The following is a 57,671-nucleotide window of genomic DNA, read 5'->3' as shown; positions in this document are numbered from 1 at the left end:
CAGATGCTGCGTGAGGCTCAGTTTCCAAATCGTGTAGCCCGGATAGGTCTGCCGCACGGTCTGCTCGTAGGAGGTCACCTCGGTATAGACGTCGCACGTGACTGCCGACAGCCAGCGTCCCGACAGCGACACATTCAGACCGTAGTTCTTCCACTGCTTGTCATAGGCCAGGCGCGCCGTGGCCGCATGGGGCCGGGTCGAGGAGAGCTGCGGCTGTCCCCGCTCGATCATCTCGCGCGTGTAGGCATACGACACGCGCCACGAGATGCCGCACGCATATCGTCCCGACGCATTTGCCTCGGCTCCGGCCACCTGCAGAGGCGACATGTTCGTATAGACCTGCCCTTTAAGCTCCTGGTTCCAGACCGTGGTGATCCGGCTGTCCACCAAATTGTAGAATCCCGTTACGGTGAAACTGTGCTGTCCTTTCATATACTCAGCCGAGAGTGAAAAGTTGTGGCTCGTCTCGGCTTTCAATTCCGGATTTCCGTAGATCATGAAGATATTGCCCATATAGAAGTCCATGTACATCTCCTTGAGGGTCGGGGCACGGAATCCGCCTGCGTATGATGCCCGAAGCGAACAGTTTGCAACCTTATACATCACACCGAGTTTTGGCGAAAGGTGCGAAAGATTTGCTGCCGAAAAATGGTCGAAGCGCAGGCCCGCAATGAGGTTGAACCGCCGGTGCGGGTTCCAGTCGAACTGCGCGAAGGCATCGGCCGTATGCTGCGTATGGCTGCCGTTGTCCGTAAACTGGTAGGACATCAGGTAGTCACGCATGTAGTCGCCGCCGACGGTAAGAATATGTTTCCCGGCAAAGGTATGGTTGTAGAGCGTGCGCAGGGTGTGCTGTACGTTGCTGTAGTCGCGCACGTCGCGTGACGTGGGGACCAGATAGTCGCTTTTGTCGTACTGGTCGAAGGCATAGGAGAGTTCCAGATCATCGGACGGCGTAATCGCCCAATTGCCCTTCAGTCCGCCCGAGAAGCTGCGGTAGCGGTCCTTGATGCTCTCCGAGGCGTCGCGCTCGCGGAAGAAATATCCCGCCCGGGCCGTGAACTTCAAGCCTTCGGTCGCCGTGACGACGAGCCGCTCCTTGATATTGAGCGCCGTGTGTCCGTAGATGGTGCTGTAATCGCCCACCTCCGCGTTGTCGGTTCCCTTCGAGAGGTCGATGGCGTCGATTGAGGTGTACTGCACGTTGGTCGTCGAGTTGAACCGGCCCTGGTTGAATCCGACCGATCCTCCGTAACGCTGCTCGTTGTGGGCACCGTAACGGCCGTTCAGATTGACCGACCACGGCTCCCGCGATTCGCGGCTGATGAGGTTCACCACGCCGCCGATGGCATTCGATCCGTAGAGCGATGAAACGGCCCCCTTGACGATTTCGATGCGCCCGACATTGTCCAGGTTCAGGCGGCTGTAATCGACGTTGTCGAGCGTTTCGCCCGCCAGGCGCTCACCGTCGACGAGGAAGAGCACCGAATTGCCGCCGAATCCCGACATGTTGAGCGAAACCTGCTGGTTCATCGAGTAGGAGAACTCGATGCCCGGCAGTTCGCTTTGCAGCAGGTCGCCGACATGCGTCGCATCGACCTGTTTGATATCGGCCTCGGAGATGACACGGGTGACAATCGGGACATCCTTCAACAGTTTCGGGGTACGGGTGGCCGTCACCACCACCTGATCCATCATCGTGGAGCGCTCCGCAAGCCGGAAATTCAAGGGTCTGGTCTGGCCGGCAGCGATCTTTTCGCTGGCCGGTTCGTACCCGACAAACGAGGCGCAAAGCGTATACGTCTCTTTGCCCGGAAGCGCAATTTCATAACGACCCTCCGTGTCGGCCACGGCCCCGAGCGACGGCAATTCCTTTACGGTAACGGCCGCTCCGGTGAGCGGTCTGCCTGCCATGTCCGAAACGGTACCGGAGATCTTGTATTGAGCCTGCGTCTGCAGCGTAAACAGCAATCCCAAAAGAGATAGTACCAGCAGTTTCATCATTATTCAACGGGATAGAGGTAGTCAATGGTCATGTAACCCTTTACGGCAGCATCGTTCATGAAGTTTGCGAGACGCAGGGCCGCACAGGTACCGTCCTTCAGACGAAGCAGATAGATCTTCCCCGAAAGGGTGTAGATCGGCGGCATGGTCGAGGTGTCTACATTGAGCCAGCGCGAAAGAGTGGGGTTCCAATAATCCTCGGCATAGAGGATGATGCCGTCCATCATCTGCGACATGTCGATTGTGATGCGGTCGGTGGTCCATTCATCTTCCGTCCATTGCTCTTCGGAAACCGATTCGGGCGCCGGAAGTGCATCGAAAGACCCCGCCTGGCTTTCCCAGACGGTGCCGCCGTTGGTCTTCGTGTCATATCGGTGTACGGCAAAATCCCACGTTTCGGGAGCCGCTTCACCCACCGGTGTCGTTGTTACCTGTTTGCCGTGCAAATCGACATAATGCCATTCGGTATAATCCGTGGCGTCGATATAGATCCGTCCCGTGCGGGTTCCTTCGTCGATGAGGATAAACCCATATTCGTTCCCGGTCCCGGATGTGGGCATATCATAAATACCCTCGAAGATGCCGTTGCAGGCCGGGAGCAACAGCAGCAGTGTCGCTCCCGACAAGAACAGCCCAGCCTGTTTGCAGTTCATGGCCAATCTCGCTTTTTCGTCGAGTTACTCTTCCGTAGTCGGAGCCGTTCCCGGCAGCAGCGTGACGGTCAGTCCGCCCATGACGGCCGGTACGTTGAATGCGATTGAGAAGTCGTCCTTGGCGGCATTGCTCCGGCCGCTGAGCGTGAAGTCGTAGTTGCTTGTCGAGCCACCCATTCCCATGGCTACGCTGCCGCTGCCCGTAAAGACGTACTCTTCGCCCTCTTTGGTCGCAGTGGCCGACTCAACAGTAAAGGTTCCCCACGAGGCGGATTCGAAGACAACCTTCACGCTGCCGTCGCCGTTGGCCGTCAGTTTTACGCTTTCGCCATCGGTATAACGATTCTGGAACATCGCACAGTCGGCATCCGTATATCCTTCGTAGGTTCCGGCCAGCAGCAGGTCGGCCGGAGCGTCGCCTGTCTGGAACGTAAGAGTCATGCCGCCCATGACGGCCGGTATCGAAAACTCCATCCGGGCATCGTCCTGCGACCGGATCTCGGCCGTGAAGGTGCAGTCATAGGTCGAGGTATTCCCGTTCATGCCCATCTGCGTCTGCCCGCTGCCCGAGAGTGTGCAGAGGTCTCCGTTTACAGTCGCCTGTGCATCGGTGATGGTAAATTCGCCCCACGTGGCGGAGGTGAACGATACGGAGGCGGTGCCGTCCGTGTTTTTCGTGAGGACAACGGTCTCATCCGCCGAGATCATGTTCTGGAAATAGTTGCAACTGGCCAGCGTATAGCCGTTGTAGCGGCCTGCAAAGTCGACCGTTTTCGAACCGTTTTCATCCTTGTCACACGCCATCATAAAGACTGCGGCGGATAACATCATAAGTACAGATTTGATTTTCATAGGGCTGATTGTTATTTTTCGGAAACAAAATTACCGGTGTTACAGCGCCCCGGCAATACTCACTTTTTATGATTTTTTCAGCCCGATTTTGGAACGGATTAGGTATATGTTGGTAGGCAATCAGGGTTGAATGTCACGGTACATAGCTCTTTCATGACAAGTCATCTTCCGCACGAACGGCTGCTGCGGCACGCTCGACGTTGGAGCGGGGATGTAAATCACTTTGCTGTTAATGGAGCCAGGTTTGCATTTTCAATGCGATGATCGGTAACTCTCCGTATCGCACAGACAATTCTTGCTCCAACCGGTTGACTGGGTGATTCTGACGGATGCTGATTATGTGGTTCAGGATGAAATGCGGACACGGTGCGGACACGGAAAACGAAAAACCGCGTCAGAGTTTCCTCTAACGCGGTTTCTGGTGCCCAGGACAAGACTCGAACTTGCACGAACGTAATTGTTCACTACCCCCTCAAAGTAGCGTGTCTACCAATTTCACCACCTGGGCGACACTGCCGAATTTCTCATTTCGGGTGTGCAAATATAGAGTTTATATTTGAATCCGCCAAATTTTCGGACGCTTTGTGTCGAAAAAATGATTTTTTTCTTCCCTCCGCCCTCCACCGGGGAAGCCGTGAGGTCGGTGGAAGACTGCCGCAGGGCGGTCTCGGACGGTTGTGGAGGCCGGAGGGAGGCTGGCTAAGGGGGGGGCCGCCGGGGAAGCCGTGAGGCCGGGGACGACTGCCGCCCGACAGGAGGTGCCCCATAATAAAAAAGGAACCGTCCGCCCCGATGCGGGGTGAACGGCTCCCGATGGCTCTGCGGGCCGGGCTGCCTCAGCGGACGAAATCCATCTCGCGGAAGAGGTAGTCGGCCCCGCCGATGCGGTCGATGACGAAGAGCACGTAGCGGATGTCCACCGCGATGTTGCGGCAGATTTCCGGGTCGAACTCGATGTCGCTCATCGTCGAGCGCCACGTGCGGTCGAAGTTGATGCCCACCAGCTCGCCGCGGCCGTTGATGACGGGCGAGCCCGAGTTGCCCCCCGTCGTGTGGTTCGTCGCCAGGAAGCAGACGGGCACCGTGCGCCGTCCGTCGAGCGTGATGCCCCAGCGGCCGTACTCCTTCGAGGCGTAGAGGTCGCGCAGTTGCTGCGGGATGTCGTAGTCGTAGATTTCGGGGTTGTCCTTGGCGATGATGCCGTCGAGGGTAGTCTGCGGCTTGTGGTACTCGCCGTCGGCATATTCGTATCCGGCCACCGAGCCGTAGGCCACGCGCAGCGTGAGGTTGGCGTCGGGGAAGAAGGCCCGTTGGGTGTCCCACTCGCGCAGCCCGCGGATGTAGCGGGTGTAGAGCTCGTTGAGGCGCTTGCTCGTGAGGTTGCGCAGCGAGCGCGTCCCTAGCAGCCAGACGATGTGGCTGCGCATGCGCTTGATGCCGGAGGCGAGCGCCTCGGCGTCGGCCGACTTCTCGCCGCTCCACACCTCCTCGAAGAGGTGGCGGGCATATGCCTCGGGGCTGTCCCACGTGTGGAGGCCGTCGAGGAACTCGGGAATCAGATAGGGTGCCGGGCAGCGGGCGGCATACTCCGCGGCGAGGAACTCGAAGAGGGCCTGCTCGGTGGCGCGGCGCCGCTCGAAGCAGCTCTCGGCACGCTCCTCCTCGTCGTAGGAGGTGGGCAGCGCGGCGAGCGTCTCCGAGATGAGCTCGTAGGCGAAGTAGGCGTCGGCGATGCGGGCATATTCGGCCTTGAGCTCCGCCACCACCGTGCGGTACTCCTCGCGGTCGGCGGCCCAGGCGGCAAAGCGCTCCTCGTAGTCGTGCTTCTTGGCCACCGTGCCCAGACGGTTGATGCCCAGCATCTCGCCCTGCCACTTCTTCCATGCGTTGGCGATGGTGGCGTGCTTGGCGGCGTAGTGGATGCGCAGCTCGGGGTCCTCGGCCTGCGCCTCCGAGATAATCTCGAGGCGGCCGGTGCGGATGGCAATCTTGGCCGGGTCGGAGCGCTCGGCGATGTAGGCCACGGCGTCCGAGAGGATGTACTCCTGGGTGTTGCCCGGGAAGCCGTAAATCATCGTGAAGTCACCCTCGTGGATGCCGCGCAGCGAGATTTTGAAGTGGCGCGCCGGGCGGTAGGGGACATTCTCCGGCGAGTAGGGCGCCGGACGGTTGTCCTTGCCGGCATAGACGCGGAAAATCGAGAAGTCGCCCGTGTGGCGCGGCCAAATCCAGTTGTCCGTGTCGCCGCCGAACTTGCCGATGGACGAGGGGGGCGTGGCCACCAGACGCACGTCGTCGAACTGCTCGTAGAGGAAGAGGAACTGCTGGTTGCCGTAGTACATCTGCTCGACCGAGGCGCGGTAACCCTTGCCCTCGGCTTCGGCCTTGCGGCAAATCTCCTCGGGGCTCTCGCCCGCGGCGATGCGGTCGGTCACCTCCTCCATGCGGACCAGCACCCGCACGTTGAGCCCCTCGTTGGGGAGCTCCTCGGCGCGCGAGCGGGCCCAGAAGCCGTAGGTCAGGTAGTCGTGTTCGAGCGACGAGTGGGCCTGGATGTAGTCGTAGCCGCAGTGGTGGTTGGTCAGCAGCAGCCCCTCGTCCGAGACGAATTCGCCGGTGCAGCCTCCGTCGAAGAGGACCACGGCGTCCTTGAGCGAGGCGCGGTTGATGCTGTAGATGTCTTCGGCCGTGAGGCGGAAGCCCTTGGCGCGCATGTCGTCGATGCGCGACGAGATGAGGCTCGGGAGCCACATTCCCTTGTCCGCCAGCGCGGGCAGCGTCAGCAGCAGCACGGCGAGGGTCAGAAACGTACGTTTGAACATGGTTCGATGGTTTTTTGTGGGTTTTTCGTTGGGTTTTTGTTGGATTTCGTTGGATTTCGTTGGGTTGTTGCGGGTCGGGGTTGCGCGGGGCTCCGGGCGCTTTCCGCGGGGTCTGTGCAGCCGGGGCGGAGCGTCGGGTGTCGGGTGTCGGGGGCGTTGGGCCGCTGCGGCCGCTCTCCGGGCCGCTCTGCCTCGGATTGTTCTGCCTCGGGTCGTTTCCGGGCCGCTTCCGGTTTCCGGACCGCTCTCCGGGGCGCGGGCTACTCTGCCGGCGTCCCCTCTTCGCCGGCCGCAAGGAAGCGCTCCAACTCGACGTAGAGCCGCTGTACGGGGAGCCCCATGACGTTGTAGAACGAGCCGTCGATGCGCTCGATGGCCACATATCCGAGCCACTCCTGGATGCCGTAGGAGCCCGCCTTGTCGTAGGGGCGGCAGGTGTCGACGTAGTAGTCAATCTCCTCGTCGCGCAGGGGGCGGAACCACACCTCGCTGCGGGCCGTGAAGGTGTGGCTTGCGTGCACGGTGCGCAGCGTCACGCCCGAGACCACCACGTGCGACCGCCCCGCAAGGGCGCGGAGCATCGCGACGGCGTCGGTGCGGTCGTGCGGCTTGCCCAGCACCCGGTCGCCGAGTACCACGACCGTGTCGGCCGTGAGCAGGATGTCCCGCTCGCCGAGCGGAAAGGGGTAGGCCTCGCTCTTGAGGCGGGAGAGGTAGCGCGGCACCTCCTCGGCCGGCAGTCCGGCCGGGTAGCGCTCCTCGCAGGCGTAGCGCGGGGCGAGTTCATAGGGGAGGCCGCAGCCGCTCAGCAGCTCGCGTCGCCGGGGCGACTGCGAGGCCAGCAGCAGACGGTAGTTGCGGAGTCGTTCGTGCAGCAGCATGGTTGTGTGTCGTGTCTTGTCGGTTTGCGGGTCGGCCGGCTCCGCGCGGGGGCGGTGTCCGACCGGCCGGTGGTTTTATGCGGACCGCTCGGGGGCGGGTCAGCGGATGTCGAAGCAGAGCTGCTCGTGCCCCTCGAGCGTGGCGCGCAGCGTGTCGCCCGGGCGGACGGGCCCCACGCCGGCCGGCGTGCCGGTGAAGAGCAGGTCGCCCATGCGGAGGGTCAGGTAGCGCGAGACGCAGGCGATGAGGCGGTTGACCGGGTAGAGCATGAGCGACGTGTCGCCCTGCTGGCGCACCTGGCCGTTGAGCTCCAGCTCGAAGCGGAGCCGCTGCACGTCGCCGCCCAGCTCCTCGAGCGGGATGAAGCGGGGCGCGAGGGCCGCCGAGCGGTCAAAGGCCTTGGTCCGCTCCCAGGGGAGCCCCAGGCGGATGGCCTCGCGCTGCAGGTCGCGCGCCGTGAAGTCGATGCCGAGCCCCACCTCGTGGTAGTATCGGTGGGCGAAACGCTCCTCGATGCACTTGCCCACGCGGTCGATGCGCACCACCAGCTCGCACTCGTAGTGCACCTCCTGCGAGAAGTCGGGGACGTAGAAGGGGTCGTTGTTGCGCAGCAGCGCCGTGTCGGGCTTGAGGAACCAGAGCGGCTCGTCGGCCGCCTCCGTCCCGAGCCCCGTCTGGTGGTGGAGCTCCGCGGCGTGGGCGGCGTAGTTGCGTCCGATGCAGATGATTTTCATGGGTCGTCTCTTTGTTTACCGGTCATTGGGGGCGGAGTCGCGGCGGAGCTCCCCGACCATGCGGCGGGCGAAGCGCTCGCTGGCCCCCGGGCCGCCGATGATGCGGCGCAGCTGGTCGAAGTCGTCGAGCATGCGCTGCCGCCGGGAGCCCCCTTCGAGGATGGCGCGCAGCTCGCGCTCGGCCGCGGTGATGTCGAGGTCGGACTGGATGAGCTCGCGCACCGCCTCGCGCCCGAGGTTGAGGTTGACGAGCGAGACCCAGGGCACCTTCAGCACGTAGGGGCGCAGCTTGACCTGGAACCAGAGCGTGCGGTAGACCACCACCTCGGGGATGCCCAGCAGCGCCGTCTCGAGCGTCGCGGTGCCCGAGGTGACGACGGCCGCCTCGGCCGCCGCAAGGGTTTCATAGGTCTGGTCGCAGACGTAGCGGATGGAGCTCCCCGCTATGTAGCGCTCGTAGAGCGCGCGGTCGAGCCACGAGACGCCCGCCACGACGAACTGCCGCTCGGGGAAGCGCTCGGCCAGACGGGCCATGAGGGGGAGGTTGTCGCGGATTTCGCCGGCGCGGCTGCCGGCCAGCAGCGCCACGATGGGGCGGCTGTCGAGGCCGTTGCGGCGGCGGAACTCCTCGGGTGTGGGGAGCTCGGGCAGCCGCCGGTCGATGGCGTCGACCAGCGGGTTTCCCTCGAAGATGGGGGTGATGCCCTTCGAGGAGAAGTATTGCCGCTCGAAGGGGAAGATGATGAAGAGGCGGTCGACGTAGCGGCGGATGGACTTCACGCGGTATTCGCGCCAGGCCCACACCTTGGGGGCGATGTAGTAGAAGGTGCGGATGCCCTGCTCGTGGGCCCAGCGGGCCATCTTCATGTTGAAGCCCGGGTAGTCAATCAGAATCAGCACGTCGGGGGCGAAGGCGGCGACATCCTGCCGGCACTCGAGCATCTGGCGGCGGATGGTTCCCAGGTTGCGGAGCACCTGCACGATGCCGAAGAACGAGGTCTCGCGGTAGTGCTTCGCCAGGTTGCGCTCGCCGCCCGCACGGGCCATCCGGTCGCCGCCCCAGAAGCGGAACTGCGCTTCGGGGTCGGCCTTGCGGAGCCCTTCGATGAGGTTTGCGCCGTGCAGGTCGCCCGAGGGTTCGCCTGCGATGAGGTAGTATTTCATGTGCGGAAGTGTTGCGTTGCGGCGGGCGGGGCGCCGGGCCCCCCTCTCCCGTCCGCGAGACAAAAATAGCGAATCCCGGCGCTTCGGCAAAACTTTTCGGCCCCAAATCGGCCGCGCGCCCCGCCCGAGGGGTGCACCGCATCGAAAAAATCGTATCTTTGTCTTCAGAAACGGTCCCGGCCCGCCGCCCGGCGCTTCGGAAGGCACCCCGTCCGACGCTCCGGCTCCGCCCCGGTCCCGAAGAGCAACCAACCGACAACCAACCCAAAACAAAAACCCATTCCGAACCTCTCATGAAGCGTTCCCCCCTTCTGCTTGCCGGCGGCATTGCCGCCGTGGCGGCTTCGACCGCCGGCTGCGGCTCCCGCCCCGAGGCGCCCCGCCGCCCGATGAACATCCTCTACATCATGACCGACGACCACACGTCGCAGATGATGAGCTGCTACGACGACCGTTACGCCTCGACGCCCAACCTCGACCGCATCGCCGATGAGGGCGTCCGCTTCACCAACAGCTTCGTGGCCAACTCGCTGAGCGGCCCGAGCCGCGCCTGCATGCTCACGGGCAAGCACTCCCACGCCAACGGCTACACCGACAACACCTTCTGCGCCCCGTTCGACGGCTCGCAGCAGACCTTCCCCAAGCTGCTCCAGGGGGCCGGCTACGAGACGGCCGTCGTGGGCAAGTGGCATCTGGGAAGCCTCCCCACGGGCTTCGACTACTGGGAGGTGGTCCCCGGCCAGGGCGACTACTACAACCCACTCTTCATCCGTCAGAGCGGCGACACGACCCTCTGCGAGGGCTATCTGACGAGCATCATCACCGACAAGAGCATCGAATGGCTCGAACACGGGCGCGATACGACGAAGCCCTTCTGCCTTCTGGTGCACCACAAGGCGCAGCACCGCAACTGGATGGCCGACACCTGCCATCTGGCGCTCTATGAGGAGCGCGACTTCCCGCTGCCCGAGACCTTCTTCGACGACTACGAGGGGCGTCCGGCTGCCGCCGCGCAGGAGATGTCCATCGCCTCGGACCACGACATGGATGTGGTCTACGACCTCAAGATGTGGCGCAAGGGGGTCCGCAGCCGGCTGAGCGCCGGTTACGAGCGGATGCTCGACCGCATGAACCCCGAGCAGCGGGCCGCCTGGGAGCGCTTCTACGGGCCGCTCATCGAGGAGTTCTACCGCCACGAGCCGCAGGGGCGCGAACGGGCGCAGTGGAAGTTCAACCGCTACATGCGCGACTACCTGAAGACGCTCCGCTCGCTCGACGACAACGTGGGGCGGCTGCTCGACTACCTCGAGGAGTCGGGTCTGGCCGACAACACGCTGGTGGTCTACACCTCGGACCAGGGCTTCTACATGGGCGAGCACGGCTGGTTCGACAAGCGCTTCATGTATGAGGAGTCGATGCGCACGCCGCTGGTGATGCGCCTGCCGGGCGGTGCGCGGGGCGACATCGATGCCCTGGTGCAGAATATCGACTACGCCCCCACCTTCCTCGAGCTGGCCGGGGTGCCGGTTCCCGACGACATCCAGGGGCGTTCACTGCTGCCGCTGCTGCGGGGCGAGCATCCCGCCGACTGGCGCCGTGCGCTCTACTACCACTTCTACGAATATCCGGCCGAGCATATGGTCAAGCGCCACTACGGCGTGCGGACCGAGCGCTGGAAGCTCATCCACTTCTACAACGACATCGACTGGTGGGAGCTCTACGACCTGGAGGCCGATCCCCACGAGCTGCACAACCTCTACGGCGAGCCGGCTTATGCCGACACGGAGGCCCGGCTGCACGAGGAGCTGCGGCGCCTGCAGCAGCAGTACGGCGACCCGATTGAGGAGCAGCTGACGCGCTGACGCGCGGGGCAGCCCCCGATAAAACGCCTGCGGGACGACGGAACCTCTCCGCCGTCCCGCTTTTTATGCGGCCGCCGAGCCTGCTTTTGTGGTTCGTCCGCCGCGCCCGGCTATTTTATGGTTTGTCGACCGGCCCCCGTCTGCCTGCCGGCCCGCCGCGCCTGTCCACCGCGCCTGCCCGCCGTCGGCCGGCCTCCGCCCGCCTGCCTGTCGTCCGGCCCCGTCCGTTTCTCCACCCTTCCCTCCTGTCCACCGCCGGCCCCCCCCCGCCGTCCTCCCGCCGTCTTTTTGGTCGGTTTCCCTCCTCCGTAGGTCGCCAAACGGACGCCGCAGAGCGCTTTTTCGCAACAAAATCGTACCTTTGCACCGGGCCCTGCCGCCGGGCCGGTTGCACTCTGCGCACCGGTGCCGCCCCCGAGGCGCCCCTCCAATACCGAAGACCATGCAAAAGAGACTCCTGTTCCCCCTTGCCACCTTCTGCGCCACCACCCTGGTGATGGCGCTCCAGAAACCCGTATTCCTCCTCTACTACGCCTCCGAGGCGGCCCGTTACGGCTTCGGCGACTGGTGCCGGGTCGTCTGGCACGGCCTCTCGCTCGACATGACCGTGGCGGGCTACGTCACCGCCCTGCCGCTGCTGCTCACGCTCCTCTCGCTCTGGGTCACCCTCTCCGACCGCACGTGGCGGCGCATCTTCGGCCTCTACTTCTGGGTGGTGGCGCTGGTTGCGGGGGCGGTCTTCGCCGTCGACCTGGCCCTCTACGAACACTGGGGCTTCCGCCTCGACGGCACGGCGCTGATGTACCTCGACGCCCCGAAGGAGGTGCTGGCCAACGTCGACTGGTGGATGGGCATCCGCCAGACGCTCTTCTTCGCCGCCTGCACGGCGCTGCTCGTCTGGCTCTACCGCCTGCTGGTGCGGCGGCTCTTCCTCCCGGCGGGACGCATCCCGCTGCGCGGGGTGTGGAGCCTCGTGCTGCTTCTGCTCGGCGGCTTCGACTTCCTGGCCATCCGCGGAGGGGTCGGCGCCTCGGTGGCCAACGTCTCGAAGGTGGCCTTCAGCCCCGAGATGTTCCTCAACCAGGCGGCCGTCAACCCGCTCTTCTCCTTCCTCTCGACGCTGGGCGACGACGGCTCCTATGCCGATGCCTACCCCTTCTTCCCCGAGGAGGAGCGCGCCGCCCGCTTCGAGGAGCTGCGCGGCAACCGCCGTGCGGAGGGTGCTCCCGCCGCCGCGGGCTATGCGTCGGCTTCCGCTCCGGCCTCTGCGGAGGATGCCGCCCCGACCGGCGCTCCGACCGCCGCTCCGGCCGCTTCCTCCGGCTCCGTCCCGGCCGATGCGGCCGATGCGGTGCTCCGCACGCAGCGCCCCAACGTGGTGGTCGTGCTGCTCGAAAGCTTCGGCCGTACGGTGATGGATGCCACGTGCGAAGGCGAGCCCGTTATGCCCAACATGCAGCGGCTCAAGAGCGAGGGGGTCTGGTTCGAGAACTTCTTCGCCAACTCGTTCCGCACCGACCGCGGCGAGGTGGCCGTCCTGAGCGGCTTCCCGGCCCAGACGCTCCTCTCGGTGATGAAGCTCCCGGCCAAGGCCGCGACGCTCCCCTCCATCGCCCGCTCGCTGGGGGAGGAGGGCTACGCCACGAGCTTCACCTACGGCGGCGACCTGAACTTCACCAACCAGGCCTCGTACCTCTACGCCACGGGGTGGCAGGAGCTCGTATGGCAGCGTGACCTGCACTTCGACGCCCCCGCCTCGCACTGGGGCTACGACGATGCGGTGATGTGCGACTACTTCGCGCGGCGGGTCATCGAACTCGATGCCGGGGGGCACCCCTTCCTTGCCGGACTGCTCACGCTGAGCAGCCACATCCCCTTCGATGTCCCCTATGCGCGCTTCGACGACAAGGTGCTCAACGCCATGGCCTTCTCCGACGAGTGCGTCGGACGGATGGTCGAGCGGCTGAAGGCCTCGCCCGCCTGGGAGAACCTGCTGCTGGTGCTGGTGGCCGACCACGGCTACCCCTATCCCGAAGGCATCGCCTACAACATCCCGCTGCGCCACCGCATCCCGATGCTCTGGCTGGGGGGCGCCGTGGCACGGCCGCGCTCGGTCGAGGACTATGGCTCGCAGATGGACTTCGCGGCGACGCTGCTGGGGAGCATGGGGCTGAGCCACGAGGCGTTCGACTACAGCAAGGACCTCTTCGACACGGTCAACCAGCCGCGGCGCTTCGCCTACTACACCTTCAACGAGGGCTTCGGCGTGGTCGACGCCTCGGGCGAAGCGGTGTGGGACTGCGCCGCCGACCGCGCCGTCTCGGTCACCTCGCCCGAGCTGCTCGACGTGGGGCGCACGCTGCTGCAGACGACCTATGTCGACATCGACCGCCGTTGAGGCCGGCGGCCCGGTGGGGTGAGGCGGCCCGAAAATACCTGAAAATGGGGATTGCACATTCCCGCCGCAACGGCTATCTTTGAACGGTTCAAACAGGCCGCCCCGCCCGACGCGCAAGGCTGCGGAAGAGCCCGCCCGGCGCTTCGGCCCGGCTGCGGAAGGCTCCCGGTTCCGAGTGCGCTCCGGCGACGGCATCCCGGTTCCCGGCTGCGGAAGAGCCTACCCGGCAAAACACTCAGGGCCTCCGGCTCCGAGGCGGCTGCAAAACGATGAAACCATGTACAGAATAGGAAAATACGACGTCGACGACCGCATGTGCGACCTGGTGTGCGACAACTACCCCGTGCTGCTGGTCATGAGCCGCTTCGGCATCTCCCTCGGATTCGGCGACGCTACCATCGGCGAGGTGTGCCGCGCGGCGGGGGTCGATGCGGCCACCTTCCTGGCCGTGGTCAACATGCTGACGGCCGGCGAGGCGATGCTCGCCGACGACCCCTCGGGCCTCTCGGTCGAGGCGCTGCTGGGCTACCTTCACAATTCGCACGGATACTTCCTCGACTTCCGCCTGCCGGCCATCCGCCGCAAGCTCATCGAGGCCATCGACTGCAGCAGCGACGTGGCGCTGGTCGTCATCCGCTTCTTCGACGCCTACGTGGCCGAGGTGCAGAAGCACATGGCCTACGAGGAGGGGCGCGTCTTCCCCTACGTGCGGGCGCTGCTCACCGGCACCCGTCCGGATGACTACTCCATCGACGTCTTCAGCCGCCACCACGACCAGGTGGAGTCGAAGCTCTCGGAGCTCAAGCGGATTCTGATTCGCTACTACCCGGCGCAGGGGACCAATGAGCTCAACAGCGTCCTCTTCGACCTCTTCACCTGCGAGCAGGACCTCGCCTCGCACAACGCCGTCGAGGACAGGCTCCTCACCCCGGCCATCCGCCGCCTCGAGCAGAAAGGGGGTCCGCAATGAGCAAGGCGCTGAAATTTGCCGTCGCCGAGCCCTCGGCCATCATCCGCTGCGGGCTGCTGGCGCTGCTGCGCGAGATGCCGGGCGTCAACCTCGACATCCTTGAAATCGGCGACATGTCGCGTCTTGCGATGCTCCTCACGCGCCACCGCCCCGACGTGCTGGTGGTCAACCCCGCCTCGCTGGGGCTCATCACCCCGCAGCAGTTGCGCGACGAGTCGGGCTGCGAACGGATGCGCTGCGTGGCGCTGCAGCTGGCCGTCACCGACTCGTCGGTGCTGCAGGCCTACGACGAGACTCTCTCGCTCTACGACTCGGAGGAGCAGCTGCGCGCCAAAATCCTGCGACTCGAGGGGTCGCGCGGCACCGAGCCGCGGCAGGAGCCCCTCTCGGCCCGCGAGCGCGAGATAGTCGTCTGCATCGTCAAGGGGATGACCAACAAGCAGATTGCCGACCACCTCTGCATCTCGACCCATACGGTCATCACCCACCGGCGCAACATCATCGCCAAGCTGCAGATTCACTCGCCGGCCGGGCTGACCATCTACGCCATCGTCAACAAGCTGGTCGAGCTCTCCGACGTGAAGGAGAGCATCGGCGAGCTCTGAAGGGTACGAAAAGACAAACATCAAACAATATGGCACAGGAACCTCATCATCACCATCATCATCCGCTCCCGGCCGACGCCTTGTCTCTCAACCGGGCCTTCGTGCTGGGCATTGCGCTCAACCTGCTCTTCGTCATCGTCGAGTTCGTCGTCGGCCTCTGCTACGGCTCGATGGGTCTGCTCTCCGATGCGGGCCACAACCTGAGCGACGTGGCCGGCCTGCTGCTGGCGATGCTCGCCTTCCGGCTGTCGCAGAGCCCCGCCACGTCGCGCTACACCTACGGCTACAAGAAGAGCACGGTGCTCATCTCGTTGCTCAACTCGCTCATCCTGCTCATCGCCGTCGGGGTGATTGTGGCCGAGAGCATCGGCCGCATGCTCCATCCCGAGGCGGTCACGGGGGATGCCATCGCCTGGACGGCCGGCGTCGGGGTCCTGGTCAACGGCTTCACGGCGTGGCTCTTCATGCGCGACAAGGGGCGCGACCTCAACGTCCGCGGCGCCTTCCTCCACATGGCGGCCGACGCCCTCGTCTCGGTAGGGGTGCTGCTCTCGGGCGTCATCATCTCGTGGACGGGGTGGAGGCTCATCGACCCGATTGTGGGTCTTGCCGTGGCGGCGGTCATCGTCGGCTCCGTCTGGTCGCTGCTGCGCGACAGCCTGCGCCTCTCGCTCGACGGCGTGCCCGAGGGCATCCGCCTCGAGGAGGTCGAGCGCACCATCGCCTCGGTTGAGGGGGTACGGGGCGTGCACCACATCCATATCTGGGCCATCAGCACCACGGAGAATGCCCTCACGGCCCACGTCGTGCTGGAGCCCGAAGCCGAGGCCCGCATGGAGCAGGTCAAGCATCAGGTCAAGGAGCGGCTGCACGAGGCGGGCATCGGCCACGCCACGCTCGAATTCGAGACGGCGGGCGAGCACTGCTGCGAACCGTATGACCTCTGAGCCGCCGGGGAAACGCTGCTGCGAGCCGCACGACCTCTGAGGTGCCGGGAAACTTCTGAACGGTTGAACGGTCCTTCTCGGCCCCCTTGGCGGCCGGCGCTACCCGGGGCCGCCGGGTGACCTTCGACTCGTCTCTGCCGCGCGATTTTGGGACCGCCGAGCACCATCTTTCAGCCGCCGCGCACGACCTCTGAACCTCCGCGGCCGTGCAAGCATGCAAAAAGCGCCCCGCATCCTCCGATTCAAGGATGCGGGGCGCTTTGTTTGTCTGTTTGTCCGGGGCTTTGGCGGCGCCTCTTTCGGCGCCTCTCGGGGTTTTCGGGCCTCCGGGGCCTCTCCGGACCTTTTTCTCCTTTTTATCCCGCCGGCCGTTGTGTCGTTGCCTTGTCCGGCCATCGTTCGGTCGTCATTCGGGTCTTCTCAGGGCCTCTTCCTTCCTCTTTCCAGCCCCTTCCTTTTCCGGTCCCTCCCCGGTCGGCAGGCCGCGCCGCTCAGGGGACGGGGTCGTAGCCGCTGCCGCCCCACGGGTGGCACCGTGCAAGGCGCCGCAGCGTCAGCCAGCTCCCCTTCAGCGGGCCGTACTTGCGCAGCGCCTCGACGGCATACTGCGAGCAGGTGGGCGTAAAGCGGCACGAGGGGGGCGTGAAGGGGGAGATGCAGTAGCGGTAGAACTGCACCAGCACCAGCAGCGGAAAGGCGGCGACGCGCTTAAAGCCGCTCCGCAACGTTTTCCAGAATCCGGCGGACGGCATGGGCAATGGTCTTGTAGGGGAGCACCTCCTTCGAGGAGTAAATCAGCGCCAAATCGACGTTCGACTGCCCGCAGTGGTTCGTGAGCAGCTGCTTCTGCAGGCGGTAGGCCTCCTTCGTGCGGCGGCGCAGCAGGTTGCGGCGGTTGGCCCGCTTGTGGAACTTCTTGGGGACCGAGAAGAGCACCTCGACCGAGGCCTCGACGTCGGGTTCGGCGTAGCAGACGTAGCGGAACGGAAAGACGAAGCCCCCCTCGCCGTGCTGAAACAGCCGCCGCACGGCTCCGAGCGAACGGAGCCGCTCCGACGGTCGAAGGGCATGGGGATGCTGCATCATGGTCGTGCCTCCTGTTTGTGCGCGGTGCTACTTGGCGCTCTCCGTACGGCGGACGCGGCTCTTCTTGGCGAGCTTGTGCTGCTGGCTGCGGATGAACTCCTCCTTGCGGGTGTCGGTGGTCAGCGCCACGGGCTGGGGCTCCTCGCCGGCAGCCACCTTCGTCAGGAAGATGTCCACGGCCTTGGCCATCGAGGGGGCCTCGGGCGTGGGGGCGTTGGCCAGCACGGTCAGACCCGCATCGAGCGCCGCACGCAACGTACCCTCGCCGAAGACGGCGATGGCGGGCAGCCCCTCGGTGCCGAAGTGCTCGACGAGCGCCTTGACGTCCGACGGCGAGTAGAGGGCCAGCAGCCCGTACTCCTTCAGGTCGAGGTCGTTCAGGTCCGAGGCCACCGTGCGGGCCAGAATCACCGGGTGGAACGAGAGCTTGAACTTGGCCAGCGTCTCGGGCAGCTCGGATTTGTGGGGCTCGCTCAGCGTGAGCAGGAACTTCTCCTCCTTATGCTTGACAATCAGTTCGATGAGCGACGTAAAGGAGCCGTCGCCGAACGAGATTTTCCGTTTGCGGTAGACGATGTACTTCTGCAGGTAGAGCGCCACGGCTTCCGTCTGGCAGATGTACTTCATGGTTTCGGGCACGGTGATGCGGGCCTCCTCGCAGATGTGGAAGAAGCTGTCGATGGTGGTGCGCGAGGTGAAGATGACGGCCGTATGGTCGAGAATCTCGACCCGCTGTCCGCGGAACTCCTTCAGCGAGACGCCTACGACGCGGATGAAGGGGTTGTATTCGATAGCAACGTTGTGCTTCCGGGAGAGTTCGTAGAAGGGGGACTTTTCGATAATCGCAGGACGGGGCTGCGACACTAAGACTTTGCTAACTTTCAATGCTCTAACCATTTTTATGGTTGGGCGCCCTATCTCACGACGAGCAGCCACAACAGAGTGACGGGAAAGATTTCCACGGCGCAAAGGTACAAAATCCAATGCAAAATCGAAACTTTTTTGCTGATAAAGAGCGCAAAAGTCTCCCTGAGGTACAGGAGGAACGTTATGAGCCACCCGGCCGTGAGCAGCCCCGCCCAGATGGTGTCGCTGCCGAGCGGACTGAGGGCGAAGAGGAGGATGACGGGGGCCAGGATGATGGCTCCCAGCGCGGCGTAGCCCCGTTTGATGCGGATGAGCTGCGTGGTGAATCCCGAGGTGAGGGTCACCCCGCCCACGGCGCGCAGCAGCAGGATGCCGTAGAGGTAGACGAGCAGGAAGAGGAGCCCGACACCCAGCGCCAGCAGCAGCGAGAGGGTGCTGCCGTTGCCCATGCTGAGCAGCTCCTGCGCGATGTCGGGACGGTCGCAGAGGCGCACGGCCGTGACCCCCGCCAGCAGGAATCCCAGTGCGAGGGCGATGTTCAGGAAGCGGGTGAATCCGGCGTTGCCCGACTCGTCGGAGGTGCGCTCCGAGTCGCGCCGCTCGAAGGCGACGCGGCCGACCAGGGCGCGCATGTCGCCGGGGTTGCGGTAGAGCAGCAGCCCGAAGAGGAGGGTCAGCAGCAGCACGAGCCCCTGGAAGGGGAGTTCGTCGGTGAGGCGCGGCTGCTGCTGTGCTGCGGGGCGCGGTGCGGCGAGCAGCGACTGCTGCCCGAAGAACTCCCCGGCGCCGACCGTGCGGTAGCCCTCGAGCGGGGTGCCGTCGGGCAGGTAGTGCAGCGTGGTGGCGTGCGCATAGAGCGAGTCGCCCGGCATGAAGGCGCCCAGCGGGCTCTCCCAGAGCGTGTCGGCGCCGGCAAGGCTGCCTGTAAGCGAATCGGCCTCCATGCGGAGCGAGTCGGGCATCGCTGCGGCGAGCGAATCGGGCAGCTGTGCGGCCGCCTCGGCCTGCGTTTCGGTCTGCGTTTCGGCCCGCATCCCGGCAGCGGCAGGCGATGCGGAGCCCACGGCGGCAGAGTGCCGCGCGTCGGCGGTGTGTTGTGTGGCGGTGTATCCGGCGTCGTTGTGCCGTGCGTCGGCGGCGCTTTCGGCTTGCTGAGACCCGGTTGTGTGCTGAGCTGCTGCGGAGCCGCTCTTCTGTTGTGTCCCGGCCGTCCGTTCGGTCTGCTTCCGGGCGGTGTCGGTTGCAGCGGCGTGCCCGCTCTGCTGCCCGGTGGCAGTCTCTTTGCTCCCGGCCTGCTCCGCCCGCGACCCGGTGGCGTGTTGCCGTCTGGCCGAACGTTGTGTGGCGGTGTGTCCGGCGGTATGTTGCGCCTCGTCGGCGTGTCGGGCTCCGGCTCCGGCTGTTTCGGAGGCGTGCCCCTGCCGCTCCGTCGTTCCGCTCCGGTGTGCGGCGGTTGCGTCGTTCGTCCGGTGCGTTTGGACCGTTGCGGCTCCGGCTGTGTGCAGCTGCGTTCCGGCCTCCCCGCTGCCCGCTTCGCTCCGGCCGGCCGCCTGCCGCTGCGTGTGCAGCGAATCGGTCGCCTCACGGTACGCTACGACCTCATCCCCGTACCAGAGAGCGGCTGCCTCCTGTACGGTCCCCTCCTGTACGGCTGTCCCCTGCGCGGCCCCCATCTGCACGTCCGTTCCCGGCACGGCGGCCTCCGCGTGCAGGGCGGCACCCTGCACGGAGGCCCCTTCCGAGGCGGAGCGGCCCGTTCCGCCGGCCGGAACGGGATGAAGGGTCATCGTGAGGCTTTTCATTGTTCGAAGCTGCGTTTAAGCGTGACGCGGATGGTCGTTCCCTTGCCGATTTCCGAGTCGACGACGGCAATCTTGCCGCCGTGGTACTCCTCGACGATGCGCCGCGAGAGCGAGAGGCCGAGCCCCCAGCCGCGGGTCTTGGTGGTGAAGCCCGGTTCGAAAATCCGCTTCCAGTTGCTCTTGGGGATTCCCTTGCCCGTGTCGCGCACGTCGACCATCACATACTTGTCGTCCGACGAAATGCGCACGTCGATGGCGCCGTGGCCCTGCAGCGCGTCGAGCGAGTTCTTCATCAGGTTCTCGACCACCCACTCGAAGAGCGCCGCATTGATGTTGGCCTGCACCGGGGCGATGGCCAGTCCGTTGTAGTCGAGCGTCACGTTGCGCGGGATGCGCTTGCGGAAGTACATGACCGATTCGCCCACCACCTCGTTGATGTTGGCGGGGGTGAGGGGCGTCTCGGAGCCGATTTTCGAGAAGCGGTCCACAATCTTCATCAGGTGGGCCAGGTCCTTGCCCATCTCGTCGACGGCGCTCTGGTCGACGGGCTGCGTGCGCAGGTACTCGAGCCAGCCGAGCAGCGACGAGGTGGGGGTGCCCAGCTGGTGGGCGGTCTCCTTGGCCAGACCTATCCAGACGCGGTTCTGCTCGTCGTGCTTCGTCGAGCGGAAGGCGACGAAGCCCAGCAGGATGAAGGCCGTGATGACCAGCAACTGGATGTAGGGGAAGTAGTAGAGCGACTTGAGCAGCGCCGACTGGCCGTAGAAGATGATGTGGTAGTGGTCGCTCGACCACCAGTAGCGAATCTGCACCGGCGGGTTCTCGTCGGTGAAGCGGTCAATCTGGCGGCGGAGCTTGTCGGGGTGGTCCAGAATCTCGTCGGGCACCAGGTGCGAGTAGTGCACCTTGAGGTTCTCGTCGGTGATGATGAAGGGGATGTTGTTGCTGTTGTTGATGATGTCCTGGATGAGGGGGTCCTGCAGCGAGTTGCCCATCACGTCGCGGTTGGCGCGCTCCATGGCGTGGGTCCAGAGCACGACGTCGTGCTGCTCCTTCTCCTTGAGGCGCTGGGCCATCTTGTTGGTGTAGAGCAGCGAAAGCACCCCCAGCGCCAGGCCGACGAAGATGACGACCACGCGGTTGCGGAACGAAAAGTTGCGGAACGATAATATGTTGCGTCCGAATTTCATCTCTTTTCCTTCGGTTTTTGCTCCTTTGTTTGCGGACCACGGCTGCAGCCTCCCGGTTGCGGGCGGTTTGGTTGCGGTGGGTCCTGCTCAGCGGCCACCGGATTGCGGGCCCCTGTGCTGCGGGCGGCCCGGTTCAACATCTCCTCCGGGTTGCGGGCGGTCCGGTCTCTATCCGTCTGTCCGGCACCCCTCTGTCCGGCACCCCTCTGTCCGGCACCCCTCCGTCCGGCGCCCGTTTGTCCGGTGCCCTACGTCCGGACCCCTTCAGCAGCCCCCTTGGCGGCCCCCCCCCTTGCGGGCCGGGGCGCTATTTGCGGGCGGTGTCCTGCTCGCGGGTGATGCGGCGGTACTCGTCGGGCGAGGAGAGCACCTCGACGGCGCGCTGCACCTCGGCATCCTGCGGCAGGGCGTGCTCGATGACCCCCTGCGCATAGGCGTAGCGCAGGATGATTTCGTTCTCGAGCGTGCGGACAATCTCCTGGCGGTAGGTCTCCAGATTGGTCTGCGTGTCGTCGCGGACCTCCTGCTCGAGTCGGGCCAGATGGTTGTCGAGCTCCGTGTAGCGCTCCTCCTCGGCCGCCTTGCGCAGCCGTTCGAGCGCGCGGCGCGTCTCCGACTCGTAGGGCACCTTCTTGTCCTTCATGAAGTCGGCGAAGCGGTCGTAGGTGGCCGAGTCGAGCGCGAACTCCATCAGGTGGAAGGGCTCCCCGGCGTGGCTGCGCATGTAGTCGTCGACGAAGTCCTCGACGAAGCCCAGCGCATAGAGCGTCGCCGCGAAGCGGCTGATGTACTCGGGTTCGGTGCGGATGTCGGGCATGATGCCCCCGCCGTCGTAGACCTTGCGGCCGGCGGCGGTCCTGAACTCGCGGATGAGCGAGTCGGGGACGCTCTTCACCTCACCCTGCTGCGAATGGGAGTAGTCGATGGCCTGGATGCAGCGCCCCGAGGGGATGTAGTACTTGGCCGTCGTCAGCTTGAGGTAGGCGTTGTAGCCCAGCGGGCGGGTCGACTGCACGAGCCCCTTGCCGAAGCTCTTCTGTCCGATGAGCACCGCGCGGTCGAGGTCCTGCAGCGCACCCGATACAATCTCGGCGGCCGAGGCCGTGTTGCCGTTGACGAGCACCGCCAGCGGCAGCTCCGCAAGGATGGGCTCCGACTGCGTGCGGTAGCTCTTCTGCTCGGTGCGGCCGTGCGTGGCGACCACCTCGGTCCCCTTGGGGACGAACATCGAGAGAATCTTCACCGCCTCCTGCATGATGCCGCCGCCGTTGCCGCGGTAGTCGAGCACCAGCCCCCGCAGGTTGCCCTCCGCACGCAGCCGTTCGACGGCCGCGCGCACCTCCTCGTAGCACCCGTCGGTGAAGTCGCTGTGCTGGATGTAGCCAATCGAGTCGTTGAGCCAGCCGGCGTAGGGGACGGCCGGGATGGCAATCCGCTCGCGGCGGAGCGTCACCTCCTCGCGGCGGCCGTCGAGCAGCCGCTCGACGGTGACCCGTACCGTCGAGCCGGGGGCGCCCTTGAGCCGTGCGCTCACCTTGTCGGTGGTGAAGCCGCGGGCATCCTCGCCGTCGATGGCCACAATGCGGTCGCCGATTTTCAGCCCGGCGCGGTCGGCCGGCGAATCCTTGTAGGGCTGAGCGATGATGACGTAGTCGCCCTTCTGGCGGATGAGGGCGCCCACGCCGCCGTACTTGCCCGTGGTGAGCAGCTCGAAGGAGGACATCCGCTCCTCGGGCATGTACTCGGTATAGGGGTCCAGGTCGCTGACCATCCCCTCGGCGGCCCCCTCCATCAGACGGTCGGGGTCGACCTCGTCGACGTAGTAGAGCGACAGCTCGCGCATCATGTTGACGGCGATTTCGATGTTGCGCCCCAGACCGAAGTCGTTGCGCTTGCCCCAGAGCAGCGCGCCGAAGCCGACGACCAGGATGGCCGCCGCGGCGAGCATGCGCAGGCTGTTTCTCTTCAGGATGTTTCTATTCATACTTGCTTTGTTCAATGTAGGAGTCGAGCCGGTAGGCGGCGCGGGCCACACCGCGGCGGATGCCCTCGAGGCGGACCCATTGTCCGTACTGCGAGACGCGGATTTCATCCTCGCCCAGCATGAGCAGCCGTCGCCACAGGGTGCTGGCGCGGAACATCATCACCCCCTCCTGCTCGTCGACGAGCTTGAAGCCCGAGCTGTGCAGGGCGTTGACAATCTGCTGGCGGTTCTCCTCCAGGTCGCCCTCGACGTCGCGGACGATGAATCCGAAACGGGGGTAGTAGAAGAAGGCCAGCACGAGGATGACCGCCGGCAGCAGCAGTCCGCGCGGCGTGTGGAACATGACGTAGAGCGTCTGCGAGAAGCTCAGCGTCGCGCCGTAGAGCTGGTTCAGGAGCATGATTGCCGCACATAGAACGCAGAGGGCGACGAAATATTTTACCGCACGGATGAGATAACGTTTCATGGTATGGTTGTTTTTCGGTTGTTTCTTCAGGTGTTTTTCCGGCTCGGCCGGTCGGGCCGGTTTTGTTTTGTCTCGGTTCTCTCCGGCTCGGCCGGGTTCGGTTCGGGCTGTTTTGTCTTGTCTTTGCTTTCTCCGGTTTGATTCGGTCGGGCCGGTTTGTCTTGTCCTGTTTCGGCCTGTTTCGGCTTTGTCCGTTTGCTCCGGCCCGGCTTTATCTTGCTCCGGGCTGCCGGAACGGATGTTGCGGCGGCCGGCGGCTATGCCTCCCCGGAGCCTCCGTGCTCCGCAGCCGCTGAGGCGGCCTTTTCTTGTTCTTGTCCGGCGCCCTTCTTTTGTCCGGCGGCGAGCTGACCGACGGCCCCGGCCACCTGCTGCATGAGCCAGCGGGGGGTCGACGTGGCACCGCAGATGCCTACCGAGGCGGCTCCGGCGAGCCACTCGGGGCGGATTTCGGAGGCCTCCTCGATGGTGTGGGTGCGGGGGTTGGCGCTGCGGCACACCTCGTAGAGCACCTTGCCGTTGGACGATTTGCGGCCGCAGACGAAGAGCACCACGTCGAAGCGGCGGGCGAAGGCCTCGAGATGCTGCTCGCGGTTCGAGACCTGGCGGCAGATGGTGTCGATGACCTCCACACGGCCGGGGTCGGCGGCGCGGCGGCGCATCTCGGCGGCCAGATGCTCGAAGAGGGCGATGCTCTGGGTGGTCTGCGAGAGGAAGATGATGGGCCGCGTGAAGTCGAGCTGGTCGAGGTCCTCCTCGCGTTCGATGACCGTCGTGGGCTCCTCGACCTGGCCGGTGAGCCCCACCACCTCGGCGTGGCCCCGCTTGCCGAGGATGACCACCTGGCCCCCCACGGGGCGCATCTTCTCGTGGGCGCGCACGACGCGCTCCTGCAGCCGCGCCACTACGGGGCAGGTGGCGTCGATAAGCTCGATGCCCAGCCGCTGCGCCTCGCGGTAGGTGGTCGGCGGCTCGCCGTGGGCACGGATGAAGAGGCGCTTGCCCTCGAGACGGGGCATCTCCTCGTGGGTGACGGTCCGCAGCCCCAGCTGCTCGAGGCGCTGCACCTCGATGCGGTTGTGTACGATGTCGCCCAGCGAATAGACGCGGCCGCCTCCGGCGAGGGCCTTCTCGGCCTCCGTGATGGCCCGGACCACGCCGAAGCAGAAGCCCGATTTATCGTCGATTTCGATGTTCATCTTTCGTCAGCATTTTTTTGCCCCTTGCCGGAGGGGCTCTTCCCGGGTTCCTTCAGGGAGCCCCGGGCTTTCCCGGCGGCTGTTTTCCGGGACGGTTTTCCGGAACCTCTTCCCCGAAGCCTTCGCCGATGTCCGCGGCCCTGCGGTTCCTCGGTTCTATGGTCCTTCGGTCCCTTGGTTCCACGGTCCCTTGGTTCCACGGCCCCTCGGTTTCTTGGTTCTACGTCCCCCCTCGGCCCCGCGGCGGGCCTCCGGCTATTGCTGCTGCTCCGTCTGCCTGCCCTCCTGCGCACGCATGCGTTCGCGCAGTTGGCGGAGCTGCTCCATGAACCAATCCATCTGTTCGTCGACGGTCATGTGGCTGTTGTCCAGCACGATGGCATCTTCGGCCTGGCGCAGCGGCGAGACGGCGCGGCTCATGTCGGCCTTGTCGCGCGAGCGGACGTTCTGCTCAATCTCCTCGAGCGTGACGTTGTCGCCCTTCGCGCGCAGCTCCTCGTAGCGGCGCAGGGCGCGCACGTGGGGGTCGGCCGTCATGAAGAGCTTCATCTCGGCGTGGGGGAAGACCACCGTGCCGATGTCGCGGCCGTCCATGACCACCCCCTTGCGGCGTCCCATCTCCTGCTGCATGGCCACCAGCTTGTGACGCACGGCGGGGATGGCGCTCACGTGGCTCACGCAGTTCGAGACCTCGATGGTGCGGATTTTGCCCTCGACCAGGTCGCCGTTGACGTAGATGTCGCTCGCCCCGCGGTCGGGGTTGAAGCGGAAGGTGATGGAGATGCGGTCGAGCAGCCCGACCACCGCCTCCTCGTCGACCATACCCGAGCGGATGGCCCCGTGCTCAAGCGCATAGAGCGTCACGGCACGGTACATGGCGCCCGTGTCGATGAAGATGTAGCCCAGACGGCGGGCAATGGCCTTGGCGAAGGTGCTCTTGCCGCACGACGAGAAGCCGTCGACGGCGATTATGATTTTCTGTTCAGTGTCCGACATTGGGGAATATGTCAAAAAAGGTGGATAGAATCGTGTAGATGCCCAGCAGACCGATGATGAGGCCGGCCACGTGGTTGATGGTGAGCATGTGGCGCGGACGGAAGCGGCGGCGGAAGAGGTTGATGACGCAGGCCAGCAGCGTCCACCAGGCGCAGGCGCCGCAGAAGAAGCCGAAGATGACGAAAATCGCGCGCGAGATGCCCGCCACGTCGTTGCCGCCCACGTCGCTGCTCGAGACCTTGAAGGCGGCGAAGAAGGCCAGGATGTAGGGAATCACCATGATGAAGTTGGCGATGGTGATGCCGAAAATCGAGGCGAAGTCCTGCCACAGGCTGCTCCGCCCGACGCGGTTGCGGCGAATCTGCGGCACGGGGTTCTGGGCGAAGATGTAGACGCCGACCACCACCACGAAGATGCCGCCGATGACCCGCAGCAGGGTGTTGTACTGCTCGATTTGGGTCTGCAGCATGGAGTAGAAGAAGAAGGCGACGATGGCCATGAAGCTGTCGGCGCAGGCCACGCCGATGCCCGATACGATACCTGAGCGGCGGCTCTTCGAGAGCGTGCGCTGGATGCAGAGTACGGCGACGGGGCCGACGGTGATGGAGGCGGCGATGCCGACGCAGATGCCTCGGAACAAAACTTCAATAATCTCGAATCCCATGTCCGTTCATCGGGTTTTAGGGAGCAAAGATAGGCAAAAAAAGTGATGCGGCCTACGGCCGGCGGAGTTTTTCGCCGAAACGGACAGCAAAGCGGCGGAGGCGGCTGGCGGTGAGGTTGCGGTGCGGTCGGGCGCGGAGGTGCCGGGCTGCCGGCAGTGCATGGTGCGGTGTGTTTGGCCGCTCACGATACATCTTGTGCCGGGGGCTGTTGCCGGAGAGGGACGGTGCCTTTCGCGACCCGCAAAAAAATCCGGCAACCGCTGCTAACGGTTGTCGGATTTCTGCACCCTTGCCGGACGCCTTCGCCCGGCCTTTTGGCATATGTTCGGGAGGCGGGCAGTGCGGACTTTCCGCCTTCGTACTGCCATTCCGCCCGGCTTTGCGCCGTCGGGGAAGGTGTGGTCGATTATTGTTCTGCCGCGCCGTCCGGCTCTGTGTTGCCGCGCGCAGGCTGGCCGGTTGTTGTGCTGCCGCGCTGCCCGGTTTCGTGCCGCCGGAGTGTGGCGGCACGGCTACCCGGCGGTCGGTTACCAGCGTACGGGCTCCTGGAGGATGTTGCCGTCGGTGGCATCCTCGGCCGTGAAGGTGCCGCCGCGGTACTGGACGCAGAGCATCATCAGCGGCTCGCTGCCGTTGTTGCGGACCGAGCGGCGTCCCTCCGGCGCCACGCGTACCACGCTCCCTTCGCCTACGGGGAAGCACTCGCCGTCGACCTGGAACTCGCCCCGTCCGCTCAGGAAGAAGTAGAGCTCCTCGTGGGTGCGGTGCGTGTGCAGGAAGCCGGTCTCGGTGCCGGGAGCAAAGCTCTGGAAGGAGAACTCGGCGCCCGTGGCCCCTACGGCAGCACCTCCGAAAACCTTGCCCGGCAGCTCGACGCCCGGAGCCAGCTGCAGCCGGTATTCGCCCAGTTGGGCCATCTTGCCTGCATCGACGGCGGTGAAGTGTTCGCCCGCCGCAATCTTTTCCATCTGTTTCATAGTCGTATTTTTTTGTGTGGTTTTGTTCGTTCGCGGTGCTGGACCCCGGTGCGGAGCAGCTCCGTCGTTTTCGGATGGCGTCCCGATGTTTTCCGATGTCTGTTGCCGTCTTTTTAAGGCGCCGGTTTGCTCCGGTTGTTTCCCGGCTCTCCCGGCGGCCCTTCTCCGGCTGCTTTCCGGTCCTTCCTGTCGGCGCCTCCGGTTTGGCTCCCGGTGGCTCCCGGTGGCTTCCCGGTTCGCTCCGGCTCTCCCCGGCTCCTCCCCGATGCTCTCTTTCCGGGCGCCTTCCTCTTCGGAAAACGGCCGGTCGTTTCGTCGGAATCCGTGTGCAAAGATAGTGTATCCCCATGCTGTTTGTCAAGAAGTTACACGCAGGTAACCCGGTAACCTTTCGCTCGGTTTTGCTGAAAATGACCGCTTTGCGGAACCGAAAAAAATGCAAAAAAATCTCCGTTCCTGTTGCCGGTCTGTCGTTTTTACAGTTACTTTGCAAAAGAGAGCAACTTTATTTTGCATATCGTATGGGCAAAACGTCAAAAAACGCGGAAAAGAGGGCGCCTCGGGCGAAAAATTCGCTGGTCGAGCTCTGCCCCGTGCGCAACATCGTCGCCCGCTTCGGCAACAAGTGGTCGCTGCTCGTCATCCTGCTGCTCGACGAGAACGGCGTGCTGCGCTTCAACGAACTGAGCCGGCTGATTCCCGACGTCTCGTCGCGGGTGCTGTCGGGGACGCTCCGCATGCTCGAGGCCGACGGGCTGGTCGACCGGCAGGTCTACCCGGTCGTGCCGCCGCGTGTGGAGTACCGGCTGACCGCCTCGGGGCAGTCGCTCGTGCCGCTGATTGCCCAGCTCACGCAGTGGGCTCTGGCGCACATGGAGGAGATTGTCTCCCACCGTCGCCGCTACGAATCGGCACACGCCGCCGGTGCGGAGACCCCGTCCGGACGATAACGGCCCGGGAGGCTGTTGCAAAGGGTCTCGCTGTTGATAATTTATCGAAAACTTTGGCGGAAAATTTGCCTCAAAAAGCGGGGAATCGGCTATTTTTGTAAAAAACCGTGTAGTATGGCAGAGATGAAACAATTCGGCCTCGACATCGAACTCGACGAGGCGGTGGCGCAGGGCAACTACTCCAATCTGGTTATCATATCCCACTCCACTTCGGAATTTATCCTCGATTTTGCGACGATGCTCCCCGGTCTGCAGAAGGCGCGGGTGAAGAGCCGCATCATCCTCACCCCCGAGCATGCCAAGCGGCTGCTCCTCTCGCTGCAGGACAACATCGTCCGCTACGAGAGCAACGTGGGGAAAATCGAGATTCCCCGGCCGCAGTCGGTTCCCGAGTCGGGTCCCAAGATGGGTCAGGCCTGAGGCCGGACGGGGCCGGGGGGGCGGAGCTGGAGACCGGAACTGGGGTGCGAAACAGGGAACGGGACTGGGGCTGGAACGTGATGGAGTGTTGCGTTCCGGTACTGCCGGGTGTCTTCCGACCCTGTCGGTTCTTGTGGCGCCACGGTGGTACAAACCGGAGCCAAAGCCGGGCGAGTGGTTGGAGCGCTGCGATGGTTCCGACTGCGGTGTAGCAGGTCTGATACTGTGGCTCTTCGTATGTTCTTCCCGTTGGTCGGAGACGTATGCGTTTTGCCCGCAAAAAGCCCGGCTGAGGAAGGTCGCATCTGCTTTGTATTCGCAAAAAAATTCGCGCGTTTGGCCTTCTCGGGTTGCCCTTCGATTGTGCCAATCGCCTCTCTCTGTTGTTTCCGCTTGCCGCTCCGGCTGTCACGGTTGTCTCTCCGTTTGCTCCGGGTCTTCTATTCTGTCTTTCCTGATTGGTCCCGGCCGGAGGAGGTTGCCTCTCGACGAATGAAAAATGCGCCGCTCTGCATGTGCAGGGCGGCGCATAATTGTTATCGGCGCATGGTTGTCCGCAGCGCGTGGTTTCAGTGGCGTATAATGCTCAGCGATGCGTGATTGTCAGCGGGTTGCAGCTTTGTCGTCGGCCCCGTCGGAATAGGGTTGCATCCTCGACGGATGCCCCCGGCGGAACCGGGTTGTATCCTCTGCGGTGCGGCCCCGTCAGAATCGGGGTGCAGCCTCAGAGCGCCTCGCCGACCACGTAGGTGCTGCCTCCGATGAAAATCATGTCGTCGGGGCCGGCCAGCTCGCGGGCGCGGGCCACGGCCTGCTGGACGTCGGCAACCACCTCGCCCTGCAGTCCGAATGCGGCGGCACGCTCGGCCAGCTCCGCAGCCGGAATCGCCCGGTGGGTCTTCGCCTGCGTGAAGATGTAGTGGGCGTCGGCGTGCAGCAGCGGGAACATGTGGGCCAGGTCCTTGTCGTTCACCACGCCCAGCACGCAGTAGAGGTGGGCGTAGTCGCGGCTCAGACGGCGCAGCTGCTCGCCCACATAGGCCATGCCGTGGGCGTTGTGGCCCGTGTCGCAGATGACGAGCGGCTTCTCGCCGAGCTTCTGCCAGCGGCCGCGCAGCGAGGTGTGGGCCGCGGCGTCGCGCGTCCCCTCGAGGAAGGCGCGGCGGCTGATGGTCAGCGGCGTCTCCTGGTGGAGGAAGTCGATGGCCGCCGTGGCCGTGATGATGTTGTGGCGCTGGTAGTCGCCCGCCAGGTCGAGCAGCAACTCGAAGTCGTGGTTGTCGCGCGTGCGGTGGAGGTGGAAGAGCTGCCGTTCGCCGGCCGGCTCCTGACCCGTGCAGGTGAAGAGCTCCTCGGCGTGGAGCAGCTTCGACTTGTTGGCGGCAGCCACCTCGGCAAAGACGGGGTCGCACCGCTCGTCGTGCTCGCCGATGATGACCGGGATGCTCTTCTTGATGATGCCGGCCTTCTCGGCGGCAATCTTCTCGGGGGTGTCGCCCAGCAGCGCCGTATGCTCCATGCCGATGTTGGTGATGATGCTCAGAATCGGCACGATGATGTTCGTGGCGTCGAGCCGTCCGCCGAGCCCCGTCTCGATGACGGCCACCTCGACGTCGCTCTGCGCGAAGTAGTCGAAGGCCAGCGCGGCGGTCATCTCGAAGAACGAGAGCCCCAGTTCGACCATGCGGTCGTGGTGCTTGTCGACGAAGTTGACCACCTTCTGCTTGGGAATCATCTCGCCGTCGACGCGGATGCGTTCGCGGAAGTCCTGCAGGTGGGGCGAGGTGAAGAGTCCCGTGCGGTAGCCCGCCTGCTGGAGCACCGAGGCGATGATGTGCGAGACGGAGCCCTTGCCGTTGGTTCCGGCCACGTGGATGGTGAAGAAGTTGCGCTGGGGGTTGCCCAGATGGCGGCAGAAGGCCGCGATGCGTTCCAGCCCCGGCTTGTAGGCCGTCGCTCCTGCGGTCTCGTAGGCCGGTAGCGACGAAAAGAGAAATTCGAGCGTTTGGGAATAGTTCATATCGTTTCGGGAGAGATTTGTCGTGTGGTGCAGCCTCAGTCTACGAGGTAGTTGCGTTTGCGGACGCGGTAGGCGACGTAGTAGAGCACGCAGAGCAGCGCCACGTATTGGGCGATGCGGGCGATGTAGTCGCCATAGCGGGTGTAGAAGGTGAGGCGGTCGTTGAGGGCCACCTCGTCGGTGAGCGTTCCGCGCTCCTGCCAGCCGAGGGTCCGCCCGATGTCGCCCCGCGCCGTGATGAAGCCCGACATGCCGGTGTTGGCCGCGCGGGCCACGGCGCGGCGGTGCTCGACGGCGCGCAGTCGCGAGATGGTGAACAGGTGGCGGTAGCCGGGCGTGTCGCCCCACCAGCCGTCGTTCGAGATGATGAAGAACGCCCGGGCTCCGTGGCGGACAAACTCGCCGCAGAAGTCACCGTAGAGCCCCTCGTAGCAGATGGGGGCGGCCGTCCGCAGGCCGTTGTGTTCGAAGACGGGGCCCGGCCGTCCGATGCCGATTTGCCCCAGCGTGCCCCCCAGGTCGATGACCAGGAACTTCAGCACGTCGAAGACCCACGTGGGGGTGTTCTCCACGCCGATGACCAGCCGTCCCTTGTGGTGGAGCTGCACGCCGCCCGTCGAGTCAATCCCCAGCGCCGTGTTGTAGATGTCGATGTAGCCGCCACCCTCATAGGGTCGCGCCGTCTCGGACTGCGTCCCGGCGGGGTAGTGGCGCAGCGTGTTGGCCCCCGTGATGAGCATCGCCCCCGACTGCCGCTCGCGCAGCAGCGCGGCGAAGCGCTGCACGGGGTCGGATGCACGGAGCGACGACTCCCACCAGTAGCCCGGCACGGCGGTCTCGGGCAGCAGGATGTAGTCGGCGTCGGCGGGAGCTTCGCCCGCCAGTTCGAGCAGGTTCTCCATCTGCTGCCGTTCGGTGCCGGCGGCGAACTTGTCGTAGCAGTCGACGTTGGGCTGCACGAGCGTCACGCGCGCCCGGGCCTCGGGCTCCTCGTAGCCCGCATAGAGCCCCAGCGAGAGGAGCATCGGCAGGAGCACGGCGGCGGCCGTCGTGAGCGCCCGCCGGCGCGAGGGGCTGCGCAGCGTCTCGAAGAGGAGGATGTTGACGAGCAGCACCCAGAGCGAGCCTCCGAAGACGCCCGTGTATTCGTACCACTGCACCAGGCGGATGTCGTGCGAGAAGCCGTTGCCCAGGATGAGCCACGGCCACGAGAACTCCCCGGTCGTGTACCAGTATTCGGTGGTGAGCCACCCGGCGACGAGCAGCGTGTAGGCCAGTGCCTTCGGCGCCCGTTTCGAGACGGTATGGAAGGCCATGAAGGCGAGCATGTTGAGGAATGTCGAGGCGAGCGTTGCGGCGATGGGGCCCACCGGCGTGGCGTTCCAAATCCACCAGACGGTCATCGCATTCCAGAGCACGAAGGTGAGCAGCGCCCAGCCGAACATGCCCCACCAGGCGCGGCGCGAGCCGTCGCGCTCGGCGCTGAGCCAGAGCAGCGGGACGAAGGCCACCAGCAGCGTGAGGCCCGTCATGCCGAGCCATCCCGTCGAGAGGAGGAGTGCGGAGAGAATTGCCGCCGCGAATTTTCGGAGCATGTGTGTCGTTTTAACGAGCACAAAAGTAGTCAAAGCAACCGAGAATTTCAAAATAATCCCTATTTTTGTATCATAACGACAACCAAAAACTCTTGCCTATGAAGAACTTCGCATGGATGGGGCTGGTGCTCTGCGCGCTGCTTGCCCTGAGCGGCTGCACGTCGCCGCACGAAGGGTACCGTATCGAGGAGGGGGTGCTCGTCTTCGACACGCCGCCCCGCGAGCCGGGCCAGCAGTCGGTGCTCGGTCTGGCGGTGGAGCCCATCCCCGTGGTGCGGGTGGGGTTCATCGGTCTGGGCATGCGCGGTCCGGGGGCCGTCGAGCGCTTCACCCATCTGGACAGCGTGCGGATTGTCGCCCTGTGCGACCTCTACCCCGAGCGTGTGGCCTCCGCGCAGCGGATTCTTGCGGAGCGGGGGCTCCCCGCGGCGGCCGAATACAGCGGCGAGGAGGGGTGGAAGGAGCTCTGCCGGCGCGACGACATCGACCTGGTCTACATCTGCACGCCGTGGCAGCTCCACGTCCCGATGGCGGTCTACGCCATGGAGCAGGGCAAGCATGTGGCCGTCGAGGTGCCGGCCGCCACGTCGCTCGAGGAGTGCTGGCAGCTGGTCAACACGGCCGAGAAGCGGCAGCGCCACTGCATGATGCTCGAGAACTGCGTCTATGACTTCTTCGAGCTCACGACGCTCAACATGGCGCAGCACGGGCTCTTCGGCGAGCTGCTCGAGGCCGAGGGGGCCTACATCCACAACCTCGAACCCTTCTGGGACTACTACCAGGGCAACTGGCGCCTCGAATTCAACCGCACCCACCGCGGCGACGTCTACGCCACCCACGGACTGGGGCCCGTCTGCCAGCTCTTCGACATCCACCGCGGCGACCGCATGCGCTACCTGGTGGCGATGGACACCCCCTCGGTCAACGGCCTCAAACTGGCCCGCGAAAAGACGGGTGCCGACTCGTTCGCCAACGGCGACCACACGCTGACGCTCATCAGGACCGAGCGCGGCCGCGTCATCCACCTCCAGCACAACGTCTACACGCCGCGTCCCTACAGCCGCATGTACTCCGTCACGGGGAGCGAGGGCTATGCGAGCAAGTATCCCGTCGAGGGGTACGCCTTCCGTCCGGCGCAGCTCTTCGGGGCGGGGGTTCCCGACCTTGAGAACCTGAGCGAACACGCGTTCCTGCCCGATGCGGCGCGCGAGGCGCTCATGCGGCGCTACGAGCACCCCATAGCGGCCGAAATCGCCGGGAAGGCGAAGCAGGTGGGGGGCCACGGCGGCATGGACTTCATCATGGACTACCGGCTGGTCTACTGTCTGCGCCACGGGCTTCCGCTCGACCAGGATGTCTACGATGCGGCCGAGTGGTCCTGCATCGGGGCGCTGACGGCCGCCTCGCTCGAGCGGAACAGCATGCCGGTGGCCGTGCCCGACTTCACGCGGGGCGACTGGAACAAGGTCGACGGCTACCGCCACGCCATGGCCCGCTGACCCGCCGGCTTTCTGACCCGCCGGCCTGCCGATTGCTGCCCGCAGATGCGCCGCCTCACCGCTCTGCTGCCCCGCCGGCCGGAGTGTTTGATTTGTCCGTCGTGGCATGCCGGCCCGCAGACCCGCCGGCCGGAGTGTTTGATTCGCCAGGTCGTGGCATGCCGGCCCGCCGATTGCCGGCCCGCCGATTGCCGGCCTGCTGATTGCTGCCCGCCGACGCGCCGCCTCACCGGTCTGCCGACGCGCCGCCTCACCGCACCTCTGCCCCGCCGCCCGGGGGCGGGCTGAGCCTGCAGAAGTGGGGGCGGAGAAGTGTTCGTTTTGTCTCTTCCCGGAGGCTGCCGCAGGGCGGTTGCGGAGCCTTGGAGGGCGGAGGTTCGGTTTTTTGGCGAAATCGTTCGCCCGTTGTGTTTGATAATTAGATTTTTTTGGGATTATTTCCTACCTTTGCGGCTTCGTCGTCGCGCCGGCTCTGCGCAGCCCCCCTCCGCACGGCATCGGAATGGGGTGCCGGAGAGCCTCCGGCCGCCTTCCCGGCCGTCCGGTAAAAGGCTCCGTACGGTTGTCGTGTTGAGGCGCCTGAAGAAGGCCTGGACGCAGGGGTGGAAGGACTCCGCCCGGCCGCCGGAGAAAGACCTCGGAGGCAGGGGTAGAAGAACTCCGCCCGGCCGCCCGGTTGGTGCGCGGATGTGGAATTTTTCCACGAAGGTGTGGCGCGCTCCCCACCCTCGGGGTGTCGCCCGGATGCGGCCCAGAAGGCTGCCCGAGAGCGCCTTGCGGCGGATGCGGCCCGGCCGGCATGGATTTTGGACCTTAAGGAACACTTGTTTTTTAGAAGAAACTGAAGTCTCATCTATATGAATCTCGAACGGATTTTCGAACGAATCAAGTCGGGCGTCGTACGCTGGACCCCCGATTTCGTAAAGCGGGCGTTTGCCCGGATTCCCCGCGTGCAGATACATCTGAGCCGCCGGCAGCAGATTGCGGGCGGCGTGCTCCTGCTGCTGGTGGCGGGCGGCCTGCTCTGGCTCTGGCTGCGGCCGCGCCCCGAAATCGTGGTGCTGCCCGTGGTGGAGGTCGAGCCCGTCACGACCCAGGATGTCAACATCTACGGCGAATACGTGGGCCGCATCCGCGCCCAGCAGTTCGTCGAAATCCGCGCCCGCGTCGAGGGCTACCTCGAAAAGATGCTCTTCGCCGAGGGTACCTACATCCAGAAGGGGCAGACGCTCTTCGTCATCGACCCCCGCCTCTACCGCGCCCGCGCCAACAAGGCGGCCGCCCAGCTCAACAAGGCCCGCGCGCTGGAGACCAAGGCCAAGCGCGACCTGGACCGCATCCGCCCCCTCTACGAGCAGAATGCCGCCAGCCAGCTCGACCTGGACAATGCGGTGGCCACCTACGAGAGCGCCGCGGCCGACGTGGTGGTCTGCGAGGCCGACCTCACGCAGGCCGAGATGACGCTCGGCTACACCACCGTGCAGTCGCCCATCGCGGGCTACATCTCCGAACGCCACGTCGACATCGGTACGCTGGTCGGCCCCGGCGGACAGTCGCTGCTGGCCACCGTGGTCAAGAGCGACACCGTGCGCGTCGACTTCAGCATGACGGCCCTCGACTACCTGCGCAGCAAGGAGCGCAACGTCAACCTGGGCCAGAAGGATACCGCCCGCAAGTGGAACCCCTACATCACGGTGACGCTGGCCGACGGCTCGCAGTACCCCTACCGCGGTCTGGTCGACTTCGCCGACCCGCAGGTCGACCCCCAGACGGGTACCTTCTCCGTGCGCGCCGAGATGGCCAACCCCGACCACATCCTGCTGCCGGGCCAGTTCACCACCGTCAAGCTGCTGCTCGACGTGCGTGAGGACGCCGTGGTGGTCCCCACCAAGGCGGTGGTCATCGAGAAGGGCGGCGCCTACATCTTCGTGGTGCGCCCCGACAGCGTGGTCGAGAAGCGCTTCATCGAGACGGGCCCCGAAATCGGCAACAACATCGTCGTCGAGCGCGGTCTGGCCCCCCGCGAGGACATCGTCATCGAGGGCTATCACAAACTTTCGCACGGCATGCGCGTAGAGCCCGTGACGGCCGGTTCGCGCACCGGAACGCGCGACGAGGAGGCGGAGCCGGAACAGTAAGAGGAGGAACACGAGCCTATGAAAAGCGACTTCTTTATCGACAGGCCCGTCTTCTCGACGGTGCTCTCCATCATCATCGTAATCGTCGGCTGCATCGGCCTTGCGCTGCTGCCCGTCGACCAGTACCCGCAGATTGTCCCGCCCGTGGTGAAGATTTCGGCCTCCTATCCGGGAGCCGACGCCCAGACCGTATCGCAGGCCGTGGCCACCCCCATCGAGCAGGAGCTCAACGGTACGCCCGGCATGATATACATGGAGTCGTCGAGCTCCAACTCGGGCGGCTTCTCGGTGACGGTGACCTTCGACATCTCGACCAACCCCGACCTGGCGGCCGTCGACATCCAGAACCGCATCAAGGAGGCCGAGTCGCGCCTGCCGGCCGAGGTGGTGCAGAACGGCATCTCGGTCGAGAAGCAGGCCTCGAGCAAGCTGATGACCATCACGCTGCTCTCGAACGACCCGAAATTCGACGAAATCTACCTCTCGAACTACGCGACGCTCAACGTGCTGGACATGCTGCGCCGCATCCCGGGCGTGGGCCGCGTGTCGAACGTCGGCAGCCGCTACTATGCCATGCAGATTTGGGTACAGCCCGACCGCCTGGCCGCCCTCGGCATCACGGTCAAGGACCTGCAGAACGCCCTCAAGGACCAGAACCGCGAGTCGGCCGCCGGCGTGCTGGGTCAGGCCCCCATGTCGGGACTCGACGTGACGACCCCCATCACGGCGCAGGGACGCCTCTCGTCTGTGAGCCAGTTCGAGGACATCGTCGTGCGGGCCAACCCCGACGGCTCTATCATCCGCCTGCGCGACGTGGCGCGCATCTCGCTCGAGGCGCAGTCCTATTCGACCGAGAGCGGCATCAACAGCGACAACGCCGCCGTGCTGGACATCTACATGCTGCCGGGCGCCAACGCCATGGAGGTGGCCGAGTCGGTGCGCGCGGCGATGGATGAAATCAGCCGCAACTTCCCCGAAGGCATCTCCTACGAGATACCGTTCGACATGACCACCTACATCGCCGAGTCGATTCACCACGTCTACCGCACGCTCTTCGAGGCGCTGCTGCTGGTGATTCTGGTGGTCTTCCTCTCGCTGCAGAGCTGGCGCGCGACGCTCATCCCCATCGTGGCGGTCCCCATCTCGCTCATCGGTACCTTCGGCGTGATGCTCATCTTCGGCTTCTCGCTCAACATGCAGACGCTGCTGGGTCTGATTCTGGCCATCGGTATCGTCGTCGACGACGCGATTGTGGTGGTCGAGAACGTCGACCGCATCATGAACGAGGAGCACCTCTCGCCCTACGAGGCGACCAAGAAGGCGATGAGCGGCATCGGCGGCGCACTGGTGGCCATGTCGCTCGTGCTGTGCGCCGTCTTCGTCCCCGTGAGCTTCCTCTCGGGCATCACCGGACAGCTCTACCGCCAGTTCACCATCACGATTGCCGTTTCGGTCATCATCTCGACCGTCGTGGCGCTGACGCTCAGCCCCGTGATGTGTTCGCTCTTCCTGCGTCCCGAAGGCGAGGGCCGCAAGCCCCGCATCTTCCGCCTCATCAACCTCGGCCTGGCCCGCGGCAACAACCTCTACAGCCGGATGATTGGCCGCTCGCTGACCCGTTCGCGGCGGATGTTCGCCGCCTTCGGCATCGTGCTCGTCGGCATCTGGCTGATGAACCGGCTGGTGCCCCAGAGCTTCATGCCCCAGGAGGACCAGGGATACTTCACCGTCGAGCTGGAGCTGCCCGAGTCGGCAACCATCGAGCGTACGCGCGAGGTGACCGACCGCGCGATGAGCTACCTGATGAAGAATCCCGACGTGCGCTACGTGCTCAACGTCACCGGTTCGAGCCCCCGCGTGGGTACGAGCCAGGCGCGCAGCCAGCTGACGGTGATTCTCAAGGAGTGGAACGAGCGCGAGACGGAGGACGTGAGCGAGGTGATGGAGCGCGTGCGCGAGGAGTTTGAGCGCTACCCCGAATGCAAGGTCTACCTCTCGCGGCCGCCGGTGATTCCGGGTCTCGGCACCTCGGGCGGCTTCGAGATGGTGCTCGAGGCGCGCTCCGATGCCAGCTACGCCGACCTGCAGCGGGCCGTCGACACGCTGATGCACTACGCCGAGCGGCGTCCCGAACTGACGGGCCTCGCCTCGTCGATGCAGAACGACATCCCGCAGCTCTACTTCGACGTCGACCGCGACAAGGCGCAGATGCTCGGCGTGCCGATGTCGGACATCTTCTCGACGATGAAGGCCTTCACGGGCTCGATTTACGTCAACGACTTCAACATGTTCAACCGCATCTACCGCGTCTACATCCAGGCCGAGGCGCCCTACCGTGCGCAGCGCGACAACCTGAACCTCTTCTTCGTGCGGGCCTCGGGGGGTGAGATGGTGCCCGTCACGGCGCTCGGCACGACCCACTACACGACGGGTGCCGGCACCATCAAGCGCTTCAACATGTTCACCTCGGCGGTCATCACGGGCGAGGCGGCCCACGGCTACAGTTCGGGCCAGGCGATGGACGTGCTGCAGCGCATCGTGCGCGAGCATTTGCCGGCGAACATCGGCGTCGAGTGGAGCGGCCTCTCCTACCAGGAGAAGCACGAGGGCGGACAGACCGGCACGGTGCTGGCGCTGGCCTTCCTCTTCGTCTTCCTCTTCCTGGCGGCGCAGTACGAGAGCTGGTCGGTGCCCGTGGCGGTGATTCTCTCGCTGCCGGTGGCCGGTATCGGCGCCTACCTGGGCATCTGGCTCTGCGGGCTGGAGAACAACATCTACTTCCAGATTGGTCTGGTGATGCTCGTGGGTCTGGTGGCCAAGAACGCCATCCTGATTGTCGAGTTCGCCAAGGAGGAGGTCGAGAAGGGCCGCGACGTGGTCTCGGCGGCGCTCACCGCCGCGCGGCTGCGCTTCCGCCCCATTGTGATGACCTCGCTGGCCTTCATCCTGGGTCTGCTGCCGCTGGTCTTCGCCTCGGGTCCCGGTTCGGCAAGCCGTCAGGGCATCGGTACGGGTGTCTTCTTCGGCATGCTGGTGGCCATCTCGGTGGGCATCGTCTACGTACCCTTCTTCTTCGTCTGGATATACCGGTTAAAAGCCAAGCTGAAAAAATGAAACATCGTACGATACTTGCTCTGCTTCTGCTTCTGACGGCCCTCGCCGCCACCTCCTGCTCGGCGGTGCGCGAATGCCGGAGCCCCGAGCTGAACCTCCCCTCGACCCTTGCCGAGGGGGATGCCGACTCGCTCACGGTGGCCGACCTGGCCTGGTGGGAGTTCTACGGCGACCCGGCCCTGCGCCGCATCATCGAACGGACGCTCGAGAACAACAAGGACATGCTGGCCGCCGCGGCCCGTGTCGAGGAGTACCGCCAGCTCTACCGCGTGAAGAAGGCCGAGCGGCTGCCCTCGTTCAGTGCCCCGGTCTATGCCAACCGCGAGACGAACGACTACTATGGCAAGAACTTCATCAACGACCCCGAAATCGGTGTGAAGGCCTCGGTGAGCTGGGAGCTCGACATGTGGGGCAACCTGCGCTGGGCCAAGCGCAAGGGGGGTGCCGAATACATGGCCACGGTCGAGGACGAGCGTGCGATGCGCATGACGCTGGTGGCCGAGGTGGCCACGGCCTACTTCAATCTGGTGGCGCTCGACAACGAGCTGACCATCGTGCGGCAGACGCTCAAGACCCGCAGCGAGGGGGTCAAGCAGGCGCGGCTGCGCTTCGAGGGGGGGCTGACCTCCGAGACGGTCTTCCAGCAGGCCAAGGTGGAGTACGCCTCGACGGCGGCGCTCATCCCCGACCTGGAGCGGCGCATCGAAATCACAGAGAACAGCATCTCGCTGCTCATGGGCGAATACCCCGACTGGGAGGTGGTGCGCAGCGGCATGGATACCGAGGTGATGCTCTCCGACACGGTCCCCGTGGGGCTCCCCTCGGAGCTGCTCCAGCGGCGTCCCGACGTGCGTTCGTCGGAGCAGCGGCTGCGTGCGTCGATGGCGGCCGTGGGCGTGGCCTACGCCGACCGCTTCCCGCGGCTGATGCTGACCCTCACGGGCGGCGTTGAGGACGGATACTTCAACCACCTCTTCGAGGCGCCCTTCACCTACATGGCCGGGACGCTCTCGGCACCGCTCTTCGCCTTCGGGCGCAAGAAGGCGCGCTACCGCGCCGCCGTGGCGGCCTACGACCAGGCGCGGCTGGGCTACGAACAGAAAGTGCTCGAGGTCTTCAAGGAGGTCAACGACGCCGTGGTGACCTACCGCAGCGTCCGCAGTTCGGCGACGCTGAAGGCCAACCTGCGCGATGCGGCCCGCAAGTATGTCGACCTGGCGCAGCTGCAGTACCGGGCCGGCAGCATCAACTACCTCGACGTGCTCGACGCCCAGCGGCGTTATTTCGACGCCCAGATTGGCGTGAGCAACGCCGTGCGCGACGAGCATCTGGCACTGGTGAATCTCTACAAGGCGCTCGGTGGCGGCTGGACCACTCCGGAGGAGCAGTCGGCCGGTGAGCCGGAGGGCGCGGCCGACGGGAAGAAGCCCTCGGAGACCCCCTCGGAGAAGAGCTCCGGGCGGCAGTCGGAGCGGTAGTGACGCGCTGCGGCGCAGGAGGAAAGAAGCGGGAGCTTCGGACAATGTTCCGAAGCTCCCGCTTCTTTTTGCAGCCTTGCTGCCGGTCCGGATGGTCGCGGCCGACGTCCGGGGCTCAGTGCAGCTCCGGGGATTGCTTGCTCCTCTGCTCCGGCACCTGCTCGCTTCTTTGCTATCGCCCGGCGACCGGTCCTCCCCGCTCCATTCCCGGGGCGGGGCGCTCTCTTCCCGGCCGGCACTCCTTCGAGGCCCTTTCGCTATCGGCCGGCCCGGTTCTTCTCCGCTCCTTTTCACGGGGCGGGGCGCTCTCTTCCCGGCCGGTACTCCTTCGAGGCCCTTTCGCTATCGGCCGGCCCGGTTCTTCTCCGCACCTTTTCACGGGGCGGGGTGCTCCCTTCCCGGCCGGCACTCCTTCGAGGCCCTTTCGCTATCGGCCGGCCCGGTTCTTCTCCGCACCTTTTCACGGGGCGGGGTGCTTCCTCTCCGGCCTGCCGGTGCCCCTTCGGGCCCCCGTCGCTACCGCGCGGCGGCAAACTCCTTGAGCAGGGCAATCTCCTCGGGCCAGCGCTCCTCGTCGGGGGTCTCGAGGATGAGCGGAATGCCGTCGAAGCGAGCATCCGAGGCGATGTAGCGGAAGCAGGTGATGCCGAGCGTCCCCTCGCCCAGCGGCGAGTGGCGGTCGACGCGGCTCTCCAGCGGCTTCATCGCGTCGTTCAGATGCATCCCCTTCAGATAGCGGAACCCCACCACGCGCTCCAGTTCGGCGAAGGTGCGCTCACACGCCTCCTCCGTCCGCAGGTCGTACCCCGCGGCGAAGGCGTGGCAGGTGTCGATGCAGACCCCCACGCGCGACTTGTCCTCGACGCGGTCGATGATGTAGGCCAGATGCTCGAAGCGGTAGCCCAGGTTGGAACCCTGCCCCGCCGTGTTCTCGATGACGGCCGTCACGCCGTGCGTGCGGTCGAGCGCCATGTTGATGGACTCGGCAATCAGGTCGAGGCTCTGCTCCTCGGTCACCTTGCGCAGGTGGCTCCCGGGGTGGAAGTTCAGCCGGTCGAGCCCCAGCTGCTCGCAGCGGCGCATCTCGTCGAAGAAGGCCTCGCGCGACTTCTCGAGCCCCTCGCGCTCGGGATGGCCCAGATTGATGAGGTAGGAGTCGTGGGGCAGAATCTGCGCCGGGGTGTAGCCCAGTTCGGCGCAGGCAGCGCGGAACGAGGCTATTTCTGCCTCGGTGAGGGGCTTGGCCATCCACTGGCGCTGGTTTTTGGTGAAGAGTGCAAAGGCCGTGGCGCCGATGCGGTGCGCGTTGCGGGGGGCATTCTCCAGCCCGCCCGAGGCGCTGACGTGTGCTCCGATGTATTTCATGGTTGCGTTTTTGCGGTGTTTGGTTGACGATTAACAGCCGTAAAGTTAATGTATTTGCAAATAAATTCCTAAATTTGCAAGGTATTGTTTCAGTCAACTGCTTCATTATGAAATACATTGCTCCGTTGTTGCTGCTCGCGGCCCTCGGCCTGGCCCTTCCGGCCGCCGCCCAGATATCGATTGACGAGGTGAATGCCGAAGAGGAGGAGGTGACCTTCCGCGACGAGCTCAAGCCCACGTCGGTCGACCTGACCTACTTCAACCGGGCACGCTACCGCGCCGAGCGGGCCGCCATCCGCAAGGAGCGCAACTACCTCGAAATAGGCTCGAGCCTCCAGGGTACGCTCTCCTCCTACAACGACCCGTGGATTGCCGTCTCGGGCGGTGACAACTCCATCGCGCTGATGGCGTCGCTCTACCTGCGCCACACCTTCACGAAGAACCTCTTCTCCATCACGACGACCGTCGACGCCATGTTCGGCTACAACCGGATGAAGGTCGAGACGACCGACGCCGAGGGCAATACGACCAGCAACGGCGTCTGGTACAAGAACCAGGACGAGTTCGCCATCTCGGTGGCCCCCTCGTTCAAGATGTCGAAGAACTGGTCCTACGGTTCGATTTTCAAGTTCCGCAGCCAGTTCGCCAACGGCTACATCTCGCGTACGCAGCAGACGTCGGATTATCGCAAGAGCACCTTCATGGCGCCGGGCTATCTTGACATCTCGTTCGGTATCACTTACAAGAGTCCTCAGCCTAAGTTCCCGATTTCGATTAACATCTCGCCTTTTGCCCTAAGTGCCGTCTTCGTAGAGAGCACTATTGTGCGCCATAACAAGTGGGACGATAAGGAGGGCTGGGAGGCCTACGGTCTGGCTGACCCCGACCGCACGTCGAAGTACGAGGGCGGCTCCTCCATCCAGCTCGATTTCGACCGCTCGTTCGGCAAGAACGGCTTCCTGCGCTACCGCACGACGCTCTTCTCCTTCTACGGTTGGATATCCGACATCGGCGTGAAGAACAAAATCAGCGACTACTCGTCGTGGAAGAGGGCCTACGACGCCTGGAACGGCATGGAGAACAAGGACCCCAAGCAGAAACCCGTGCTGCCCATCCATCCGACGGTGCGCTGGGAAAATACGATTGAAATCAAGGCAACAAAATTCATCGCCACAACGTTGACATTCCAGCTCTACTACAATCGGGCGCAGAACGTCGACGTGCAGACGCAGACGCTGCTGAGTGTCGGTCTGAGCTATACGTTCAAGAACAAGTAACAAGTAATACCAAAACCGCAGTTCCGGCCCCGAGGGCCGGAGTCCGCTCCCGACGGTGCGACCGTGCGGGGGCGGCTTTGCATCTGAGAACTATGTACAAGAATTCGAAACGCACCGTGATTTTCCCGCTGCTGCTGGCCGCGGGGGTGGTGCTCGGGCTGCTCATGGGTCAGTTCATGGGGCGCAACAGCGTCGAAGCCCGCATCAAGGGGGTGCTGAGCCACATGGCCTTCCCCAACAACAAGCTCACCTATACGCTCTCGCTCATCGAGAACCAGTACGTCGACTCCATCTCGATGGATTCGCTTGCCGAGCATGTCATCCCGCTGCTCGTGCGCGAACTGGACCCCCATTCGGTCTACATCCCCGCCTCGGAGATGCAGGCGCTCAACGAGCCCCTCGAGGGTGAGTTCGACGGCATCGGCGTGGTCTTCAACATGGCCACCGATACGGTCATCGTGCTCAACGTCATCCCCCACGGTCCGAGCGACAAGGCGGGGGTGCGGGCCGGGGACCGCATCCTCGAAATCGGCGACTCGCTCGTGGCCGGACGCGGCATTCCGCAGCAGGAGGTGGTCAAGATGCTGCGCGGTCCGCGCGGCACGAAGGTCCGTCTGGGGCTGGGCCGGCAGGGGATTCCCGACCTGGTTCCGGTCGAGGTGGTGCGTGACGTGATACCCATCCGAAGCGTCGAGTCGGCCTTCCGCATCGCCGACGGCATCGGCTACATCCGCCTGGGGCAGTTCGCCCGGACGACCCACGAGGAGCTGGCGCGGGCGCTCGACACGCTGCGCGGCGAGGGGGTCCGCAAGCTGATTTTCGACCTGCGCGGCAATTCGGGCGGCTTCCTCGACCAGGCGATTCTGGTGGCCAACGAGTTTCTCCACAAGGGGCAGCTGATTGTCTACACGGAGGACCGCCACCACGAGCAGCTGCGCCAGTATGCCGACGGCACGGGGCGCGCCCAGGATATGGAGGTGGCGCTGCTCATCGACGAGGGGAGCGCCTCGTCGAGCGAGATTCTGGCCGGCGCGCTGCAGGACAACGACCGGGCCACCATCCTCGGCCGCCGCTCCTTCGGCAAGGGGCTCGTCCAGCGGCAGATACCCTACAGCGACGGCTCGGCGCTGCGGCTCACCACGGCCCGCTACTACACGCCGACGGGCCGCTCCATCCAGAAGCCCTACACCATCGGCGACGACGAGGATTACGAGGCCGACCTGTGGCACCGCTACGAGAACAACGAGTTCTTCACGGCCGACAGCATCCACTTCGCCGACTCGCTCAAGCGCATCACGCCGGGCGGCAAGGTGGTCTACGGCGGGGGCGGCATCATGCCCGACATCTTCATCCCGGCCGATACGACCGACGTGACCCCCTACTACGTCGAGGTGGCCGGGCGCAACATCCTCTACCGCTATACGATTGAGTATGCCGACCGCCACCGCGACGTGCTTAACGCCGTGCGGAGCGTCGACGGGCTCAAGGCGCTGCTCGACTCGGACCGCAACCTGGTCGAGGATTTCGTCCGCTACGCCGCCCGCAAGGGGGTTGCCCCGCGGCGCGGCGACATCGCCCGCTCGCGAAGGCTCATCGAGGCGCAGCTACGTGCCTACATCGGCCGCAATACGGCGCTCGAGGATGACGGCTTCTATGCCAACATCTATCCGGTCGACAACGTGATTACGGCGGCCATCAAGGTGCTCCGCGATTCGACGCAGCAGACGGCGGCAGCTTCTGCTGCTGCCCCGACGGCTGTTCCGACGACATCGGAGGGCTCGGCCGAATCGGCTGCTGCCTCGGGCAGGCAGTGAGCCGGAGCCTGAGCTGCGGCCGGTGACGGTGCGGCTCCGGAATACGGCGCGCGGCGTCGGTTAGGCGCGGCTCCGGAACGCGCCGTGGCGTCGGGTAAGCGTCGCGGCTCCGGAACGCGTTGCGGATGCGTAAAGGCGGCGCAGATACAAAAAAAGAGCGGCGGCATCGCTCCCTTGAAGGGAAGGATGCCGCCGCTTCTTTTTATCGCCTTATCGTCGGGTTCCGGCGGGGCCGTGAACCTTGCAGCGCCGGTTTAGAAGAACTTCACCTGCTTGCCCTCGATGGCCGTGAGCAGGTTGTTGGCGGCCGAAGAGGCTCCGATGCGGAAGAGCTCGGTCGTGAGCCACTCCTTGCCCAGAATCTCCTCGACAATCGTGTAGTAGAGCACCGCCTCCTCGGGGGTGCGGACACCGCCGGCAGCCTTGAAGCCCACCTTGCGGCCCGTGCGGGCGTAGTAGTCGCGAATCGCTTCGCACATCACCACGGCAGCCTCGGGCGTGGCTGCCACGTCAATCTTGCCCGTCGAGGTCTTCACGAAGTCGGCACCGGCGAACATCGAGAGCAGCGAGGCCTTGCGAATCAGCTCCGGCGTCTTGAGCGCCCCCGACTCGATGATGACCTTCAGCACGATGTCATCGTCCATCTCCTTGCGGATGACCTCCACCTCGTTGGCCGCCTCGTCGTATTCGCCCGTGAGCATGTGGCCCACGTTGAGCACGATGTCTATCTCGTCGGCGCCGTTCTCGATGGCCATGGCCACCTCGAGTGCCTTTACCTCCAGATAGGTCTGCGAGGCGGGGAATCCGCCGGCCACGCTGGTGATGCGCATCGGCGTGCCGTCAACGGCCACCCCGACCGTCTCGACGAACGAGGGGTAGATGCAGATGGAGGCGACGTTGGGGATGTGGGGGAATGCCTTGTAGAACTCCACGGCCTTGCGGGCAAGCTCCGTCACGGAGGTCACCGAGTCGTTGCACGAGAGGGTGGTGAGGTCGATGGCCGAGTAGCAGAACTTGTAGACGTCGGTCGTGGCGTTGCGGGCTGCGAGGCCCTTGATGCGGGCGACCTCTTCGGCAACCTGAGCCTCGCTCGGTGCCGGGGCATATTCGTTGAGGTGATTGGCGTATTCCATAGGTACAGTCGCTAATTTTTACAAAAATAGGAAAATAAATCGAGACGTCGGGCACAATGCGGGTGAATATTTTCGTCCGCGGCGCTCTTTTCCCTCATTGGACCCGGAAGCGGTCCGGAGGGGTTGTTGCGAGCGTGTCGGTTGGGGTGCCTTGGACCGGACGAGTTGGCCCGAGCGGGTTGGTCTGGACGGGCTGTCGCGAGCGTGTCGGTTTGGATGCCTTGGACCGGACGAGTCGACCCGAATGGGTTGGTCCGGAGGGGTTGTTGCGAGCGTGTCGGTTAGGGTGTCTTGGATTGGACGAGTCGACCCGAATGGGTTGGCTCGGAGGGGTTGTTGTGAGCGTGTCGGTTTGGATGCCTTGGAGCGGACGAGTCGACCCGAATGGGTTGGTCCGGACGGGTTGTCGCGAGCGTGTCGGTTGGGATGCCTTGGGCCGTCCGAGCCGACCCGAATGGGTTGGTCCGTGCACGGTTTGGATTCGTTCATTTTGGTTCGAGACGGCCGTTCCCGGCCTGCTTTTCCCCTGCGCTTCGGGCCGCTGCCTTCCGTGCTTTGTTCCGCTGTCTCCTATGCCTCGCCCGCACCTCCTTGCACCCGGGCGTTGCCTTCCTGTGCTTCGGACTGCTGCCTTCCGTGCTTTGTTTCGCTGTCTCCTATGCCTCGCCCGCACCTCCTTGTACCCGGGCGTTGCCTCCTGTAGCCCACGGCCCGCTTCTCTCAGTCCACGGCCCCGCTCTTTCCTGTTCTTCGGCCCGCTCTTTCCTGCCCTTCGGCCTGCACTCTCTTACACCCTCCTGCACTCTACACCCTCCTGCACCCTCCTGCTCCTTTGCCCACGCTTTTCTGCGCTTCGGCCCGCTTCCTCTTGCTCTCCTCACTCTGCCCGCGCTCCTCCCCGTGCAAAAGAAAACCCCCGAAGGCCTGGCCTTCGGGGGTTTCCGGTTATTGTCGGTCGCGAATTACTTCGCAAGAGCCTTCAGGTTGACATCCTTGGCTGCCTTGTCGGCCAGCTTCGGGTTCTTCGAGATGGCGCTCTTGAGCTGTGCCTCGGCTGCGGTGAGGTCACCCTCCTTGACAGCGATGACGGCACGCAGGTAGTCTGCCTCGGCCGAGTTGTCCTTGGCAATCGACTTCTTGGCACCTGCCAGGTCGTTGTTCATCACCTGAGCGATGGCAGCGTTGTAGCCCTCAAGACCGTTGGCAGCGCTCTTGTAGTCGCCCTGAGCGGCGGCCAGAGCAGCCTTCGACTGTGCGTCGGCAGCCTGAGCGTACTTCTTGGCCTCGGCCGTGTTGCCGTTCGACAGGTTGGCCAGCACGAGGTTCTTGTTCAGCTCGGGAGTGGTGTTGCCCAGCTCGGCAGCCTTCTCGAACGACTTCAGAGCGGCAGCCTTCTCACCGGCTTTCTCCTGAGCGATACCCAGGTTGTTGTAGGCGCGGGCGTCGTTGTAGGTCTTGGCGGTGTACTCCAGAACGGCAATCTGTACGTTTACATCGTCGGTCAGCGACTCGGCGGCGTAGAGTAGCTCCTCGTTGGTGAGCTGGTCGTACTGCTTGTTGTTGACGAAGGCCATAATCTCGGCATCGGTCTTGCCCTGGATGTCCGACGTGTTGATAATCTGCGAGCGGCGCAGCTCGGGCAGAACCTCGGTCTTCAGCTCGTTGAATACCGACGAGAGGTTCTTAATCTGAGCCTCACGCTCGGCGGGCGAGTTGTACATCTTCAGCACCTGGAGAATGAGGTCCTTGTCCTTGATGTCCGACTTCTCGACCAGCTCCTTGAAGCCGTCCCAGTCCTCACCGTAGGCAGCGGCGTCCACATCCAGACCCGAGTCCTTCAGCAGCTTGGCCACAACCTTCTTACCCGACTCGCTGCGGGCCTGCGAGAGCTTGTCGTTGAACTTCACCGGACCATCGGGCGAAGCATAACCCTTGACGGCGATGCTCTGCGAGATGCGGTCGTTGCCCAGCTGCTCGTCCACGTTGGCCTTGAATGCCTCCAGGTCGGCCTTCTCCTCGTTCTTCTTCGTTACCTTCGACGAGTTGATGGCGTAGAGCAGGTCGGTCTTGTCGACAACGGTGGTCACCTTCTTGTAGTTGTTGGCCATCGGAGCCATCAGGTCCGAGTACTTGAGGTCCTGCTGCAGGGTGTTGACACCGTAGGCAACCGTCAGACCGAACTCCTTGGCAAGAGCGGCCTTGGCAGCCTCGTCGTCACCGGCCAGCACGGCAGCCTGCTCCTTGGTGGGCAGCGCGCCGTTGTTCAGGTTCACGAGCGTGAACTCCTTGCACTTGCCCTTCGGGCACTTAATCTCGGCACGCAGCTGGAGCATGCTCTGGGCCATGCGTGTGTCGTAGGGGAACTCCACGTGCAGCGTGTAGTTGCCGCCGTTGTTCTTGTCAACGACCGTGTAGTTGTCGTCAACCTTCGAACCCTGGAAGTATTTGGTCGTACCGGCAACCTCGCCGCCCTCGAATACGAGTACGGGCGTTACCTTCAGCACGGCTTTGGCGTTGAAGTACTCTACGGGGAAAGTAACCGTGACGTCGGCGGCAACGACGCCGTTGTTGAGGGCCAGAATCTCGGGTGCGCAGGTCACGTTGACCTCGTCCTGATGCTTGGCCATCTTCTTGAAGCAGTTACAGCTCGAGAACGCCAGCGAGGCGGCTACGAGCACAACGCTCAACTTAAAAAGATTTTTCATAGCGAACTAAAGATTAATGTTTAATGTTTTTTCGTCCTTGCTTGCCGGTCGTTTCCGGCCGGAGGATGAACCGTTTGGCTCTTCTTCGTCCGGGAACAACGCAAATATAGAAAACTCCCGCTAAATGTGCAACATTTCGAAGAAATTTTCACCGAATGCCGCTACGCCCTGCCGGGCCTCCGGAGAGGCCCCGCAGAGTGTTCTGCGGGGGTCGGGGCTCAATCTTACTTCTCCTCGGGACGGCGCTCGCGGTGGCCGCGGCGCTCGCCGCGCTCCTCGCGCGGGCGGCGTTCACGCTCGACCCAGCCCTCGGGCTTGGGAAGCAGCGCCTTGCGCGAGAGCTTCAGCTTGCCCGTCTTGGGGTCGACGCCGATGAGCTTCACGTCGATTTCGTCGCCCTCCTTCAGGCCCGTCTCCTCCATCGTCTCGAAGCGCTTGTAGTCGATTTCCGAGATGTGGAGCAGCGCATCCTTGCCCGGCATAATCTCGACGAAGGCGCCGAAGGCGACAATCGAGCGAATCTTGCCGTGGTAGGTCTCGCCCACCTCCGGAACGGCCACGATGGCCTTGATGCGGGACAGAGCGCCGTCGAGCGCGGCCTTGTCCTGGCCGAAGATGTCGACAATGCCCTTGTTCTCGACCTCGGTGATGGTGATGGTCGTGCCGGTGGTCTTCTGGATGTCCTGGATGACCTTGCCGCCGGGGCCGATAACGGCACCAATCATATCCTGCGGGATGGTAATCTGGACGATGCGCGGTACGAAGGGACGGTACTCGGCGCGCGGCTCGGCGATGCACTCCGTCAGCTTGTCGAGGATGTACATGCGGCCTACGCGGGCCTGCTCGAGCGCCTTGGCCAGCACCTCGTACGAGAGGCCGTCGACCTTGATATCCATCTGCGTGGCGGTGATGCCGTCGCGCGTACCCGTTACCTTGAAGTCCATGTCGCCCAGGTGGTCCTCATCGCCCAGAATGTCCGACAGCACGGCCCAGCGGCCCGTTGCCGAGTCGGAAATCAGACCCATGGCAATGCCCGAAACCGGCTTCTTGAGCTTCACGCCGGCATCCATCAGCGCCAGCGTGCCGGCGCAGACCGTAGCCATCGACGACGAGCCGTTCGACTCGAGGATGTCCGATACGACGCGCACGGCGTAGGGGTTCTCGTCGCCGACGGGAACCATCGGCTTCAGGGCGCGCCATGCCAGGTGGCCGTGGCCGATTTCGCGGCGGCTCAGACCGCGTGCTGCCTTCGCCTCACCCGTCGAGAAGGGCGGGAAGTTGTAGTGGAGCACGAACTGCTCGGTACCCTGTACGAGCACCTCGTCCTTGACCTTCTCGTCGAGCTTCGTGCCGAGCGTCACCGATGCGAGCGCCTGCGTCTCGCCGCGGGTGAAGATGGCCGAGCCGTGGGCGGCGGGCAGGTAGCCCACCTCGCACCAGATGGGGCGGATTTCGTCCGTACGGCGGCCGTCGAGACGCTTGCCCTCGTCGAGAATCATGTTGCGCATGGCCTTCTTCTGGACGTCGTCGTGGAAGTACTTGTGGATAAGGGGGGCCTTCTCGACGAGCTCCTCCTCCGTATAGCGCGATGCGAACTCGGCCTCCAGGGCGTTGAAGGCATCCTCGCGCTCGTGCTTCATCGTGCCGCTGGTGGCGATGGCGTAGGCCTTGTCGTAGAGCTCGCGGATGATGGTCTGGCGCAGCTCCTCGTCGTTGACCTCGTGGCAGTAGGTGCGCTTGACATCCTTGCCCAGCTCCTTCGAGAGCTCAATCTGTACGGCGCAGTGCTTCTTGATTTCCTCGTGCGCGAACTTGATGGCGCCGAGCATCACCTCCTCGGAGACCTCCTTCATCTCACCCTCGACCATGAGGATGTTGTCAATCGTACCGCCGACCATGATGTCGAGGTCGGCCTCGGGCATCTGCGAGAAGGTGGGGTTGATGACGTACTGGCCGCCGATGCGGGCCACGCGCACCTCCGAGATGGGGCCGCCGAAGGGGATGTCCGATACGGCGAGGGCGGCCGAAGCGGCCAGACCCGCCAGTGCGTCGGGCTGAATATCCTTGTCTGCCGAGATGAGGTTGACCGTCACGTATACCTCGGCGTGGAAATCCGCGGGGAAGAGCGGGCGCAGGGCGCGGTCAATCAGACGTGCGACGAGAATCTCGCTGTCGTTGGCCTTGCCTTCGCGCTTCATGAAGCCTCCGGGGTAGCGGCCCGCGGCGGCATATTTCTCCTTGTACTCCACCTGAAGCGGCATGAAGTCGGTGTCGGGTTTTGCATCCTTGGCGGCAACGACCGTGGCCAGGAGCATCGTGTCTCCCTGCTTCACCACGACGGAGCCGTCGGCCTGTTTGGCCAGTTTGCCCGTTTCAATCTCAATCTGGCGACCGTCGGCCAGCGTGATGATTTTGCGGACTGCGTTGTACAGCTTCTTTTCTTCCATAAAAATATCCTAAATGTGTTCGAATTGTCCTAAGCAAATGAAGGCAATCCCTCGGTGGGGAATTGCCCTCATTCGGTTCCTCGCGACTACTTGCGGAGGTTGAGCGTCTTGACGATGGCGCGGTAGCGCTCGATGTCCACCTCCTTGAGGTACTCCAGCAGCTGGCGGCGCTTACCTACCAGACGCAGCAGTGCGCGCTGCGTGCCGAAGTCGTGCTTGTTGTTCTTGAGGTGCTCAGTAAGGTGGCTGATACGGTACGAAAACAGGGCGATTTGGCTCTCGGGAGAACCCGTGTCCTTGTTAGACTTGCCGTACTGACCGAAAAGCTCTTGCTTTTTCTCAGCTGTTAAATAAGCCATTTTGATAAAAGTTTATTTAGTTCCACTCTACGACGCATCCCCCTTACCGTGGATAACGCCAGAGCGTCCGACAAAGGTACGAATATAATTGAGAATTAAGAACTAAAAATGAAAAATTATTGTTCGCCCGACGCTTTTCTCCGGCAAAAGGGCCGAGATATGCCGGAAAATATTATTTTTGCCATTAGAATGAGGAACTTTATGCTCAAACCGTTCATGCGCGCGGCGGCGGCCGCGCTTCCGCTCCTTGCGCTCCTTGCGGGGAGCTGCAACTCCCCGGCGCGCTACGTGACCGTCGACGGGACGATGCTCGGAACGACGATGCACGTGGTGGCCGACGTCGGCCCCTCGGCCCGTCAGGAGCTCTACCGCGCCGCCATGCGGCTCGACGCCGAGGCCAAGGCCTCGATGTCGATTTTCGATTCGACCTCGCTGCTGAGCCGCCTGAACCGCAACCTCACCGACTCGGTCGACCGCCACATCGCCTTCAACCTGGCGCTGGCCGACAGTATCGGCCGTCTGAGCGGCGGCCGCTACGACGTGACGGTCAAGCCGCTGGTCGAGGCGTGGGGCTTCGCCGGGCGCGAACGCACGCTCCATCCCAACCTCGACTCGCTGCTCGCCTTCGTCGGCCGCGACAAGGTGCGCATCGTCGACGGGCGGCTCGTCAAGAGCGACCCGCGCGTGCAGCTCGACTTCAACTCGGTGGCCAAGGGCTACACGGTCGACCTGCTGGCGCAGCTGGTCGAGCAGCTCGGCGGGCGGAACTACATCGTCGACATCGGCGGCGAGGTGCGCTGCCGGGGCGTCAACCGCGAGGGCAACCCCTGGCGCATCGGCATCGAAACCCCCTTCGACGGCAACATGTCCGACGGGGCCTACCTCCAGAAGCGGCTCTGCATGAGCTCGGGCGGCCTGGCCACCTCGGGCAACTACCGCCGCTTCTACCGGACCGACGACGGCCGGAAGGTGGCCCATACGATTGACCCCCGCACGGGACGCAGCGTCATCTCGCGGCTGCTCTCGGCGACGGTCGCCGCCCCGACCTGCGCCGAGGCCGACGCGCTGGGGACGATGTTCATGGCCCTGGGGGCCGACGACGCGCTGCGGATGGCCGACTCGCTGCCCGGGCTGAAGGCCTACTTCATTCTTGCGGGGCAGGGCGACGCATACGAGGAGTATGTCACCCCGGCCATGCGCGCACTCATCATGGAATAGCGACTTACCGATGAAGAAAGCGATTTTTCTATACAACCCGCAGTCCGGCAAGGGACGCACTGACCGCAAGGTCGAGGATATCTGCGAGGTATTCTCCTCCTACGGATACGACATCGAACCGCTTCAAATCGATTTCGACGCCAACCCCTTCGACGGGCACGAGCAGGTCGAGCTGGTGGTGGTCGCCGGCGGTGACGGCACGATTAACTTCGCCGTCAACGCCATGAAACGCAAGGGGCTCGACGTGGCGCTGGGGGTTATTCCCGCCGGTACGGCCAACGACTTCGCGGGGGCGCTCGGCATGTCGAAGAACCCGCTCGAGGCGGCGCGGCAGATAGCCACGGGCGTCGAGGAGCGGGTCGACTGCGGACGGGTCAACGGGCTCTACTTCGTCAACGTCTTCAGCTTCGGCATCTTCACGACCACCTCGCAGCGTACGCCCGACGAGCGGAAGCACCGCATCGGCAAGCTGGCCTACCTCATCGAGGGCATCAAGGAGTTCCGCTCGATGCACGCCGTGCCGCTGCGCGTGACGGCCGACGGCGAGGAGTTCGACTTCAACTCGCTCATGGTGCTGGTCTTCAACGGAGAGACGGCCGGCGGATTTCCGCTGGCGCGCCGCGCCTCCATCAAGGACGGCATGTTCGACTGCGTGCTGCTCGAGAAGCGCAACCCGCTGCTGTCGACCCTCTCGATGGGGCGCTACCTGCTGGGGGGCAACCCCCGCGAGGTGCGGCTGGTTCGGGCGCGCTGCATCGAGATAACCTCGCCGGTCAACGAACCGACCGACGTCGACGGGCAGCCCGGAGCCGACTTCCCGCTCCACATCGAGTGCCTTCCGGGCGAGCTGCGGGTCCTCTGCCAGCCCTGACGGGGCGGCGGAGCGTGCGGGAACCGCGGGTGAATGAAGGTGCCCCCGTTGTGCCCAACGCGCGCGTACGCGGGTACGCGGGGAGTATTAGGGTAGAGAAGTGTTAGACGGATAAGGAGAAGAGCATGAAGCCGGCGGAGGGGAGTTGTGACCCGCTCGGCCGGCGGAAGCGAGATAACGAAAGCGGAGGGCTCCGCCGTGCGGGGCCATCCATCCGGGCGACCGGAGGCTGCGGGCGACCCCGCCGGCCGAGGGGCGCTCCGGTGGGACAGGTTAGGATACGGAAGCAGGGATGAGAGCCCGCCCCGGTTTGCGGGACGGGGTACCGACCGCGTTGTGAAACGGAAACGTGTACCAACCCTAAAAAAGCTATTATGGCGGAGCGTGTCAAAACGACGAAAACCGCACCGGGTGCGGGGCGTGAGAATCTCCACAAGGTTTCGATTTCACGCATCAAGAAGGAGATGAGCGACGTATTCTATCTGTCGGACGATTTGGTCATCACGGCGCTCGACCCCCAAAGCAATACGACGAGCAACTATCCGGCCTCCATCGACGGCTTCTCGGCCGTCATCATGATGAGCGGCGAGGCGACCGTCTCCATCGACATGCAGACCTATCAGGTGCGGCCCAACATGGTGGTGCTCTTCAATCCGGGGAGCATCATCCGCACGGTGAAGTGCTCGGCCAATGCGGCGGCCTACTTCCTGGCCTGCTCCAAGTCGTTCGTCAACGAAATCCAGATAGACCTTTCGACCTCGCTGCCGGTCTACATGCGCTTCGGCAAGGCTCCCGTGCTGGAGGTCTCGCCGCAGGATGTCGACGAGATACGCCAGCTCTTCCAGCTCATCAAGACGATGCTGCGCAGCGACAAGGAGCGCTACCGGCATGAAATCATCCGGACGCTCTTCACCACGGCCTTCTACATCATCACGGAAATCAACCTGCGCGAGCAGACCGACCCGATGAAGCAGGGGCGGTGCGAGGTGCTCTTCAACCAGTTCATGGCGCTGCTGCAGCAGTACAACAAGCGGGAGCGCAACGTGAGCTTCTATGCGCGGCAGCTCAACATCACGCCCAAGTACCTCTCGTCGGTGGTCAAGGAGGTGAGCGGCAAGACGGCTGCGCGGTGGATTGACGAGTCGGTGATTCTCGAGGCGAAGGCGCTGCTCAAGTACTCGGGGCTGAGCATCCAGGAGATAGCCTACCAGCTCAACTTCTCGACGCAGTCCTTCTTCGGCAAGTACTTCAAGCAGCATACCGGCACCTCGCCCTCGCGCTACAAGCGCAAGGGGTGACGCGCGGCGGCCCCCGGCGACTTTAGGCCCTTTCCCATCTTGGGCCCGTCGGCTTCCGTCGACGGTTTCTGGCCCGTACTCCATCGTCGGCCCGTCGGCTTCCGTCGGCAGTTCCCGGTCCGTCCACCTTCAACGGTCCGTCGGCCCCGTCGGCGGTTTCTGGCCCGTCTCCATTTTCGGCCTGGTGCCCCACTGGCGACGGTTTCTGGCCCGCCCTCCATTTTCGGCTTGGCGGCAGACAAGAACAGACCCGAAGCGGTTTTCCGCTCCGGGTCTGTTCTGTTTTGGAAGGCGCCGGGTAGCCGTGTCAAAGGAGCTGGGTCAGAACCCGTCGCTGAAGGAGGAGACCAGCCAGAGCAGCAGTCCGGCGGCGATGAGCCCTGCCAGCAGCGTGAAGAGCACGAAGACCCACACCGTCTTGAAGAGGGTCCGCCACCATCCCAGTCCGTAGACCCGGCGTGACGAGAGGAGCATGTAGAGGAAGACCAGCGCGAAGAAGCCCTTCACCACGCCGCTCGGGAACGACAGGGTGCTCTCGGGTGCGAGCGCGTAAATCAGCAGGAAGGCCGGCACCGAGAGCAGAATGAGGAAGAAGCAGTTGATGTGGATGGCGTGGACGAAGTGCTGCATGTAGTTCATCCGGCAGCGACGGTAGGCCCGGGCGAGCAGCAGCGCGAAGAGCGGCAGCAGGAACATCATGTAGAGGGGCGTCCACTTCGAGAGCTGCGCCAGCAGGTTGTTGAGCAGCGTCTGCTGGCTCATCTGCTCCAGCCGTTCGCTCTGGCTTTGGGGCGGCTGCCAGGCGTAGACGGTTGTCCGCCCGGGGTCGAAGGCGAGCAGCGCTCCGATGACGGCGAGCTCCTCCTCGTCGACATCCACCCCCTTTATCGAGGCCATCGCCTTGTCCAGTGCGGCCTCCTCCGTGTCGGCCTTTATGCCGGCTTCGGACCCGGGCACGCCTCCGGCTGAGGCCGCAGTCTTGGCTCCGGCTGTAATCCCGACCCCGTGCCCGCTCTCGGCCCCGTCTCCGCTTCCGGACTCGGGTACGGCGTCGGCTCCGGCCTTGGCACCCGCTTCACCCCCGTCTCCGTTTTCGGCTCCGGATTCACTCCCGGCCGCCTCTTCGGCCGCCTTTCCGAGCACCTCGCGGGCCCCTTCGAGGTTGATGCGGTCCTGCTCGGCGAGCGTCGTGGCGCGGAGGCACGAGTCGAAGAGCATGCGCGGCAGCTCGACGCGCGCGACGCCGTGACGCGAGTCAAGCGGCGTGATACGGAGCAGCGAATCGCTCCTAAGGTCGTTGAAGTCGAGCATCTCGGCCAGTCCGGCGCCGTCGTAGAGGTAGACGCAGGTGTCGGCCCCGCCCCGTCCCGTGCGGAGCGCCTCGACCACCCCCTTCGGAAGGCGGCTCGTGCGGTAACGCTCACGGCGCAGCTGCTGCTCGGCGGTGCTCGACGCCACCATGAAGAAGAGGGTGAAGAAGACCACCGAGATGAACATGTAGAGGCGGAAGGGGTGGACGTAGGAGTTGATTTTTCCGGCGTTGAACTCCGTGGTCAGGAAGCCCGGGCGGCGGAAGAGCAGCCAGAGCGTCTGCCACACCTTGCTGTCGAACTGGTAGACGTTTTCGAAATACTGTTTGATGTACTTCCAGAAGGGTTGCTCGATGTCGAGGGCATACTGTCCGCAGCGGTGGCAGTACATTCCCTGCAGCCGCTCGCCGCAGTTCTTGCAGTGGGTGTAGGCCGGTACGGTGAGCTTGCGCAGCCGGCGCAGGCGGCGGTATTCGAGCCGTCGGCTCAGAGCGCGGCGCCGGCGTTGCAGCCGCTCACGCAGCCGTTCGCGCAGGCTCCGCGGCCGGGCAGTGCCGGCCTCGGTTGCGGGTTTGGTTGCGGTTGCCGGTTCGGCTCCAGCCTCCTCTCCGGCTGCTCCGGCTTCTCTGGCTGCTTCTGCTTCGGTTGCGGTCCCGGGTTCTGTTGAGGTTTTGGCCTCGGGTTCTGTTGAGGGTTTGGCCTCGCTCCCGGCCTCGGTTGCGGCCTCGGCTCCGCCCCTGCCGGCGGGCTTGGTTCCGTCCATGCTCCCGGTCTCGGGCGCAGCTTCGGACGCGGGAGCGGCTTGGGTCTCCGGGTTGCCCGCTTCGTGCCGGGTGCAGTCGCCGGAGGCCGGTTCCATGGGTTTGTTGCTCTTCATCGGGCAAAAGGGTTCGAATGTCGTTTTTTGAACGAATTTTCCACAAAGATAACATTTTTCTACCAGCGCGCCTCCTCTCTGCCTCCGGAATCGCTTCCCGCGGCGAAGCCCCTTCGCGGCCACTGCGGCGGCCCCTTCTGCGCCTCCTTCTGCGGGCAGCGGAAAACACAGCGGCGGGATGCCTCCCCGGTGGGGGACATCCCGTCGTTGTTTGTCGTCTGGCCCGTTTCCGGCACCCGTTTCCGGTTCCCGTCTCAGGCCCTGTTTCCGGTTCCCGATTCAGGTCCCCGATTCAGGTCCCGTCTCAGGCACCCGTCTCAGGCTCCGCCTTAGGCGCGCTTGCGCGCAGCCTTGGCGGCGACGGCCTTGTCCAGCTCGATGATGAAGTCCGAGAGGACGTTCATGTAGTTGATGAAGGCGTCGTAGGCCGAGTCGTAGGGGTTGAAGTAGGAGTGAACGTCGCCGTCCGAGAGCCACTTGGTCGCCATGTAGTAGAAGTGGTCCGAGGTCTGCATGAAGCTCCAGACGTAGTCGAAATCGGGGTTCTTCAGCGCCTTGACCTTCTCCTTCTGGGCGTAGAGCTTCGAGAAGGCCTCGTTCTGCAGCTCGTTGCCCAGCCATGCCGTCACGTCACGCTCCTCGTCGGCCCACGACATCA

General features: G+C 64.3%; 43 protein-coding genes and 1 tRNA gene (2 of these 44 cut by a window edge). 16 read left to right on the top strand and 28 right to left on the bottom strand.

Annotated features, from left to right (window positions below):
* The 8 genes from B5F90_RS07030 to lpxB form a co-directional block, all read right to left on the bottom strand.
* Window positions 1–2,004, bottom strand: partial view of a TonB-dependent receptor gene (locus tag B5F90_RS07030; protein ID WP_087362092.1) — the 5' portion only. The gene continues 147 nt to the left of window position 1, outside the view; only the first 2,004 of its 2,151 coding nucleotides appear in the window; it begins with the start codon at window positions 2,002–2,004; its stop codon lies beyond the left edge, outside the window.
* Complete coding sequence (locus B5F90_RS07025; protein ID WP_087362091.1) at window positions 2,004–2,657, bottom strand: HmuY family protein; 654 nt, start codon at window positions 2,655–2,657, stop codon at window positions 2,004–2,006. The genes B5F90_RS07030 and B5F90_RS07025 overlap by 1 nt, the downstream gene beginning before the upstream one ends.
* Window positions 2,658–2,681: 24 nt before the next feature.
* Window positions 2,682–3,509, bottom strand: coding sequence for a calycin-like domain-containing protein (locus B5F90_RS07020; protein WP_087362090.1), 828 nt, complete (start codon window positions 3,507–3,509; stop codon window positions 2,682–2,684).
* A gap of 419 nt (window positions 3,510–3,928) precedes the next feature.
* A tRNA-Leu gene (locus B5F90_RS07015) sits at window positions 3,929–4,017 on the bottom strand.
* 328 nt (window positions 4,018–4,345) lie between these two features.
* Window positions 4,346–6,331 carry a S46 family peptidase gene (locus tag B5F90_RS07010; RefSeq protein WP_087362089.1) on the bottom strand — a complete coding sequence of 662 codons (1,986 nt, stop codon included), beginning with the start codon at window positions 6,329–6,331 and terminating at the stop codon, window positions 4,346–4,348.
* Window positions 6,332–6,591: 260 nt separating this feature from the next.
* Window positions 6,592–7,212 carry a Maf family nucleotide pyrophosphatase gene (locus B5F90_RS07005; RefSeq protein WP_087362088.1) on the bottom strand — a complete coding sequence of 207 codons (621 nt, stop codon included), beginning with the start codon at window positions 7,210–7,212 and terminating at the stop codon, window positions 6,592–6,594.
* 99 nt (window positions 7,213–7,311) lie between these two features.
* Window positions 7,312–7,947: a fumarylacetoacetate hydrolase family protein gene (locus B5F90_RS07000; protein WP_087362087.1), complete on the bottom strand. Its 636-nt coding sequence runs from the start codon at window positions 7,945–7,947 to the stop codon at window positions 7,312–7,314.
* Window positions 7,948–7,962: 15 nt separating this feature from the next.
* A complete protein-coding gene (gene lpxB, locus B5F90_RS06995) occupies window positions 7,963–9,111 on the bottom strand; it encodes a lipid-A-disaccharide synthase (RefSeq protein WP_087362086.1) in 1,149 nt (382 codons plus the stop codon).
* 293 nt (window positions 9,112–9,404) lie between these two features.
* Here lpxB and B5F90_RS06990 point away from each other — a divergent pair, with 293 nt between their 5' ends.
* The 5 genes from B5F90_RS06990 to B5F90_RS06970 all read left to right on the top strand — a co-directional run bounded on the left by B5F90_RS06990 (window position 9,405) and on the right by B5F90_RS06970 (window position 15,893).
* Window positions 9,405–10,973 (top strand): sulfatase, encoded by a 1,569-nt coding sequence (locus tag B5F90_RS06990; RefSeq protein ID WP_087362085.1) that lies wholly within the window; start codon window positions 9,405–9,407, stop codon window positions 10,971–10,973.
* Between the two features lie 442 nt (window positions 10,974–11,415).
* Complete coding sequence (locus B5F90_RS11165) at window positions 11,416–13,371, top strand: LTA synthase family protein (protein WP_239307761.1); 1,956 nt, start codon at window positions 11,416–11,418, stop codon at window positions 13,369–13,371.
* Window positions 13,372–13,648: 277 nt separating this feature from the next.
* Window positions 13,649–14,341 (top strand): hemerythrin domain-containing protein, encoded by a 693-nt coding sequence (locus tag B5F90_RS06980; RefSeq protein ID WP_087362084.1) that lies wholly within the window; start codon window positions 13,649–13,651, stop codon window positions 14,339–14,341.
* The gene (locus B5F90_RS06975; RefSeq protein WP_087362083.1) at window positions 14,338–14,946 is read left to right on the top strand and encodes a LuxR C-terminal-related transcriptional regulator; all 609 of its coding nucleotides are present in this window, start codon (window positions 14,338–14,340) and stop codon (window positions 14,944–14,946) included. The genes B5F90_RS06980 and B5F90_RS06975 overlap by 4 nt, the downstream gene beginning before the upstream one ends.
* 29 nt (window positions 14,947–14,975) lie before the next feature.
* Window positions 14,976–15,893, top strand: a complete 918-nt coding sequence (locus B5F90_RS06970; protein WP_087362082.1) for a cation diffusion facilitator family transporter — start codon at window positions 14,976–14,978, stop codon at window positions 15,891–15,893.
* Between the two features lie 491 nt (window positions 15,894–16,384).
* Here the strand turns inward: B5F90_RS06970 and yidD are convergent, their stop codons facing one another.
* The 11 genes from yidD to B5F90_RS06915 all read right to left on the bottom strand — a co-directional run bounded on the left by yidD (window position 16,385) and on the right by B5F90_RS06915 (window position 27,125).
* A complete protein-coding gene (gene yidD / locus B5F90_RS06965; protein WP_087362081.1) occupies window positions 16,385–16,645 on the bottom strand; it encodes a membrane protein insertion efficiency factor YidD in 261 nt (86 codons plus the stop codon).
* A complete protein-coding gene (locus B5F90_RS06960) occupies window positions 16,602–16,913 on the bottom strand; it encodes a ribonuclease P protein component (protein ID WP_234025747.1) in 312 nt (103 codons plus the stop codon). The genes yidD and B5F90_RS06960 overlap by 44 nt, the downstream gene beginning before the upstream one ends.
* A gap of 93 nt (window positions 16,914–17,006) precedes the next feature.
* Complete coding sequence (locus tag B5F90_RS06955) at window positions 17,007–17,864, bottom strand: uroporphyrinogen-III synthase (RefSeq protein ID WP_239307760.1); 858 nt, start codon at window positions 17,862–17,864, stop codon at window positions 17,007–17,009.
* Between the two features lie 29 nt (window positions 17,865–17,893).
* Window positions 17,894–19,648, bottom strand: a complete 1,755-nt coding sequence (locus tag B5F90_RS06950) for a DUF4271 domain-containing protein (protein WP_087362079.1) — start codon at window positions 19,646–19,648, stop codon at window positions 17,894–17,896.
* A complete protein-coding gene (locus B5F90_RS06945; RefSeq protein ID WP_087362078.1) occupies window positions 19,645–20,838 on the bottom strand; it encodes a HAMP domain-containing sensor histidine kinase in 1,194 nt (397 codons plus the stop codon). Before B5F90_RS06945 ends, B5F90_RS06950 begins: the two co-directional genes overlap by 4 nt.
* A 307-nt stretch (window positions 20,839–21,145) precedes the next feature.
* Window positions 21,146–22,786, bottom strand: coding sequence for a S41 family peptidase (locus B5F90_RS06940; RefSeq protein WP_204229534.1), 1,641 nt, complete (start codon window positions 22,784–22,786; stop codon window positions 21,146–21,148).
* Window positions 22,787–22,814: 28 nt separating this feature from the next.
* On the bottom strand, window positions 22,815–23,288 hold the full coding sequence (locus B5F90_RS06935; protein ID WP_087362076.1) for a hypothetical protein: 474 nt from the start codon (window positions 23,286–23,288) through the stop codon (window positions 22,815–22,817).
* A 257-nt stretch (window positions 23,289–23,545) separates the two neighbouring features.
* Entirely contained in the window at window positions 23,546–24,487 is a 942-nt protein-coding gene (locus B5F90_RS06930; protein ID WP_087362075.1) for a 4-hydroxy-3-methylbut-2-enyl diphosphate reductase, read from the bottom strand.
* A gap of 255 nt (window positions 24,488–24,742) precedes the next feature.
* On the bottom strand, window positions 24,743–25,483 hold the full coding sequence (gene cmk, locus B5F90_RS06925) for a (d)CMP kinase (protein WP_087362074.1): 741 nt from the start codon (window positions 25,481–25,483) through the stop codon (window positions 24,743–24,745).
* The gene (locus B5F90_RS06920) at window positions 25,470–26,147 is read right to left on the bottom strand and encodes a LysE family transporter (protein ID WP_087362073.1); all 678 of its coding nucleotides are present in this window, start codon (window positions 26,145–26,147) and stop codon (window positions 25,470–25,472) included. Before B5F90_RS06920 ends, cmk begins: the two co-directional genes overlap by 14 nt.
* Window positions 26,148–26,675: 528 nt before the next feature.
* Window positions 26,676–27,125 (bottom strand): cupin domain-containing protein, encoded by a 450-nt coding sequence (locus B5F90_RS06915; protein ID WP_087362072.1) that lies wholly within the window; start codon window positions 27,123–27,125, stop codon window positions 26,676–26,678.
* A gap of 521 nt (window positions 27,126–27,646) precedes the next feature.
* Here B5F90_RS06915 and B5F90_RS06910 point away from each other — a divergent pair.
* A complete protein-coding gene (locus tag B5F90_RS06910) occupies window positions 27,647–28,075 on the top strand; it encodes a helix-turn-helix domain-containing protein (protein ID WP_087362071.1) in 429 nt (142 codons plus the stop codon).
* Window positions 28,076–28,189: 114 nt separating this feature from the next.
* Window positions 28,190–28,495, top strand: coding sequence for a DUF3467 domain-containing protein (locus tag B5F90_RS06905; protein WP_087362070.1), 306 nt, complete (start codon window positions 28,190–28,192; stop codon window positions 28,493–28,495).
* Window positions 28,496–29,219: 724 nt separating this feature from the next.
* Here the strand turns inward: B5F90_RS06905 and B5F90_RS06900 are convergent.
* Together B5F90_RS06900 and lnt are read right to left on the bottom strand one after the other, a co-directional pair.
* Window positions 29,220–30,515: a folylpolyglutamate synthase/dihydrofolate synthase family protein gene (locus tag B5F90_RS06900; RefSeq protein ID WP_087362069.1), complete on the bottom strand. Its 1,296-nt coding sequence runs from the start codon at window positions 30,513–30,515 to the stop codon at window positions 29,220–29,222.
* A 35-nt stretch (window positions 30,516–30,550) separates the two neighbouring features.
* Window positions 30,551–32,110 carry an apolipoprotein N-acyltransferase gene (gene lnt / locus B5F90_RS06895; protein ID WP_087362068.1) on the bottom strand — a complete coding sequence of 520 codons (1,560 nt, stop codon included), beginning with the start codon at window positions 32,108–32,110 and terminating at the stop codon, window positions 30,551–30,553.
* 98 nt (window positions 32,111–32,208) lie between these two features.
* Between lnt and B5F90_RS06890 the strand changes: the two genes are divergently transcribed.
* The 4 genes from B5F90_RS06890 (at window position 32,209) to B5F90_RS06875 (ending at window position 40,339) form a co-directional block, all read left to right on the top strand.
* Complete coding sequence (locus tag B5F90_RS06890; RefSeq protein ID WP_087362067.1) at window positions 32,209–33,609, top strand: Gfo/Idh/MocA family oxidoreductase; 1,401 nt, start codon at window positions 32,209–32,211, stop codon at window positions 33,607–33,609.
* Between the two features lie 857 nt (window positions 33,610–34,466).
* Window positions 34,467–35,747, top strand: a complete 1,281-nt coding sequence (locus B5F90_RS06885; protein WP_087362066.1) for an efflux RND transporter periplasmic adaptor subunit — start codon at window positions 34,467–34,469, stop codon at window positions 35,745–35,747.
* An 18-nt stretch (window positions 35,748–35,765) separates the two neighbouring features.
* Window positions 35,766–38,861, top strand: a complete 3,096-nt coding sequence (locus B5F90_RS06880; RefSeq protein WP_087362065.1) for a multidrug efflux RND transporter permease subunit — start codon at window positions 35,766–35,768, stop codon at window positions 38,859–38,861.
* Complete coding sequence (locus B5F90_RS06875) at window positions 38,858–40,339, top strand: TolC family protein (RefSeq protein WP_087362064.1); 1,482 nt, start codon at window positions 38,858–38,860, stop codon at window positions 40,337–40,339. The genes B5F90_RS06880 and B5F90_RS06875 overlap by 4 nt, the downstream gene beginning before the upstream one ends.
* Window positions 40,340–40,855: 516 nt before the next feature.
* Here B5F90_RS06875 and nfo read toward each other — a convergent pair.
* The gene (gene nfo / locus B5F90_RS06870; RefSeq protein WP_087362063.1) at window positions 40,856–41,704 is read right to left on the bottom strand and encodes a deoxyribonuclease IV; all 849 of its coding nucleotides are present in this window, start codon (window positions 41,702–41,704) and stop codon (window positions 40,856–40,858) included.
* A gap of 107 nt (window positions 41,705–41,811) precedes the next feature.
* Here nfo and B5F90_RS06865 point away from each other — a divergent pair, with 107 nt between their 5' ends.
* Together B5F90_RS06865 and B5F90_RS06860 are read left to right on the top strand one after the other, a co-directional pair.
* Window positions 41,812–42,981 carry a DUF3078 domain-containing protein gene (locus B5F90_RS06865; protein WP_087362062.1) on the top strand — a complete coding sequence of 390 codons (1,170 nt, stop codon included), beginning with the start codon at window positions 41,812–41,814 and terminating at the stop codon, window positions 42,979–42,981.
* A gap of 92 nt (window positions 42,982–43,073) precedes the next feature.
* Window positions 43,074–44,795, top strand: coding sequence for a S41 family peptidase (locus B5F90_RS06860; protein ID WP_087362061.1), 1,722 nt, complete (start codon window positions 43,074–43,076; stop codon window positions 44,793–44,795).
* Between the two features lie 254 nt (window positions 44,796–45,049).
* Here the strand turns inward: B5F90_RS06860 and deoC are convergent, their stop codons facing one another.
* From deoC to rpsO, 4 genes are all read right to left on the bottom strand, one after another.
* Entirely contained in the window at window positions 45,050–45,928 is an 879-nt protein-coding gene (deoC, locus tag B5F90_RS06855; protein WP_087362060.1) for a deoxyribose-phosphate aldolase, read from the bottom strand.
* 962 nt (window positions 45,929–46,890) lie between these two features.
* Entirely contained in the window at window positions 46,891–48,633 is a 1,743-nt protein-coding gene (locus B5F90_RS06850; protein ID WP_087362059.1) for a hypothetical protein, read from the bottom strand.
* Between the two features lie 224 nt (window positions 48,634–48,857).
* The gene (gene pnp / locus B5F90_RS06845) at window positions 48,858–51,080 is read right to left on the bottom strand and encodes a polyribonucleotide nucleotidyltransferase (RefSeq protein ID WP_087362058.1); all 2,223 of its coding nucleotides are present in this window, start codon (window positions 51,078–51,080) and stop codon (window positions 48,858–48,860) included.
* A gap of 86 nt (window positions 51,081–51,166) precedes the next feature.
* Window positions 51,167–51,439, bottom strand: a complete 273-nt coding sequence (gene rpsO, locus B5F90_RS06840) for a 30S ribosomal protein S15 (protein ID WP_087362057.1) — start codon at window positions 51,437–51,439, stop codon at window positions 51,167–51,169.
* Window positions 51,440–51,640: 201 nt separating this feature from the next.
* Here rpsO and B5F90_RS06835 point away from each other — a divergent pair, with 201 nt between their 5' ends.
* The 3 genes from B5F90_RS06835 (at window position 51,641) to B5F90_RS06825 (ending at window position 54,826) form a co-directional block, all read left to right on the top strand.
* Window positions 51,641–52,657 (top strand): FAD:protein FMN transferase, encoded by a 1,017-nt coding sequence (locus B5F90_RS06835; RefSeq protein WP_087362056.1) that lies wholly within the window; start codon window positions 51,641–51,643, stop codon window positions 52,655–52,657.
* A 10-nt stretch (window positions 52,658–52,667) separates the two neighbouring features.
* Window positions 52,668–53,528, top strand: a complete 861-nt coding sequence (locus tag B5F90_RS06830; RefSeq protein WP_087362055.1) for a YegS/Rv2252/BmrU family lipid kinase — start codon at window positions 52,668–52,670, stop codon at window positions 53,526–53,528.
* Window positions 53,529–53,902: 374 nt separating this feature from the next.
* Window positions 53,903–54,826 (top strand): helix-turn-helix domain-containing protein, encoded by a 924-nt coding sequence (locus tag B5F90_RS06825; RefSeq protein WP_087362054.1) that lies wholly within the window; start codon window positions 53,903–53,905, stop codon window positions 54,824–54,826.
* A gap of 321 nt (window positions 54,827–55,147) precedes the next feature.
* Here the strand turns inward: B5F90_RS06825 and B5F90_RS06820 are convergent, their stop codons facing one another.
* Both B5F90_RS06820 and B5F90_RS06815 read right to left on the bottom strand, forming a co-directional pair.
* Window positions 55,148–56,899 carry a DUF3667 domain-containing protein gene (locus B5F90_RS06820; RefSeq protein ID WP_143256121.1) on the bottom strand — a complete coding sequence of 584 codons (1,752 nt, stop codon included), beginning with the start codon at window positions 56,897–56,899 and terminating at the stop codon, window positions 55,148–55,150.
* Window positions 56,900–57,342: 443 nt separating this feature from the next.
* On the bottom strand, window positions 57,343–57,671 hold the 3' portion of the coding sequence (locus B5F90_RS06815) for a glycoside hydrolase family 57 protein (RefSeq protein WP_087362052.1). Its footprint extends 889 nt past the window's final position; 329 of the gene's 1,218 nt are visible here — the last part of the coding sequence; its start codon lies off the right edge, out of view; the stop codon is at window positions 57,343–57,345.

Origin of the sequence: Alistipes sp. An31A, from assembly GCF_002159425.1 — a bacterium.
Lineage (GTDB): Bacteria > Bacteroidota > Bacteroidia > Bacteroidales > Rikenellaceae > Alistipes > Alistipes excrementigallinarum.
Note: the sequence above shows the minus strand (reverse complement) of the source record. Positions and strands in the feature narration are given on the sequence as shown.

Excerpts from the sequence above, each read along its gene's own strand:
- B5F90_RS07025 (WP_087362091.1), bottom strand. The coding sequence starts at position 2,657 with ATGAACTGCAAACAGGCTGGGCTGTTCTTGTCGGGAGCGACACTGCTG.
- B5F90_RS07020 (WP_087362090.1), bottom strand. The coding sequence starts at position 3,509 with ATGAAAATCAAATCTGTACTTATGATGTTATCCGCCGCAGTCTTTATG.
- B5F90_RS07010 (WP_087362089.1), bottom strand. The coding sequence starts at position 6,331 with ATGTTCAAACGTACGTTTCTGACCCTCGCCGTGCTGCTGCTGACGCTG.
- B5F90_RS07005 (WP_087362088.1), bottom strand. The coding sequence starts at position 7,212 with ATGCTGCTGCACGAACGACTCCGCAACTACCGTCTGCTGCTGGCCTCG.
- B5F90_RS07000 (WP_087362087.1), bottom strand. The coding sequence starts at position 7,947 with ATGAAAATCATCTGCATCGGACGCAACTACGCCGCCCACGCCGCGGAG.
- lpxB (WP_087362086.1), bottom strand. The coding sequence starts at position 9,111 with ATGAAATACTACCTCATCGCAGGCGAACCCTCGGGCGACCTGCACGGC.
- B5F90_RS06990 (WP_087362085.1), top strand. The coding sequence starts at position 9,405 with ATGAAGCGTTCCCCCCTTCTGCTTGCCGGCGGCATTGCCGCCGTGGCG.
- B5F90_RS11165 (WP_239307761.1), top strand. The coding sequence starts at position 11,416 with ATGCAAAAGAGACTCCTGTTCCCCCTTGCCACCTTCTGCGCCACCACC.
- B5F90_RS06980 (WP_087362084.1), top strand. The coding sequence starts at position 13,649 with ATGTACAGAATAGGAAAATACGACGTCGACGACCGCATGTGCGACCTG.
- B5F90_RS06975 (WP_087362083.1), top strand. The coding sequence starts at position 14,338 with ATGAGCAAGGCGCTGAAATTTGCCGTCGCCGAGCCCTCGGCCATCATC.
- B5F90_RS06970 (WP_087362082.1), top strand. The coding sequence starts at position 14,976 with ATGGCACAGGAACCTCATCATCACCATCATCATCCGCTCCCGGCCGAC.
- yidD (WP_087362081.1), bottom strand. The coding sequence starts at position 16,645 with ATGCCGTCCGCCGGATTCTGGAAAACGTTGCGGAGCGGCTTTAAGCGC.
- B5F90_RS06950 (WP_087362079.1), bottom strand. The coding sequence starts at position 19,648 with ATGAAAAGCCTCACGATGACCCTTCATCCCGTTCCGGCCGGCGGAACG.
- B5F90_RS06945 (WP_087362078.1), bottom strand. The coding sequence starts at position 20,838 with ATGAAATTCGGACGCAACATATTATCGTTCCGCAACTTTTCGTTCCGC.
- B5F90_RS06940 (WP_204229534.1), bottom strand. The coding sequence starts at position 22,786 with ATGCTCGCCGCGGCGGCCATCCTGGTCGTCGGCTTCGGCGCGCTGCTC.
- B5F90_RS06935 (WP_087362076.1), bottom strand. The coding sequence starts at position 23,288 with ATGAAACGTTATCTCATCCGTGCGGTAAAATATTTCGTCGCCCTCTGC.
- B5F90_RS06930 (WP_087362075.1), bottom strand. The coding sequence starts at position 24,487 with ATGAACATCGAAATCGACGATAAATCGGGCTTCTGCTTCGGCGTGGTC.
- cmk (WP_087362074.1), bottom strand. The coding sequence starts at position 25,483 with ATGTCGGACACTGAACAGAAAATCATAATCGCCGTCGACGGCTTCTCG.
- B5F90_RS06920 (WP_087362073.1), bottom strand. The coding sequence starts at position 26,147 with ATGGGATTCGAGATTATTGAAGTTTTGTTCCGAGGCATCTGCGTCGGC.
- B5F90_RS06915 (WP_087362072.1), bottom strand. The coding sequence starts at position 27,125 with ATGAAACAGATGGAAAAGATTGCGGCGGGCGAACACTTCACCGCCGTC.
- B5F90_RS06910 (WP_087362071.1), top strand. The coding sequence starts at position 27,647 with ATGGGCAAAACGTCAAAAAACGCGGAAAAGAGGGCGCCTCGGGCGAAA.
- B5F90_RS06905 (WP_087362070.1), top strand. The coding sequence starts at position 28,190 with ATGGCAGAGATGAAACAATTCGGCCTCGACATCGAACTCGACGAGGCG.
- B5F90_RS06900 (WP_087362069.1), bottom strand. The coding sequence starts at position 30,515 with ATGAACTATTCCCAAACGCTCGAATTTCTCTTTTCGTCGCTACCGGCC.
- lnt (WP_087362068.1), bottom strand. The coding sequence starts at position 32,110 with ATGCTCCGAAAATTCGCGGCGGCAATTCTCTCCGCACTCCTCCTCTCG.
- B5F90_RS06890 (WP_087362067.1), top strand. The coding sequence starts at position 32,209 with ATGAAGAACTTCGCATGGATGGGGCTGGTGCTCTGCGCGCTGCTTGCC.
- B5F90_RS06885 (WP_087362066.1), top strand. The coding sequence starts at position 34,467 with ATGAATCTCGAACGGATTTTCGAACGAATCAAGTCGGGCGTCGTACGC.
- B5F90_RS06880 (WP_087362065.1), top strand. The coding sequence starts at position 35,766 with ATGAAAAGCGACTTCTTTATCGACAGGCCCGTCTTCTCGACGGTGCTC.
- B5F90_RS06875 (WP_087362064.1), top strand. The coding sequence starts at position 38,858 with ATGAAACATCGTACGATACTTGCTCTGCTTCTGCTTCTGACGGCCCTC.
- nfo (WP_087362063.1), bottom strand. The coding sequence starts at position 41,704 with ATGAAATACATCGGAGCACACGTCAGCGCCTCGGGCGGGCTGGAGAAT.
- B5F90_RS06865 (WP_087362062.1), top strand. The coding sequence starts at position 41,812 with ATGAAATACATTGCTCCGTTGTTGCTGCTCGCGGCCCTCGGCCTGGCC.
- B5F90_RS06860 (WP_087362061.1), top strand. The coding sequence starts at position 43,074 with ATGTACAAGAATTCGAAACGCACCGTGATTTTCCCGCTGCTGCTGGCC.
- deoC (WP_087362060.1), bottom strand. The coding sequence starts at position 45,928 with ATGGAATACGCCAATCACCTCAACGAATATGCCCCGGCACCGAGCGAG.
- B5F90_RS06850 (WP_087362059.1), bottom strand. The coding sequence starts at position 48,633 with ATGAAAAATCTTTTTAAGTTGAGCGTTGTGCTCGTAGCCGCCTCGCTG.
- pnp (WP_087362058.1), bottom strand. The coding sequence starts at position 51,080 with ATGGAAGAAAAGAAGCTGTACAACGCAGTCCGCAAAATCATCACGCTG.
- rpsO (WP_087362057.1), bottom strand. The coding sequence starts at position 51,439 with ATGGCTTATTTAACAGCTGAGAAAAAGCAAGAGCTTTTCGGTCAGTAC.
- B5F90_RS06835 (WP_087362056.1), top strand. The coding sequence starts at position 51,641 with ATGCTCAAACCGTTCATGCGCGCGGCGGCGGCCGCGCTTCCGCTCCTT.
- B5F90_RS06830 (WP_087362055.1), top strand. The coding sequence starts at position 52,668 with ATGAAGAAAGCGATTTTTCTATACAACCCGCAGTCCGGCAAGGGACGC.
- B5F90_RS06825 (WP_087362054.1), top strand. The coding sequence starts at position 53,903 with ATGGCGGAGCGTGTCAAAACGACGAAAACCGCACCGGGTGCGGGGCGT.
- B5F90_RS06820 (WP_143256121.1), bottom strand. The coding sequence starts at position 56,899 with ATGGACGGAACCAAGCCCGCCGGCAGGGGCGGAGCCGAGGCCGCAACC.